Genomic DNA, 57,671 nt, shown 5'->3' on the forward strand with positions numbered 1-57,671 from the left:
ACCTCACCCTGCTCGCCAGCCCCGGCGGCGCCCCGGCGGCCGCCCTGCTGCCGTGGGTCGACGACATCGAGCCGTGCCGCGCCCTGTGGCAGGACCTGGGCCGCCTCGCCTTCGATCCCGCGCGCGAGCGCGACCTGATCGCCGCCCTGCGGCGCGGCGACCACGACCTCGCCCTGATCCTCACCAGCTTTCGCCAGACCCCGCACCCGGCCGCCCTCGCCTGCGCGCTCGCCGGGATCCCGGCGCGGATCGGCGAATCACGCGAGCGCGGGCGGGCCCTCACCGTCGCCCTCCCGCACGCCGACGACGCCCTCCACCAGTGCGAGCGCAACCTGCTGCTGATCGAGCGCCTCGGCGTGCCGGTGACCGATCGCCGGCTCGAGATCCGGCTGCCCCGCGCCGCCTGGAGCGCCGCCGACGCCCGCCTGGCCGCGCACCGCGTCACCGGCGACTACCTCGTGTGGAACCCGTTCGCCAGCTGCGCCGCGCGCACCTACGACCCGCTGCGCCACGCCCTCGCCGCCCGCGCCCTCGCCGAGTACGCCGACCTGCGCCTCCTCGTCTGCGGGGCCGCCCGCGACCGCCAACGCGTCGGCGAGCTCGCCGCGCTGCTCGGCCCGCGCGGCGTCGACCTGGTCGGAGAGACAGATCTGCCCGAGTTCGCCGCCCTCCTCGCCGGCGCCCGCCTCGTCCTCACCAACAACACCGCCGCCCTGCACCTCGCCGACGCCCTCGCCGTGCCCCAGCTCGTCACCTACGCCGGCACCGACCGCGACAGCCAGTGGCGCCCCCGCACCTCCCCGCACCGCCTCCTGCGCCGCCCGACCGCCTGCACCCCCTGCTACCGCTTCGCCTGCCCGACCGAGCACGAGTGCCTGGCCCTGGCCCCCGCCGAGGTTTTGGCCGCCGGCCTGTCCCTGCTGGCCGAGACCTCCGTGCGCGCCTGAAACCCCGCGATGTCCGCCCGCACGCCCCGCTCCTCCGTACCGGCGAACTCGATCACCGCCCCCTTGATCTGCGAGCGAGCAGCCCGCGCCCATCCCCGATCGGTCAGATGATTCCGCCGGGCCGTCGGCATGACCTGCGAGCATTCAGGCCGAGCCGCACGGATGCTTTTATCGGCTGAGTCTGATGATTCCGCCGACAGTCGGTCCTCGCCGGGACGACTACGAGCATTCAGGCCGAGCCGCGACAGCAGCCCGAGCAGGATGCACAGATGCTTTTTATCGGCTGATTCCGCCGGCAGTCGGCCCCTCGCCGGAGCGACTGCGAGGTTTCAGGCCGAGCCGCGACAGCAGCCCGAGCAGGCTGCACGGGTGCTTTTTATCGGCTGAGTCTGACGACGGCAGCCGACCCCTCGTCGGAGCGACTGCGAGGTTTCAGGCCGAGCCGCGACAGCAGCCCGAGCAGGATGCACGGGTGCTCTTCATCGGCTGAGTCTGATGATTCCGCCGGCAGTCGGCCCTCGCCGGGGACGACCGCGAGCCTTCAGGCCGCGACGATAGCCCAAGCAGGATGCGTAGGCGGCCGCGACGGCCTCATCGCTTTCGCGGGCGGCTCCGACCTCGGCTGCAGCCGAGCCGTCTGTCGCGGACGCGGACGCGAGCGCGAGCGTCGCCGACGCGAAGCCCGCCAGGACGAGCCCGATTGTGCCAGCGAGACAGGCGCGCCCGCTCGTCGGGCATTGCTGCGCCCGCTCGCCCGCCGTCCCGCGCGCGGCCACTCCGGCCGAGCCCGGCGTGGCGAGAGATGCTCGCCTTCTCGTCGCCGGTGCCCACAGTCCGATACGCGCGGGTTGTGCGCGATGGCCTCGCTCTCGTCTGTGAGCGCAAACGGGAACCCGAGCGGAGCGGCCCTCACGACCGCTTTCGCCGCGTCTCCGGCGATTAGGCGGAACTGCGGCGCACGCAACTGCCAATACGATCACACTCGGGAGGGATGCTCGCATGAATCACGAACGAGTTCAAGCCCCATCGGCCCCGCTCTGGGGGAACCTCAGCGACGAGGAGTTTCTCCTCGAAGCCGAAGCCAGCCTCGAAGCGCTGTGCGAGAACATCGAGGAGCTGTCCGCCGACGACCTCGAGACGATGCCGGAAGACCTCGACAGCTGAGCCCGTCGACCCTGGACGCTCTTCACCCCGCCGCGCTCCGATCGGTCCCCGCAACGGTGCCTTCACGCGCCACCCCTGCGCGCTTCACCACCGCCGATCGCAAGCGTTTTGCAACAAAGCCCGGTCATCGCGGGTCCACGCCAGCTCGTCGCACGAGCGGCTCGCCTGCCACAGCCGACCCCAAGCGCTCGCCGAGCTCCTCGCTGTCGGTCTGTCCCGGCTCGCCGAGACCTCCGTACGCGCATGGCCATGGCTCCGATCATTCGTCCCCCAATGTCCGGCGACGAGTCCGAGGTCGCGCATTCGCCAATGCGACGTCTCGCCGTCGCGCCGCGGCGAATGTCCACAGCGCGACGCGGCCGCGATTGCACTGGCGGCCTCGCGCGGACTCGCCACGTCCATCATCCATGCGGTGTCGTGGCCGCCCACGGCGCGCGCACCGCCGCGGTGAAACACGTTCTCGGGCGCTGGAACCTGTCTTACGAGCGAGAGCGCGGCCGCCATGAATAGCGATTCGCCTGTCGGAACCGCGCCCACGGAGCCTCACCGGTTGCCGACCGCCGACTCGGACGAATCGCTCACAAACAGAGACCCTGTCCGTCAATCGTCGTTGCCTCTACAATCGCCGCCGGTGGACGACGGGCAGCTCGCGCCCGCGACCCCCATGAACGACGGAGGCAGCGATGGCGACGGACACGGTCTCGGGCTTCGAATTGTTGCAGGACGCGCCGCTCGTCGCGCTCCAGGTCGACTCCGGGGGCACGATCCTCGCCTGGAACGCCGCCGCCGAGGCCGCCTTCGGCGTGACCAGCGACGAGGCCGTCGGCCGCCCGATCGGCGCAGTCGTCCCGGTCCCCGGCGGTGACGACGCCTGGCAGGCGCTGCTCGCCGAGGGCCGCGACGCCCGGCGCGTGTGGGCGACGCGCTGGGAGGGCCGGCCGGTCGTCACCTGCGAGTGGAGCCTGCGCCCGCTGAGCGGCGGCGGCGCCGTGTTCTACGGCCGGCCCGCCGCGTTGACGGTCGACACGCAGCCGCAGATCCGCGACGTCCTGCTGCGGGCGCTGCTCGACAACGTCGAGATCATCGCCTGGGTCGCCGACATGTCGGGCACCTGCCTGCTGATGGACGGCATCGGCATGGCACGGACCGGCATGACCTCCGACATGCTGCTCGGCCAGGACCTCCTCGCCGGCTTCGGCGACAAGTACCCCCTGGTCCGCGAGGCCCTCCAGGGCACCGCGGTCCGCTACCTCACCCAGGAGGGCGAGGGCTCCTACGACAACTGGGTGATCCCGGTCCGCGACGGCCAGGGCCGGCAGATCGCCGTCGCCGGCGTCGCCCTCGACATCACCGAGTCCAGGCGCCGCGAGGAGGAGCTGCAGGCCAAGCTCGACCTCATCGAGCGCCAGCAGCAGGCCCTGCGCGAGATGTCGACGCCGATCATCGAGGTCTGGGACCGCGTGATCTGCCTGCCGATCGTCGGCCTCGTCGACACCGCCCGCGCCTCCGACATCATGGACAACCTCCTCCAGGCGATCACCCGGGCGCGCGCCCGCTTCGCCATCCTCGACCTGACCGGCGTCGACGTCGTCGACACCAGCACCGCCAGCCACCTCCTCTCCCTGATCCGCGCGGTGCGCCTGCTCGGCGCCGAGGGCGTGCTCACCGGCCTCCATCCCAACATCGCCCAGACCGTCGTCACCCTCGGCGTCGACCTCACCGCGCTGCACGTCCGCGCCACCCTGCGCGACGCCCTCAAGGTCGTCCTCGCCCAGCTCGACCGCCGCTGAGCCCAGCCACCACGCCCCTGTAGCTTCTGTAGCGAACGGGCCGGAGCGACCGGCGAGGGCCCGGCCCTCCTCCGGGGCAGCACGAGCTCGACCCACTGCAGCACCAGGCCGGCCGACAGCCCCGCCGCATCCTGCGGCATCATGGGCGCCGTGCGCTTCGCACCCAAACAGTTCCTCGGCGCCTGCGAGCGGCAGCGCTCGGCCCACGGATTGTCGCTGGCAGATCTGCGGCCCACCGTGCCCGAGCACGAGGTGCACCAGCACACCCACGAGGACGCGCACTTCCTGCTGTTGCTCGCCGGTCGTTATGTGAGCAGCGCGCGCGGCATGCCGGAGGTCTGCGATCGACCCGCGCTGGTCCTCAACCCGCCGGGGACCACGCACAAGGATCGCTTCCGCGGCCTGGACGGCCGCTTCTTCACCCTCTCCGTACCGGCCGAATCATGGCACTCGGTCACGAAAGCCCGCGCCCTCCCCGACCACGCAGTGAGGCTGGGGACCGCCGCCCTGCTCGCCGCCTATCGCCTGTGCGACGAATTGCCCCGCTGGGACGACGCCTCCGCGCTGGTCGTGGAATCCGAGTACCACCTGCTCCTCGCCGATGCCGCGCTCGACGCCCGCGAGCGATTGTCCTCGGGGCCGCCGTGGCTGGCTCGCGCCCGCGAACGACTGCAGGACGCCAGCGACGTCACGCCGCGCCTGTCCGAGCTCGCCGCGGCCGCCGACGTGCATCCAGTGCACTTCTCGCGGGCCTTCCGGGCCCGCTACGGCCGCTCGCCCGGCGAGTACCTGCGCCACTGCCGTCTCGAGCGCGCCTGCGCCCTGCTGCGAGACCTCCGCACCCCCCTCGCCGCCATCGCAGCGCAGTGCGGCTACGTCGACCAGAGCCACTTCAGCCACGCCTTCCGGCGCGCCTACCGGCTCACCCCCACCGCCTTCCGCCGGCTCCTCCGGCGCGCCTGACACGTTCACGGCGTACAAGACCACGCCCCGCGGCCCGGATAACCTCCCTCCCGTCCGAGAGCCCGATGACCGTGTTCAACGTGTTCGCCGCCTGTCCGCTCGCCTGCCTGCTGCTCCTCGACGCGACCGCGGCGACCTGCGCCGCCGACCCCCCGGCCGCTGCGAGCGCACCACCTCGCCTCGACGACACGAAAGCGGCCCCGGCCGCTGCGAGCGCACGACCCCGCCTCGACGACCTCACGAAGGCGGTCGAGGCCGGCGAGTTCGGCCAGATCACCAGCATCCTGGTCGCGCGCGACGGCCAGCGGCTCTACGAGCGCTACTTCGACGACGGCGGGCCCGAGGCGCGGCGCAACACCCGATCGGCGACCAAGACGATCGCCGGCATCCTGGTCGGCCAGGCGATCGCCGACGGCCGGCTCCCGGGCGCGCATGCGCCGATCCTGGCTTACCTCGGGCAATACGGCCAGCCCGACTACCCCGATCCGCGCAAGGCGGAGATCACCGTCGAGGACCTGCTGACGATGTCGTCGCTGCTCGAATGCCACGACGAGAACCAGTACTCGCGCGGCCACGAGGAGCGCATGTACCTGGTCGAGGACTGGGTGAAGTTCTACCTCGACCTGCCGATCCAGGGCTTCCCCGCCTGGATGCCGAAGCCCGCCGATTCGCCCTACGGCCGCAGCTTCCGCTACTGCACCGCCGGCGTGACGACCCTCGGCGCGGTGCTGCAGGCCGCCACCGGCGAGCGACTCGACGCTTACGCGCAACGCAAGCTGTTCACGCCGCTCGGCATCGACGACCCCGAGTGGCAGCTCTCGCCGCTGGGCCTGCCGCAGGCCGGAGGCGGCCTCGGCCTGCGCAGCCGCGACCTCCTGGCCCTGGGCCAGCTCTACCTCGAAGAAGGCCGCCACGCCGGCCAGCAACTGGTGCCCGCCGAGTGGGTCGCGCGCTCCGTCCAGCCGCACGCCCGCGTCGACGAGGGCATCGAGTACGGCTACCTGTGGTGGCTGATGCAGTTTCCGGTCGGCGACCAGACCTGGAAGTCATGGGCGATGAACGGCAGCGGCGGCAACACAGTGCAGGTCTTCCCCGCCCAGAAGGTCGTCGTGGTCATCACCACCACCAACTTCGACCGCCCCCAACCGCATCGCATCACTGCCAAGCTGCTGACGGAGAAGATCCTCCCGGCGCTGTGAGGCTCGCGCTCTTCCCAGCGCGTCCGGGAACTGGGCCATGCCGCAACGCCGTCACTGCTTGTCCCCCGCTTTTCTACTGGCCCTCGCGGCCCTCGGATTTCGCTAAACTTGAGAATCCTGGACCTCACCGTTTGCGATGCCGCGCTTGAACCTCGCGCAAAAAAGCATCCTGGCTAGCAATCATGAAGAATTTGCTGTGCTCAGCCTGGAACTCGTTTACCTCAGTCAGATTCCGTGCCCTGCTCAACGGGCCATACTCAGGATCCCCACGCTTGTACGCCTGAACGATTCTTGAAGGGCTGATTGGGATAACTCTTGCAGCCCAGAAGTCCGGAAGGATAAATTCACCATCATCGGCATCAACAACCCCCCACATAATATCCGCCTCATGCAATGCCGTGAGTTCTGCATCAACCCATGCCGAGATCAAAGAGTCGACGATTCCTCGCGTCTCATCGCCGCGATCGGAGTATAGCACGCGTCCCGACCTTTCCTCGCGATCTCGGGTTTCCTGATCGTACTTCACCCTAGTAATACTTGGGAAATTGTAAGCTCGTGGCGGCTTGGAGAAAACCCGAAACCTAGCTCTGGAAAGCGCCCAGTATTCGCTAAATGCCTCCTGAACGATTGGCTCTTCGATGTTTCCGGGCAAATCCGGCAACACCAACAGAAATAGATCATCCACCGCCTTCATCCAGTCAGATTCCGCTGACTGCGACCACAGGCGGTGAGCACAGAACGAGTAGTCTCGAGGAGACTTACGCCTCAAAGTGTTATGCCGATGGTGCAAAGCCCAGACCTGGGTTTCCCCTGGCGCTAAAAATCTTCTTATGTGGGCCTGCGGAATCAAATGCTGACGCTTAACGATAACGACATCGCCTGTTTCCTTTGCGAGTTCATGCGTCGCAGCGTCAAGGTAATCATCATCATTACTATCGACATCTTCAATCGACTCCCAGTGCCGCATCAGCCCCACTATTCGGCCAATAATCGCGGCGCCAACAGGCTCATAGTATGGGTGGTAAATAGTCTGTCCGCGACGTCTATTTTTCGCGGCCAAAAGGCCAACAACCTTCTTGCTGGGCGCCGCACTCTCATCATAAGGTTCCACCGTCACAAGGTGCTGCACCTTTCGAATCATCCCACGAACCGCGGGAGTGTCTTCGAGAATGCGCGACTGGTGCAGCCGACGCAGGCCCAAGCCACGAACCGTCGTTCTCTGGGTAAGCGGACGATGGATCGGGCTGCGTATAAGAACGACTTTCAGTTTCCTCGCCATGAGGTCAATCCGACATCAGATGGGCCTTTTGATCAAGCCTAGCCAGGCTTGGATCATGCAGGCGAATGCGCCTCGTGCGCGTTCGGCCAAGTCTCTCTCGCACACGAGGCGCGGCGGTAGTGCCAGCCGGTCAAGCCCCACGAGGCCCGGCACCCTACACGCGCCGGGCGGCGAACCCCTCACGCCAGCTCGCAGGCCATGCGCCCCCGCTCGTCGGGCACCGCGAACAGCGGCCGTTCGCGCGGCAGCTGCGACGGCGCCAGCTCGTGCACGGCCCCGTCTTCCACGAACAGCACCCGGTCGAACAGCGACAGCAGGCTCCAGCGGTGGCAGGCGGCCAGCACCGTCGCGTCGGGCGACCCCTGAAAGATAGCCGCCAGCACCTCGCGCTCGGTCGGCGGATCCAGGGCGGCCGTCGGCTCGTCGAGCAGCAACAGATCCCGCGAGTGTGCGCGGAGCAACCCGCGGGCCAGCGCGATCCGCTGGCGTTCGCCGCCGGACAGGTTGAGGCCGCTCTGGGCCAGGTGCGTGTCCCAGCCGGCGGGCAGCTTGGCGATCACCGGCCCCAGGCGGGCCAGGCGGAGCACCTGCGCCAGCACCTCTTCCGGCACGTCCTCGCCGAGGGTCACGTTGTAGCGCAGCGTCTCCGAGAAGATCTGCGGCTCCTGCGGGATGAGCAGCGTGCGGCGGGCCAGCTCCTCGAGCGAGGAGCGGCGGCCGTCGAACGTCACCTCGCCGGTCTCGGCGCGGAGCATCCCGGCCAGCAATTTGAGCAGCGTCGACTTGCCGCCGCCGCTGCTGCCGACCACCGCGATCTTCTCGCCGCGGCGGATCGTCAGCGCATCGCAGCGGAGCCCGCGGTCGTCGCCGGTGTAGCTGAACGCCAGCTCGCCGAGCCGGAGCTCGCGCCAGCGCGGCCCGGTCGCCGCCGGCGGGGCGGCGGTCGGCGACCCGCGCAGCAGCTCGCTGGCGTCCTCGTAGGCCGTGCACGCCTCGACGATGTTGCCGTAATAGGCGGAGAAGGAGCTGATCGCGCCGAAGATCTTGTCGAGGTAGCTGATGAGCACGTAGACCTGCGCCACGTCGAGCGCGGTGCCGTGCAGGCCGGCGCCGTGGAAGTACCACAGCAGCGACGTCGCCATCACCAGCGCGTAGCCGCAGCTGACGGCCGCCCACTTGAGCTCGCTGAAGCGCGACACCCGGCGCACCAGCTCGCCGCCCTCGGCGCGCTGGCGCCCGAGGTCGGCGCAGGCCAGCGCCTCGAGGTTGAGCGTCTTCACGGTCACGACGTTCGTCAGATAATCGACGCACACCCGCCCGACCTTGTTGTCGAATTGATTGACCAGGCGGATGTTGTCGACCATGCGGCGGTTGAAGTACATCATCGCCGCGAGGGTCACCGCGCTCATCACGACCACGTTGGCCGCCACGCGCACGTCGAGGGCCCACAGGGCCACGCTGGCGAGCACCACCTTGACGCTGCCCTCCAGCACCTGCCACGAATACTGGCCGACCACGTTGCCGACGGCGAGGGCCGAGCGATTGAGCTTGGCCAGGTTCTCGCCGGTGTGCCGCTCCACGTGCCAGTGCAGCCCGTAGCCGAGCAGCGCCTGGAACACCCGCGTCATCGTCGTCATGCGCGCCTGATAGGCCACGCCGCTCTGCAGGTAGCGCCCCAGGTGGTGCAGCAGGATGTTGACGAATCGCAGCCCGAGGTACGCGCCGACGCCGAGCAGCGCGCCCTCGTAGGCCACGCGGGTGAAGCCGTGCTCGACGAACACCCCGACCGTGTAGCCGATGGCCCACGGGACCAACAGCTCGGCCGTGTTGGCGCCGATGAACAGGGCGACGAACGCCCAGAAGCGCGAGCGCGTGGCCCCGAGGGCCGCCCACGAGGCCAGCAGCAGCGGGACCAGCCCGCGCGCGGGCGGGACGGGCCGCGCGGCCCCGGCCTCGCCGCGGACGCCGGCCCCGGCCCCCGACAACGGGAAGAAACGAGTGAGTGCGTGCATGATCACGAATCGGCGCCGGCGGTCCGGGTCGATGGAGGGCGACCTGGGCCTCAGGCCTGGATCTCCGCGCGAATCCGCGGGGCAACATTCGTCGCAGCGAACGATCGTGCGAGCGTGGAGGTGGTCAGGCTGGGACGGCGCGTCGGCGTGATCATGAGGAATGCAACGTCGGTGCGAAAGCTGAAATCACAGGAGCGGACGTCCTCCGACGAACGCCCCCGGAATGCTGAGTCGGCCCACTATAACAGACGGCCGTCCGCCGCCGCCACCCGCGATTCGCGGCGGCGAGTCCGCCGCCCGGCGGAGCGAGCGCCGGCGCGGCTGCCGACATTGATCATAGCGGACCCCACACCGCCGTCCTCGGCCGCGCGGACCCCTCTTCGCGCCCGAAACCCGCGGTTGTCTCCGAATCGCCGGCGCGCGCGCGACGTGCCGTGCACCCGCCCGTCCTCCCACGCGATCTCACGCGACGCCTCGGGCATGCACCAGGCGCGTCCGGGCAGGGGCCACGACCCATCAATTGGCCGGGGGCCTCGCAGCAATTGACGCACACGCACCTCGCCACCGGCGAATCGCCCGGCAGGGTCCGCTGGTCGGCGCGCCCGCTCCCGCCTGGAACCGGTCGCGGGCGGCTGGTGTGAAGCCCTGCGGCTCGACCGAGTTCCCCTCACTTTCGCGGGTATTTTCCAGGTTGACCGCCGTCCCTGCGACGATTTAGCCCGGAACGATGTCCCCTCCCGATCAGCAAACCCGGCGGCACAGCGTGCTCAATTGCGGCCTGAATTATCAGACCCGGCGCTTCTTCGTGCTCCGCGGCGACCTCGCGCTCGCGGGGCTGGAGCCGACGCTGCAGCCGCCGCGCTCGGAGATCGAGGCGCGCTTCGAGGTCCTGTGGCAGAAGACGCTCGAGCCGGCGCTGCGGGCCGGCCAGGAGCTCAGTTTCGCCGACGCCGAGGCGCGGATGGGCCCGAACCCGCTCCTCAAGGCGAAGCGCCGCTACCGCGAATGCATCTGGGCCGGCGAGGCATTCATCGCGCGCATCAGCCTCGACGGCGGACAATGCGAGCACCTCTGGCCCGCGTCGCTCCGGCCCGATCCGTCGCGGCTCGTGGTCCGCTTCCCCGGCGCCGCCGCCCTCGCGCGCTTCCTCGCCGCCGCCGAACAGGCCCGACGCGACCCCGCCGAGCTGGCCGTCGCCCTCCTCGTCGGCTTCTCCGCCGGCGCTCCCGGCCCGACCCCCCGTCGCCCCGCCTCCGGCCCGCACGCCCGCCCCGAATCGGCGGAGTGCGTCGATTCGCCGACCCGCCGTGCCGCGGCCCGCTCGTGACCCGACGGCGGACCTGCGCGTCCCCGCGGACGGAGGCCGCGAGCGTCCGGAATATCGTATCACCTGCGGTCGTGTAGATCCGGAAAGCCGCATCCGTTGCAGAACCCCGGTTCCGTCGCGGCTCCCTTTCTCTTCGCTCACAAAAGCCTCGCGACTGCGCTCCCGGGCGATCTAGGGGCCCTGGCCGCGAGTTTTCGCCGCTCTGCACATTCCCTGATTGCGGAGCGAGGCGGACCCATGCGACGAAGCTCCGCCGCGCTCCGACGAATGGCGCGAGCCGGCCAGGAGATAGACGAACGTGAAGCCCGGAATCCTCTCGACCCTCTGCCTCGTCAGCGCCGTCCTCGCGTGCAAGCCCGCCGCCCCTGCCGCGGCCCCGCCCGAGCCCGAGCCGGCGCCCGCGCCCGCGGCCGCGCCCGCTCCCGCCGCCGTCGCCGACCCCGAGGACGTGCACATCGAGGGCGACCACCTCACCATCGATCGTCACATCAATTTCGCGTTCGACAGGAGCGAGATCCTCGCGGACTCCTTCGATTTGCTCGACCACGTGGCGACGCTCCTCAAGAATCACCCCGAGATCGTCAAGCTCCACATCATCGGCCACACCGACAGCGCCGGCGGCCCGGAGCACAACCAGAAGCTGTCCGAGGCCCGCGCCGGCGCCGTCCTCGAGGCGCTGCGCAGCCGCGGCGCGACCCAGACGATGGACGCCGTCGGCAAGGGCGAATCGCAGCACCTCTGCGGCGAGGACACCGAGGATTGCCATCAGAAGAACCGCCGCGTCGAATTCGTGATCGAGACCCGGCAGTGATCCGCGACCCGTCGGCGCTCTCGCCGGCCCGGCGATGACGAGGAGCCCGGCCCCGGGCACGCGCCGGCGGACCCCGGCGGCGACGCAGAGTCAAGCCGCACGCAATCGGTCCGCAGCGCGTCGCGCTCGCCCGTCGACCCCCGAGCGCCGCAGCTTCGCCGCGAAAACAAGACACCGGTCGGCCCGCCGCGCGGACCGCCGGTGTGTCGATTGTTCCTGCGGCGACTGCATCGCCGCGAGGAGGAGCGTCGCGCGACGACGTCTCGCCGCACGGTTCAGCGCTGGCGGTGGCCGCCGCCCTGGCCCTGGCCGCCGCGGTGCGACGACGACTGCGAGCGGCGCTCCCGCTCGTCCTCGGAGGTGCTGCGGCTCTCCTCGCCGCGGCTCTCCTCGCTGCGGCCCTCGCTGCGGCGGCCGCCGTGCGACGCGTGGCCGCCCTTGGCGCCGATCTCGGCCATGTGCTCGCGGTCCTGGCTGACGGCCTCGCCGCCCTTGCGCCCCGCCTCGCGCGCCTCCTCCGAGGTGAATTCGTGCGCGGTGCCCTTCTCGTGGGCGGCGTGACCGCCCTTGCTGGCGATCTCCCGCTGCCGCTCCTCGTCCATCCCGGCGAAGCCGCGCGCACCGCCACGGTGCTGGCCCTTGCTCTCGCCCTTGTTCACGTTGCGGTTGTCGTCCCTGGTAGGCATGACGTCCTCGTATTTCGTGCTTCGTCCGCGGGTCCGGCGGCCCTCGACCTCGAGGACCCGCCGCGAACCGCATTGCGAGGTGGAGTATGGGGCGGGACCGCGCGCCGACAAGCTCGACTGTGACGATTTGCCGGAGCGGCGCGAATGATAGGACTCCCCAGTCCGCCCGATTCACCGGGGGCCGAGCCGCGGCTCACGACGGATGGAGCCGGCAGACCCCGCCGGGGGGCGCGAGGGAAATTCCTGGTTGCCGATCTTGCGAGCCCGACCATACCTGGGAGATGAGAGCCGGTCTCGACGTCGTGATGAACCTTCCCGATCGGCCTCCGCCGGCGCAGACCAGCGTCGCGGATCACCCGGTCCTGTATGTGTCCATGTTCGCGTGGGACGACGCACCCCGGCGGCTGCGGCACCTCCTGTCGCGCTGGGCGCGGCAGCGGCCCGTCGCCTTCGTCGAGGCCCCGGTCCCGACCGCCGGCCCGCCGCGCATCGACTTCGATCACCGCGACGGCCTCGTCGTCGCCACGCCGTTCGTGCCGCGCGGGCTGACCGGCGAGGAGGGGGCCGCGCTGCTGCGCGGGCTGCTCGACGGCGTGGTCCGCGACCTCGGCCTGCGGCCGTTCGCGCTGTGGCACGATTCGCCGCGGGCACTGGCCGCGTGCCCCCACCTGAAGCCGGCGGCCACCGTCTACCACGATTGGGCCTGCGCGCCGCCGCCGCCGCACGAAGGGGACGAGGCCCTCCGCGAGGAGGCGCTCCGCCGGGCCGACGCCGCGTTCGTCGACGGGCCGGGCCACGCCTGCGGGCCGAACGTGCATCTCCTGGCGGGCCGGGTCGACGCGCCCCACTTCGCCCGCGCCGGCGACGGCGGGCCCGAGCCGGCCGATCAGCGCGACCTCCCGCACCCGCGCCTGGGCTTCCACGGCGCCCTCGACCGCGACCTCGACCTCGACCTCCTGGCCGCGGTCGCCGACCTGCGGACCGATTACCACATCGTCCTGATCGACCTCGAGGGCAGCGCCGATCGGTCGCGCCTGCCCCGCCGCGCCAACATCCACGACCTCGGGCGCAAGTCGTACGCCGAGCTGCCCGCCTACGTGGCCGGCTGGGACGTCGCCCTCCTCCCGTACACGCGCGAGGCCGCCGCCCGCGGGGTCGACCCGACGCAGACGCTCGAGTACCTGGCCGCGGGCAAACCGGTGGTCGCCACCCCGATCCCCGCCGTCATCAATCCCTACGCCATCCAGGGCGTGGCCGCGATCGCCGAGGAGGCCGAGGACTTCGTGATCGCCGTCGAATGCGAGCTCCAGCGGCTCGACCGCCGCCGCTGGCAGCACCGCGTCCACGCCTGCCTCCGCGGCAATTCGTGGGACGACGGGTGGATCGCCATGGAGGCCGTGCTCGCCGGTGTGATGCCCTGCGCGGCCGGCTGAGCCGCGGCCGAACCATCGATTGTCTTCACCCTCGCGCCGGGCTCTGCGCGAGGTGACGCCCCTCGCCCGGGAGCTGCGCCCTCGTTCGCCTGCAGCGCCGGCGCGCAGCGGACGTCTCGCGCCCTGCGAGCCCGGCCCTCGCGCCCGCCGTCCGCACGGCTCGCCGTCGCGTTCCCCCGACCCGTGGCCCGGTTCACCTCGCTGGTCGTGCGATCCTTCTTTGTTGTCGATACACGATCGCAGCGCGACGAATGCGGCCGTGCGCCTCCTACGCCGGGCGCCGGGGTTCCAGCGAGGCCATGCACACCGCCCCGGGGCCCCGGCGGCGCGGGTCGCCGCGGGTCCCGTGATTGGTGGCCGGTCCGCGCATTCGGATCAAAAGAAGCGCGCGAAAGGATTTCCCCATGAACGACAACAAGCGCACGCAAGAGCCCCTCAGCAACCTCGCCTACGACTGGGTGACCATCATCCAGCACAAGTCCGAGGCACTCCGCGCCTACCAGCAGTACATTCAGGACGCGCAGCAGGCCAACTCCCCCGAGTGCGTCGAGCTGATGCGCAAGATCCACGAGCAGGACTCCGAACACGTGCGAGAGGCCACGCGTCACCTCGTCGAGGTCCTGGGCGGCCGCATGGGCCAGGAGCAGGGTCAAGGCGAGACCAGCCGCGGCGAGAGCGGCCGCATGGGCCAGGGCAGTCGCGCAGGCACCAGCCAGGGTGAGACCGGGCAAGCAGGCACCAGCCGGGCTGCCAGCCAGGGCGGCATGGGCGGCATGGGCCAGGGCGAGGGCAACCAGAACCGCATGGGCCAGGCGAGCAGCCAGAGCGGCATGGGCAGCGGCATGAGCCAGGGCGAGAACCGTCAGGGCGGCTCGATGCAGGGCGAGACCGGCGAGCGGCGCGGACAGAATCGGCAGCGGTGAGCCGCCCCCACGGCGGACCCGACCGCGTGCATGCATTCAGGGCGCCCGCGAAGCGCGACGCCCGCGGCACGCGGCGAAGGCAACAATGACTGACGAAGCCGTGTTGCGGGTTACAAAACCCTGGCGATTCATTCACGGCAAACGATTTGGCTTGCCTGCGACGGGCAGGAAATGAAACATAAGCAGACGCTGTGCCGACGACGAAAGCCACTGCCCCGCGCGACATCATCGTGATCGGGGCCTCCGCCGGCGGCCTCACCGCGTTGTTCGACATCGTGCGCGGGCTGCCCGCCGACTTCCCGGCCGCCGTGTTCGTGGTGATGCACATGGCGGCCGACAACCCGGGCGTCCTGTCCGAGCTGCTCCGGCGGGTCACGGCGCTGCCGACCGCGCTCGCCGAGGATCGCCAGGCCATCGAGCGCGGCCGGATCTACGTCGCCCGGCCCGATCATCACCTGCTGTTGAAGCGGTCGTACGTGCGGGTCCCTCGCGGCCCGAAGGAGAACGGCTTCCGCCCCGCGGTCGACCCGCTGTTCCGCAGCGCCGCTGCGGCCTATGGCGCGCGGGTCATCGGCGTCGTCCTCTCGGGCGGCCTCAACGACGGCACCGAGGGCCTGCTGCGGATCACCGAGGCCGGCGGTCTGGCGATCGCCCAGGACCCGGCCGAGGCCACCATCCCGAGCATGCCGCTCAGCGCCATCCAGAACGTCGAGGTCCACAGCGTGCTGCGGGCCGCGGAGATGCCCGAGGTGCTGAGCCAGCTGGTCCGCCAGAGCGTCGTCGACACCTTCGCCCCCGGCGACCCGCAGGTCGAGGACACCGCCGAGCACGGCCAGATCCTCCAGCAGAGCGAGCCGCCGGGCAAGCGCTCGCCGTACACCTGCCCCGAATGCGGCGGCGCGCTGTGGGAGCTGTCGGAGGCCGGCAAGCTCCTGCTCTTCCGCTGTCACGTCGGCCACAGCTTCACCGCCGAGGCGCTGCTGGCCGAGCAGGGCTCGAAGCTCGAGGGCGCGTTGTGGGGCGCGCTGCGGGCCCTGGAGGAGAACGCCGCGCTGTACCGGCAGCAGGCCGAGCGCACCGGGTCGGCCGGTTACCTCGCGCTGTCGCGGCAGTACGACAAGAGCGCCGCCGAGATCGAAGACTACGCCACCACGCTGCGGCCGCTGCTGCACCGCACGTCGGTGCAGTTCACCCCGCCGTCTCCGCCCGCGCCGGCGCCGGCCGAATTGCCCGAGGAGTCCGAGGACTGACCGACCGCCGCCGCCGCGACCCCGCCGCGCGAACGACCCCTGCTGCACGACATGCCGATCGCCCCTGCACCGCCGCCCTCCGCCCCCGAGACACCGCCCCCCGAAGCGAACCCGAACGCCCCCGAGGTCGGCCCCGAATCGTCCGAGGAGGGCGAGGACGACGCGACCGCCGAGACCATCCGCCGCGCCTCCGGCCTCTTGCTGGTCGTCGGCATCGGCGCCTCCTCCGGCGGCCTCGAGGCCTTCACCGACGTCCTCGACGCGCTCCCGGCCGACCTCGGCGTCGCCTTCGTCTACGTCGCCCACCAGGCCAGCGGGCGCGACAGCGGCCTGGCCGACATCCTGCGCACGCACACTGCGATGCCGATCGTCGTCGTCAAGGACGAGGTCCCGCTCGAGCCCGACCGCGTCTACCTCGCGCCCCCCGGCGTCCAGCTGACCGTCGCCGATCTGCGGCTCGTGCCCATCGCGCGCCCCGAGGACCGCACTCAGTACACCCCGATCGACGTGTTCATGACCTCGCTGGCCAAGGAGCTCGAGACCAGCGCCGTCGGCGTGGTCCTGTCGGGCTCGGGCGTCGACGGCTCGTCGGGCCTGCGCGAGATCAAGGGCGTCGGCGGCATCACCCTCGTCCAGGACCCGGAGACCGCCCGCTACGACAGCATGCCGCGGGCCGCGATCGCCACCGGCAGCGTCGACCTCGTCCTGACCCCGGCGCGGATCGCCGAGGAGCTGCAGCGGATCGGCCGTCATCCCTACGTGCGCTCGTCGTACGCGCGCCGCCCCGGCGACGAGCTCGTCATCCACCAGGAGCAGCTCCACCGGATCTTCACGATGCTGCGCAACGCCAGCGGCGTCGACTTCACCCACTACAAGCCGCCGACGATCCGCCGCCGGCTGCAGCGCCGCATGGTCCTGCACAAGCTCGACAGCGTCGAGCAGTACATCAAGTACATGCGCGAGAACCCGGACGAGGTCTCGAAGCTGTACCAGGACCTCCTGATCCACGTCACCCGCTTCTTCCGCGACCCCGACTCGTTCCGGGCCCTCGCCGCCGAGGTGTTCCCGCAGATCATGCAGCAGCGGCGGGGCCTGTCGCCGATCCGCCTGTGGCTGCCGGGCTGCTCGACCGGCGAGGAGGCCTACTCGGTGGCCATCGCCCTGCTCGAGTTCCTCGGCGAGGAGTCGAGCGCGGTGCCGGTGCAGATCTTCGCCACCGACGTCAGCGAGACGGCCATCGAGCACGCGCGCAACGGCCTCTACGCCGACAGCATCGCCGCCGACCTGTCACCCGAGCGGCTGCGCCGGTTCTTCACCAAGACCGACGGCAAGTACCGCATCGCCAAGGTCGTGCGCGACCTCTGCGTGTTCGCCCGCCAGGACGTCACCCGCGACCCGCCGTTCTCCAAGCTCGACCTCATCCTCTGCCGCAACGTCCTCATCTACATGGGCGCGGTGCTGCAGCGCAAGCTGATGACCGTCTTCCACTACGCCCTCAAGCCCTCGGGCTTCTTGATGCTCGGCGGCGCCGAGACGGTGGGCGCCCAGGCCGACCTGTTCGCCGTCATCGACAAGAAGCACCGGATCTTCGTCAAGCGGGCCATCGACACCCCGTCCAACTTCCAGATCCCCGTCGAATACAACCCGAGCCGCTCGCCCCACCGGGGCGCCCGCCTGCCCACCGAGATGCACACGCCCCACTCCTTCCAGAACGAGGCCAACCGCCTGGTCCTCGATCGCTACGGACCGCCGGGCGTGATCGTCGACGAGAACTTCCAGATCGTCCAGTTCCGCGGCAAGACCGGCCGCTACCTCGAGCCCGCCCCGGGCGACGCGGCCCAGAGCCTGAACCTGCTCAAGATGGCCCGCGAGGGCCTGCTGCACGGCCTGCAGACCGCCCTCTACGGCGCCCGCAAGTCCGACAAGCCGGTCCACAAGCCGGGCATGCGGGTCGACTTCGACGGCTCCGGCCACGAGCTCGACCTCCACGTCATCCCGCTGGCGGTGCCGGGCGAGGAGCGCCACTTCCTCGTCCTGTTCGAGGAGGCCGGCGCCGTCGGCGAGGTGAACCACGAGGTCGTCTCCGTCCCGCCGCAGTCGCCGTCGTCCGACGACGAGCGGGTCAAGCAATTGCAGGAGGAGCTGGCCGCCAGCCGCGAATACCTGCAGTCGATCATCCAGGACCTCGAGGCCGCCAACGAGGAGCTACAGTCGGCCAACGAGGAGATCCTGTCGAGCAACGAGGAGCTGCAGAGCACCAACGAGGAGCTCGACACCGCCAAGGAGGAGCTGCAGAGCACCAACGAGGAGCTCAACACCGTCAACGAGGAGCTCCACGGCCGCAACGACGAGCTGTCGCGGGTCAACAGCGACCTCGTCAACCTGCTCGGCTGCGTCGAGATCGCGATCGTCATCGTCGGCTCCGACCTCAGCATCCGCCGCTTCACGCCGATGGCCGAGAAGGTGCTCAACCTGATCCCGACCGACATCGGCCGCCCGATCAGCCAGATCAAGCCCAACATCGAGTGCCCCGGGCTCGAGAAGATGATCGCCCGCGTCATCGACACCGTCACGATCCAGGAGATGAACGTCCGCGACAGCGAGGGCAACTGGTACTCGCTGCGGATCCGGCCCTACAAGAACGTCGAGAACCGGATCGACGGCGCCGTCCTGGCCCTGTTCGACATCGCCAGCCGCCGCCACGAGCTCGAGCTCCGCCAGGCCCGCGACGGCACCCGCGCGATCGTCGAGGTCGTGCGCCAGGCGGTCGTCATGCTCGACGGTCACCTGCGCGTCCAGGCCCTCAACCGCGCCTTCACCGAGCTGTTCGGCCTCACCACCGACGACGCCTTGCACCGCCACGTCTACGACCTCGCCGGCGGCCAGTGGGACGTCCCGCAGCTGCACCGGCTGCTCGACGACGTCCTGCCCCGCCAGGGCCGCTGCGCCGACTTTCGCGTGCAGCACGAGTTCGCGCGCGGCCAGCCGATGCAGCTCGCCATCGACGCCGCGCGCATCGACGGCGGCGACCCGAGCGCGACGATCGTCGTGCTCGCCATCCACGACGCCACCCGGGCCGACGCCAGCTCGCGGCCGCCTGCTGCCGAGTGACTGCCCGCGACGACGACCGCCCCGCCGACGTCGCCCGCCTCCTCGCCGAGGTCGCGCGGCTGACCGGCCTGCTCGGCGAGGCCGAGGCGCACCATCACCGCCTGCGCGACGTCCTGATCGTCCGCAACGAGACGCTCGAGGGCCACGTGCACGCCCTGGAGTCGCTGCTCGAGTGGTACGGCGACCTCTACGAGCACGCGCCGATCGCCTACCTCGCCCTCGACGGCAACGGCGTGGTCCGCGAGGTCAACCTCACCGGCACGACCCTGCTCGGCGTCGAACGCCTGCGCCTGATCGGCCGCCCGCTGCGCCTCCACGTCGCCCTCCGCGACCGGCGGAAGTTCCTCGACCACATGCTGCGCTGCCGGCGAGCCCAGGGCCCCGTCGTCACCGAGCTCGACATCGAGGTCGCCCACCACCGCGTCGTCCCGGTCGAGCTGATCAGCCGCCGCTCGGCCGTCGCCGGCGAGGCCGGCACCTACTTCCGCACCGCAGTGTTCGACCTGAGCGAGCGCCGGCAGGCCGAGTCCGCCCTCGAGCTCGAGCACGAGCGCCTCGGCCTCGCGCTCGCGGCCAGCGGCGCCGGCCTCTACGACTACTCGTGGCCCGCGGCCGACCTCCACCCGAGCGAGCGCTGGTGGCAGCTCGTCGGCCGGCGCCCCGACGTCCCGACGCAGGGCCCCGAGCTGTGGCGCTGGTTCCACGACCAGATCGCCGCCCCCGACCGGGCCGCCCGCGACGTCGCCCACGCTCGCTTCATCGCCGGCGAATCCACCGCCTACGCCGCCGAGTTCCGCCTCGACCGCGGCGACGGCAAGGCCGTGTGGCTGCGCGAGCTGAGCCAGACCGCCGAGCGCGACCCGCACGGCCAGGCCCGTCAGGTCGTCGGCGTGCTCATGGACGTCACCGCCGAGAAGCGGCGCATCGAGGCCGCCGCCCGGCAGACCGCGCTGCTGCGCGACCTGTCGGCGGCGCTGTTCCGCGTCGAGGAGAACGAGCGGCGCGAGCTGGCCACCCTCCTGCACGACGTCCTCGGCCAGCAGCTGGTCGCCGCGCGCCTGCGGCTCGGCGCGCTGCAGCCGGCCAACGGCGACGCCGAGCTCGTGCGCGAGGTGGTCGAGCTCCTCGACGACGCCCACCACGCGGTCCGCTCCGTCACCTTCCAGCTGCGCCCGCCGATCTTGCAGGACCTCGGGCTGGTGGCCGGCCTGCGCTGGCTGGCGCGCGAGACCTCGGCGCAGTTCAAGCTGCCGATCGCGGTGCTCGCCGAGGACACCCTGCCGCGCCTGGTCGGCGACCCCGAGTACCTGCTGTTCCGCTGCGTCCGCGAGCTGCTGCTCAACGTCGTCAAGCACGCCGGGGCCACCGCCGCCCGCGTCGAGGTCGGCGGCGACGAGGACGACATCCTCGTGATCCGCGTCAGCGACGACGGCAAGGGCTTCGACCCGCAGCTCGTCGCCGCCGATCGCCTGGCCAGCCGCAGCTTCGGCCTCCTCAGCGTGCGCGAGCGGGTCATCGGCCTCGGCGGCCACGTGCGCATCGACAGCGCGCCCGGCCGCGGCGCCCGCGTCGAGCTGCACGTGCCGCTCGCCGACAGCTGAGCGCGGCCGATCAGTCGCGCTTGCGCAGCGGCGCCAGCCCGTGCTCGAGCGCGTAGCGGGTCATCGCCGCCCGCGAGCGCAGCCCGAGCTGCCTCGAGATCCGCGCCTTGTGAAACTCGACCGTCTTGAGCGCGATGCCGAGGTCGTCCGCGATCGCCTTGCCCGCCATGCCGGTGGCGACGCGGGCCAGGATCTCGCGCTGACGCGCGGTGAGCAGGTTGTTGCCCCGCCGACGCGGCGCCGTCTCGCCGGTGACCCTGAGGATCGCCGCGATCGCCGGGCTGACGTGGCACCCGCCGGCGGCCACGGTGCGCACGCCGGCGACCAGCTCCTCGGGCGAGGCGTCCTTGAGCATGTAGCCGCGGGCTCCCGCGTCGAGGGCCGAGCGGGCGCGCTGCGGGTCGGCGTGACGCGTGACCACCACCGACCGGACCGACGAAATCGTCTGCAGCGCGCGCACCAGCTCGAGCCCGCCGAGCGTCGGCAGCTCGAGCTCCAGCGCGACCACGTCGGGGTGCAGCTCGCGCGCGGCGGCCAGCGCCGTCGCCCCGTCGGTGAACGCCCCCACGACCTCGAACTCACCGCCGAGCAGGACGCTCAGGCACTCGAGCACCATCGCGTGGTCGTCGACGAGAATCACGCGCGGCCGCATACGAACATCCATGAACACCGTACTCGATCGAGCTCGAAGTTCAAGGCGCGGACCCACGAATTCGGGCTCGCGCGGGCGCCTCAGCGCCCGGAGACGAGCCCGTGTTCGACCGCGTAGCGCGTCAGCTCGGCGACGGAGCGGAGGCCCAGCGCCCGCATCAATCGCGCCTTGTGGAACTCCACAGTCTTGCGCGAGATGCCGAGGATGTCCCCGATCTCGCGGGCCGGTCGACCCTCGGCGACCAGCTGCAGCACCTCGCGCTGACGCGACGACAGCTCGCCCTCGCCCTCGCCCTCGGGCGCGCCCACCCACGGCTCGTGCACCAGCCCCGGCGACACGAACATGCCCCCTGCCAGCACCTCGCGGACCGCCAGCAGCAGCTCCGCCGACGCGGCCGTCTTGACCACGTAGCCGTGCGCCCCGGCGCGAAACGCCTCGTGCACGTAGTCCGGCTCCGCGTGCACGGTCACGAAGATGATCCGCCCGCGCGGACACAGCCGCCGCAGCTGGCGCGCCGCGTCGAAGCCGTTCAGCAACGGCATCGTCACGTCGACCAGGATCACGTCCGGTTGACATTGTTCGGCCGCGCTGACGAGCGCCCGACCGTCGGCCACGGCCCCCACGATCTCGAGCTCCCCTGCCAACAATCGCAGCAGTCCCTCGCGGACCAACGTGTGATCGTCGGCGAGCAGCGCCCGCGGGCGAGCCCGCGACACCTCCGCGTCGACTGCCTTCGCCTCGCCGTCGGCGGGGACGGCGGCGTGGTGGGCTACGACCTCGTTCAAATCGGCTCCGACGTCGTGCCGCCTTCGAGGCTAACAAACACCGCGAGGACGTTCAGCACGGAAAAACCCTGGACCCCGGCGCTCACTTCGCCGGCTCCACCACCTGTGTTTCGCCCCTCGTCGCGCGAATCACCCCGCAGGCGATCCGCGCGCCGGAGTTCCCGGCCGGCTGCGCAGTGTAATCGTCGGGCTCCGCGTGCACGACCAGCGATCGACCCAGGATCCCACGCGGCCCCGCGTCGAGGGTGAAGCCCTGGAACTTCACGTCGATCGTGGTGAGCTTGTCGGCGCCGGCGCCGACGACGTTCCCGAGGTCGCCGGCGTGGTGCCTGGAGGCGTCCGGAGCGCCGTGCTCGATGTGATCGGGGTTGAAGTGCTCGCCCGCCGCCTTGCCGTCGGGCTGCGAGCAGACGCCGAACTCGTGGATGTGAATCCCGTGATCGCCCGGCGACAACCCGCGAATGCGCGCCTCGACGCGGACCCCGCCGCCGGACGGCGTGAACGTGACATCGCCGTCGACCCCGCTCGCCCCCAGCGGCTTCAGCTCGGCAGTGGCGGAGGTGCCCGATTCGCCCGACTTGCAGGCGCCGGCGCCGGCGACGGACAGGATTGTGGAGAGGACGGTGATCCGGAGATTCGACATGGAGATACCCGCGCCGGCGAGGCGCGCAGAGAATGGACATTCGCGACGAGGCCGCCTCGCGGGTTTTGCGCCGATTCTTCGGCCCCCGATGGGCGCCCTCCAGGCCCGAAACCCGGGCCGAAGTGGCGATTTCGCGCCTCGCTCACCGGCCAGCCTGACCCGGATCGCCGTCGTCGGCCAGCCGCGTGCCTCTGCTGGTACCGTACGCCGCGGCGCTCTCGCCTGCCGGGCGAGAGATTGCGGCGATGATCACAGCACCGCCTCTCCGGGGTTCTTCCCAGGCATTGCGCAATCCGCGTCCGGCGAGGCGAGCGCACCGACGCCCATGCTGCGGGCCTCGCCGCGCGCCGGCACGCGCGCCCCGACGATCCGCGGCGACGAGACCGTCCGTCCGCTTGCACGCCCGCCGCCGTCTCCCAAGGTTCCGCCGCAGTCGTCGGCCTCGCTGCTCGCGGAATTATGCGCGTCGCACTGCGGAGCGAACGCGGCGAGGGCCGACGACTGTGATTCCCGGCCCGACAATCACGGCACCCTTGCGATCCTCCTGCGATGTCCCGAAGCCCAGCCCGCAGCGCGCCGGCTGTCCCCCCGGACAGGTCCGAATTCTCCCGCCGCTCCGCCGCGACTCGCCCCCGGTCCTCGCCACGGGTCCGCCCCGACTCGTCCCCTGTCCTCGCCGCTTCTCCCCGGTTGCGCGCCGCGCCTCGCGCATCGCCCGGTCGACCCTGCCCGGCCCGGCTCATCCAAAATCCTGCCGGCGCGTCGCCACCCGCTCCTGCGGCCCGCCGAGCCGAGTTTCGCCCGATCCGCGACCTTGCAGCGACGCGCGCATTCGACCCATGGTGGTCCTGGCGCAATCCGACCATGTCCCCCGCCTTCCAGTCGGCCCTCCCTCCGCGCCCACCGGCCCCGGTGGCGAGCCGGGAGCGGCCCCGCGACGTCGCGCCGATCCTGCGGCAGGAGCCCGCCGGCGTGGCCGTCCGCTGCTTCGAGCTGCGCGCCGAACTGTGGCGCGCGCTGCTCGGCCAGCCGGGGGTGTTGCCGTGGATCGGTGAGCTCGCGCGCCGGCTCTTGCACCCCGAGCTTCACCCCGGCGCGGCCCTGCGTCGCCTCGAGCTCGCCGCCCAGGGGCTGGGCCACGCCGACCAGGCCGACGACTGGACCGCCTACGAGGCGGCTCGCCGGGCCGCCGCCGACGCGCTCGGGCCCGCCGATCCCGACCGCTGCCTGGCGCGGCGGCTCGTCGACGAGCTCCTCGCCCGTCCCCTCGCCCAACCGGTCGACCCTGCCGTCGTCCGCTGGTGCACCGCGGTACAACGACGCCACGCCGCGCTCGAGGCCGCCCTGAACCTCCTGCGCGCCCGCGACGAGCAGATCGGCCGTCTCGTGCGGGCGATGCGACCGCCCGGACAAAGATTCAGCGAATTGGTCGGGGCCGCCAGCCAGGGCCTGCAATGGGCCATGGGCCGCTACGATCCGCGCCGCGGCGGCCGCTTCGACAGCTTCGCCGAATGGTGGATCCGGCACCTCATTCGTCGCACTCTCGCCGGCCCTCGCCCGCGGTCCGAGCTGCGCACCACCTGTTCGCAATTCTTCACCCTCCATGGCCGGGCGCCGACCGACGAGGAGCTGACGACCTTGACGGGCGAGCCGATCGAGCAGATCCGCCTGGCCCGCGCGCCCTGGCTGCTCGATCGCAACCCCCACGAGAAAGGCCCCACCGATGCGCTCGCATGACACCGCCACCCGCCGCCTCTGTCTCGCGTCGCTGCTCGCCTTCGCGGCCTGCGGCGCCCGCACGAAGGAACCGCCGCCCGCCCGCGAGCAGGGCCCCACCGGCGCCCCCGCGCCCACCGACACCCGGACTCAAAACAGGCCTTCGGGCCAGCCCGCGAACAGCCCCACCCCCGGGCCCGCCGCCGGCGTCGCCAACCCCAGCGCCGCCGCCACCCCCGAACCCGGCACCGAACCCCCCGGCGGAGCCGCCAAGCCCGCCCCTGCCGACGCCGACCGGCCGAAATAGCAAGACCCCATCGATCCCCAACTCGCGGGATGCATCGATGAGACGCCCCCGCAGCGGCCCGCTCGCCACACGCGGTCCGACGCCGACGATCGACCCGAGGTCCCGTTCGCCGACGAAACCACGCGGAGCGCCCGAGGGCGGCGATCGAGCGTCGAAATTGCGGCTGAAGGGCGAGTTCGGGCGCCTCGGCGGCCGCGGAGCTGCGACGCGCCGCCTCCCGCAGCGAGCTTCGTCGGGGGGCGAGTTCCACGGCTGGACCCTGCCCGCGCGGCCTGTTAGAAGCAGCGCAATGGGCATGTTCAGCTGCGAACGCCACGGCAACCACGGCATTCATGGCATCTGTCGGCACGTCCTCGACGCCTGCAAGAACGACCGACCGATCGTCCTGATCGCCGTGCTCTGGATCGCCGAGACGTGGATCTGCCCCGACTGCAAGCGCACGCTCGAGCAGGTGCTGTCGGCGACGGTCGACGACAAGGTCGTGTTTCGTCGGACCGCCGAGGTCATGCAGGCCTGGTGTCCCGGGTGCATCGAGGCCTGGCGCGAGCGCCACGGCCTCTCACCGGAGCCGTGGGACGTCGATCTCCTCATACCGTCACTGACTTGAGGGCCGCCGAGGAAGGGTGGACACGACGGCCCCGCGGACCCGACGTCCGAGAGATGGACATCGCCCCGCGGCGCGGCGATCTCGCGGCGCGTGCGGCCGACTGCGACGATTCTCGTCGCGGTGACGGGCCATGCGGAGCAACCGGCGGTCCCAGGCGAGCCTCGTGCGTAGCGAGGCCGCGAGGCGCACCCGTACGGCCGGCGAGAGGTGCGGTGATTCACGCCGGATCCGAGGATTCGCGGCGGCGCCCGCTTCTTCGCTCCCGCTCGTGAGCGCGACCCGCAGTCGACAGTTGTGCCTGTCTGTGAAACCAGGGGTTCGTCCGAGGTCGCGTCCTGCGCGCAGAGCAGGAGCGGCCTTACAGTGACCTTTCGTCCTGCGAGCGCCGCGGCGGTCTCTTCCGCGTCCCCGCGCCGCGCCATCGCAGGGAGCGATGAATCGCCACAGACCGGCCGGCCGTCCTCGCCCGCCGGCCGCCGGCCGTTGCCCATGCAACGGATCGGCGCAAGGCTCGATCGAGCGCCCGCAGCCGGTATCGCCGAGCTCGCGGGGGCCCGAGGAGCGACATCATGGCCTCGATCTTCCATCACCTGCGCGAAGAGCACGAGCGGCTCCAGCGCTCCATCGTCCGCCTCCGCGGCCTCGAGCCCGGGGCCGACCCGTTGCAGCCGTTCCAGCAATTGAGGCGGCAGTACGTCGCCTACGCTCGGGCTGCCGCCGCCGTCCTCTACAGCTACCTGATCCACGTCAAGACCACCCAGCAGCGGGCCCTCGACGGGCTCGAGGAGCACAGGCGGCTCGAGGAGCGGCTCCTCGACGCCGAGCGCGTCCCGCCCGACGACGTCCGCTGGCGGCCGACGATCGCCTCCCTGTGCGAGGAGCTGGCGCAGCACCTGCGCGACGAGGAGCGCGGCCTGTTCTCCTCGGCGAGGGTGGCGCTCAGCGACCGCGAGGCGACCGGCCTCGGCGCCTGCTTCACCGCCGAGCGCGCCCGCCTGCACCGCGATCTCAGCAGCTTGACCGGTCATCGCCCCGAACGCCTCGCCTCGCCGTCGGCGATCCGACGCATCCCCATCCCCTGAACCCATTCACCAGGAGACCCACCATGAACAAGGCCAAGCCCCAGATCTACGACATCCTGAAGCGCGAGCACGAGGAGGTCGGCGAATTGCTGCACCGGCTCAAGGAGGCCAAGGGCCGCGCCGCCGAGGACCTCTTCAACCAGGTGCGGCTCAAGCTGGTCCCCCACTCGCGCGGCGAGGAGGCCGTCGTCTACCCGCGCCTGCAAGGCGAGAAGACCACGGCGGAGAAGATCAGCGTGAGCTTCGAGGAGCACCGCCAGGTCGACGTCCTGCTCGAGGAGCTGGGCGGCATGTCCCCGCGCGACGAGGAGTGGACGGCCAAGGTCCACGTGCTCGTCGACATGGTCGGTCACCACGTCGACGAGGAGGAGGGCGAGCTGTTCCCCCTGGCCCGCAACCTGCTTTCCGACCGCGAAGCCGCCGGCCTCGCCGAGGAATACGCGCAGGCGCGCGACGAGGCCATGCAGGCCATGACGACCGAGGACCAGCGCGGCGCCGCCGAATGACGCCCCCGGGTGGCGTCATTCACCCGACTCGCCGCAATCGGCGCAGCACCGAACCTACGGGCTCGCGCTCGCACCCCTCGATTCCGGCGCGTGCCGTTCGTGCGCTCCCCCCTCCCGCGACACGAACGGCACGCGCTCGGCCCTGCAGGCGAGGCGTCTTCCAGACCGAACCGGCCGCGCCTCGACGCATGACGGCGCGCGAGCACCTCGTCGCGCATTCGCCGGACCCCGCACGAGACCGCGCGACTCAGCCCATTTCTGAAGAGTTCCCGGCCGGCAGAGACCGGCATGTCCCTTCGGACAGAACATGGCTCAATTCGACCGAACCCGGCCCTTCTAGCGAACGGCTCGGGCGGCCTCGCCGGCTCCGGCGCGGGTTTTCAGCGACCTGCTGCCACGAGCGGTCCGCGTTCGGACCGCGTGGCACCATCGGCGACCGAACCCGGCGCTTCACGACGAATGACAGCAGCGCGAGCGCCTCCTCATTCACCGAACACACAATCCAGCCCGTCCCGGGTCAGCAGGACGCGCTCCACCGATTGACCGGTCATCCACGTCAGGGTGACCTTCGCCACTCGATCGTACGACCCGTCCTGCCACGGCCGCAGCTCCGCGCCGTCGCGGTCGTGCGTCGCCACCGAATACGTCGGCGTCCTGCCCGCGTGAAACCACTGGTTCGCCCGGCACAGCGCGGCCGTCTCCGCCTCGGCGGTCGTCGCCGCCGCGATCGATCGCGCGAGGTATGCCACCACCGCGTACGGATAGACGAAGTACGCACCCACCGCGAGGCAAGCGACGATTGTGAGCACGAGCCTGCGCGCGCGAGGACGAGCCATTCCACTCATGATAGACCCAACCGCCGCTCGCGGGCGCGAGATTCGTGCATCCGGAACCTCGGGTCGCGGAGCCCCAGCCCACGCCCTCGCCCCCCGCTCTCGCCCGCATTCTCGACTTTTGTCCTAGCAACATCGACGATCGGCATGGGTTATACGCCTGGCCATGAACTGGACTCGCTTCTGTCTGCTCTCTCCTGCCCTGCTCGCCGCCTGTCCGGGCGATCCGTCGGCGTCGACCGCTACCGACCCCACGGGTACCACCGACCCCGGCACCACGACCTCGACGACCTCCACCGAGACTGCGACCACGATCGCGCCGACCACCACCGAGCCCGGCAGCGAGACCGACGCGAATCCGACCACCTCGTCGACGAGCGAAGACACCACCGCGGCCCATCCCACCACGACCACGCTCGACACCACCACCTCGACCACCGACGACACCACCACGCTCGACACCACCACCTCGACCACCGCCGACACCACGGACACCACCACCTCGACCACCGCCGACACCACCGACACCGGCGTCGTCGGCGAATGTACCCCCGGGGCCACCCAGAGCTGCTACAGCGGCCCCGACGACACCCTCGACGTCGGCGAGTGCGTGGCGGGCCAGCAGGAGTGCGGCCCGGACGAGACCTGGGGCCCGTGCGAGGGCGAGGTCGTGCCCGCGCCCGACACCTGCGACGAGCCGGGCGACGAGAGCTGCGACGGCCTCGACCCCTGCCAGGGGGACGGTGAATTCGCGTGGGGCCTCACCTTCGGCCAGAGCGGCGACGACGAGGGCGAGCGGGTCGCCTTCGACGCCGAGGGCAACGTCATCGTCGCCGCGTGGGGCAACGGCCCCATCGACTTCGGCGACGGCCCGCTGGTCAACGCCGGCTACGACGTGTTCCTCGCCAAGTTCGCGCCCGACGGCGCCATCCTGTGGAGCAAGCGCTTCGGCGACGGCGACTACCAGGGCGGTCCGGAATACGGCCTCGCCATCGCCGCCAACGGCGACATCGTCTTGAGCGGCGTCTTCTACGGCGACCTCGACTTCGGCGGCGGCCCGCTGAAGAACCCGACCCTGCAGACTGCCCTCTTCCTCGCGCGCCTCGACGGCGACGGCCAGCACGTGTGGAGCAAGTCGTTCCAGTCCGGCGAGGACGCGGCGACCCTCGACCTCGCAATCGACGCCGGCGGCAACATCCTGCTGACCGGCGTCTACTACAACTCGCTCGCCCTCGGCGGCGCCCCGCTGGTCGGCTTCGGCGGCATCGATCTATTCGTCGCCAAGTTCACCGGCGCCGGCGCGCACGTGTGGAGCCACGGCTTCGGCGATCCCCAGTGGCAGGTCGGCCTGGGCGTCGCGCCCGACGCCGCGGGCAACGTCTACGTCACCGGCGGCCTGCGCGGCAGCTTCGACCCCGGCACCGGCCCGCTCACCAGCGCCGGCTTAGAGGACATCTTCCTCCTCAAGTTCAGCCCGTCCGGCACGGCCCTGTGGGGCAAGCGCTGGGGCGACGCCGGCAGCCAGGACGTCGGCGGCCTGGCCGTCGACAGCAAGGGCCGCGTAACCCTCACCGGCGGCACCAGCGGCGTCCTCGACTTCGGCGGCGGCCCCCTCGAGGGCGACGTCGTGGTCAGCTGGCTCGCCCAGTTCGACGCCGACGGCGACCACCTGTGGAGCCGCGAGCTGTGCGAGGGCGGCTCGATCGCCGAGCGCGTGGCCGTCGACGACCTCGACAACGTCGTCGCCATCGGCACCTTCCGCAACACCTGCGACCTCGGCACCGACCCGCTGACCGCGATCCAGTACCGCGACGTGTTCGTCGCCAAGTTCAGCCCCACGGGCCTGCCCGGGTGGAGCAAGCGCTTCGGCGGCCTGCAGGAGCAGTACGGCGCCCACGTCGCCGCGTCCGCCGCCGGAGCCGTCGCCGCCGTCGGCAATTTTTACACCGAGATCGACCTCGGCGATGGCCCCGAGACCAGCAAGGGCGGCCGCGACGGCTTCGTCGTCGTCCTCGATCCGTGACAGGTCCAAGTCCTGTCAATGACCTTCAAGACATGTCTTGAAGGTCATTCTCAGGATATCGAGCTCGGGGCCCGCTCGCGCGAAAACCACCGCGCTCACGACCACCGCCAGGAGCAGCGCCGCCGCAACGCCCAGGCCCGCGAATCATCCCCGCAGCAGGCGCCCGATCGAGCGAGCATGCAGCGATTGTCGGCGCCGGGTCGTGGGCCGTCGACGCTCACCGGCGGTGGATCGTCCCGCCCTTCATCACGAAGCGGACCTGTCGCAGCGCCGCGATCGAGGCCGTCGGATCGCCCTCCACGGCCACGAGGTCGGCGAGCAGGCCCGCCTTGACCTGGCCGATGCTGTCGGCCATGTGCAGCATCCGCGCATTGACCGACGTGGCCGCGCGCAGCGCCTGGGCCGGCTTCATCCCGTAGTCGACCATCAGCTCGAGCTCGCGGACGTTGTCGCCGTGGGTGAACACGCCGACGTCGCTGCCGTTGCAGATCGGCACCTTCGCCTTCAGGGCCGCGCGGAAGCTGGTCCGCTTGTCGCGGATCGCCTGCGGCTCCGGGGCCGCGCCCTTCTTCCACCCCGCGTATTGCTGGATCGCGTCGGTGGCCGCCAGAGTCGGGCACAGGTAGACCCCGCGCTTGGCCATCAGTTGGAAGACCTCGGCCGTCCCGTGGTCGCCGTGCTCGATCGTCTCCGCCCCGGCCAGCACCGCCCGCCGCATGCCCTCGGGCGTGCTCGCGTGGACCACCACCGGGCGCTTGCCGTCGCGCGCGGTGGCCACGATCCGCTCCATCTCCGCCGGCGAGAACGTCGGCAGCGGCTCGCCCCTGGGGCCCCACGAGTAATCGCCGTAGACCTTGATCCAGTCGGCGCCGCGCCCGATCTGCCCGCGCACCACCCGGACCAGGTCCTCGCCGTCGGCCTCCTCCGCGCCCTGCGGCACGTGCCACTCCGGCGCGAAGCCTCGCGGCGCGTAGGTGCCGGTGGCGACGATCGCCCGCGTCGTCGTCAGCACCCGCGGCCCCGGGATGATGCCCTGCTGGATCGCCTGCTTGAGCCCGACGTCGGCCTCCGCCGCGCCCTCCGTGCCGAGGTCGCGCACCGTCGTGAAGCCGGCCAGCAGCGTCTCGCGGGCGTGGTTGGTGGCCCGGGCCACGCGCACCGTCAGCGGCTCGCGCAGCACCTGATCGTTCCACGACGCCTCGTTGTACGGGTGGAGCAGCAGGTGCGAGTGGCCCTCGATGAGGCCCGGCAGCAGGGTCGTGTTCGGCAGCTCGACGATCTCTGCGTCGGCGGGCGCCCCGACCTGCGCGGCCGGCCCGACCGCCGCGATCCGGTCGCCGCGGACCAGCACCACCCAGCCCGCGCGCGCCTGGTCGCCGGCGCCGTCGAACACCCGCGCCGGGCGGAGCAGGTACGCCTTGCCCGCGGCCGGCGGCGGCGGAGCGGCCGACGCCGAACCTGGATGTCCCAGGAGACATGTGACTGCGAGCGCGAGGGCGGCGGCGAGGACGGCGAGGCGGCGCATGGCGGGCAACGGATCGTAGGCCGAAGACGGCGCGGCGTCTCGCGCCCGGCCGCGCGTCGTGACGCCAGCCACCGCCCGGGGCGCCGTCCGCCCGCCCGCGAGGTCGCGCCTCGGCGTCACGGATTGCGCCACGCGCCGGCCCGTCGTCGCCCGCCCGACGGGGCGTCGGTGTCGTCGGCGATCCAGCCCGTCGTCCCCGATCGACCGGCCGTCTCCTCCGGCAGATCGCGCCACGCGTCGATCGGCGTGTCGTCGCGTCGATCTCCGTCCCCGCCGCCCCTGCACGCATGCACAGGTCGCGGCGGGGTGCCCTCAATGTCCCGAAGGCCAGGTTTTTCCCGTCACTCGATGTCGTATTGTTCGCCGTCCCACACCAGCTCGGCCGCGGCCACGTCGATCGTGCCCTGGTACTTCTGGCCCTCGGCCTCGCCGACGATCGTCCCGCCCTCGCACGTGTAGGTCCCGCCCACCCCGTAGTCCCCGCTCTGGTAGTCGAAGGAATCGGCGGTGAAGCTGACCTGGTCGGGGCAGGACTCGGTCGGCGCCTCCGGTTCGGGCGGCGGCGGCCCGCACGGGAACTGCTTCTTCGACTCGAAGGACTTGCCGATCAGGAACGCGCAATCCTCGTCGATCGGCGGCGCAGTCGTGCCGCTGCTCTCGGTCCCGGTCGTCTCGTCCGGCTCGCTCGTGGAGGTCGGGGTCGTCTCCGACGTGGTGGTCGTCGTCGACGGGTCGTCGCCGGTGGTCGTCGTGGTGTCGAGCTCGGTGGTGCCCGCCGTCTCGGACGTCTCGCTCTCGGTGCCCGGTTCGCTGCCCTTCTCGGTGCATCCGGACAGGGCCAGGATCATGATTGAACAAGCCAAGTACTTCATGCACCCAGGATAGCGCGCCGCCCCGCGCGGCGCACCCATGGCCGTGAGCCCGCGGCGACGCCCTGGGTGCGAGCTCGCCCTGCACCCGTCGAGGTCGACGCACTCCGGCGCGCAGGGCCGTCGAGCCCCGCGCGGGGCGTCACTCGCCGATCACGATCGTGCCGCCCTTGCCGACCGCGAACACCTCGCCGGTCGGCGCGGTCCAGGCGGCGAACAGCGCCTGCGCCTCCGCGGGGACCGCCGCCGGGCTCCAGCCGATGCCGTCGAACGCGACGATCGCCCCCGAGCCGTCGGCCTTCTGCTCGCCGACGGCGAAGATCCGCTGCGCCGACGAGCCGGTGAACATATGAAGATAACCGTCGAGCGCCGGATTGACCGACTTCCACGCCTGCCCGTCCCAGCGCGCGCCGAGCCCGATGTTGCGCCCGGCCACGTAGGCGAAGTCGACCGCCGTCGCCCACAGCCCGTACGCGTGTTGGGGCACCTGCAAATCGACCGCCTTGACCCCGTCCCAGCGCCACACGTGGCCGGTGCTGGACAGCAGGCTGGTCGGCGAGAAGGCGGTCACCGCCACGCTCACCTCCTTGACGCCGAGCGGCGGCAGCACGTCGGCGTTCCAGCCGCCGATCTCGGTCTTCACGCCCTTCTGGACCCGCCACAGGGCGACGTCGTAGTCGTCGTCCAACACGATCGCCAGCAGGTCCTCCGGGCCGAGCACCGACAGGCAGGACGACGTGCCGGGATCGTCCACCCCCAGGTTGCTGATCAGCGTCCACTCCGCGCCGTCCCAGCGGATGAGCTTGCCGTCGCTCGAGATCGCATAGACGTCGTCCGGCCCGCTGCCCTGCACGCAATCGAGGCGGGTGAGGATCCCGGTGTCGACCGCCTTCCAGGTGTTGCCGTTGTAGTAGAGCGCCGAGCCGGCCTTGCCCACCGTCCACACCGCCGTGGCGCTGCTGCCCCACACGCCGTAGAGATCGATGTTGGCGGCCACGCCCTGGTCGGTCCATTCGCAGTCGTCGATGCAATCGACAGTCGGGCCGGCGCACACCCCGTCGACGCACGACTCGCCGTCGTCGCACGGCTCCGGGTCGGACCACACGGTGCAGCCCGACCGCGGGTCCTCGACGCAATTGGCCACACCGTCGCCCAGGCACTGCGCGCCGCCGGCCTCGCACGCGTCCTCGCAGCCGGCCGCGCACGCCCCGTCCTGGCAGGTCTGCCCGCCGGGGCACGCCTCGGCCTCACCCCACACCAGGCAGCCGGCCTCGCCGGCGCCGCAGACCTGCACCCCGTCGGCGCCGTCGCACTGCTGCTCGCCCTGCGCGCATTCGTCGACGCACGATTCGGTGGCGGTGTTCGTCGTCTCGGTCGCGGCGGTGTCGGTCACGACATTGTCGGTGGTGCCGTCCGTCGCGCTCTCACCGGCCGTCTCGCTCGCCTCGCCGGTCTGGCTGTCGGACGCGCTGTCCGAGCCCTCGCCGCTGGTGGTCGGGACCTCCCCGGTCGATTGCGTCGTGTTCCCGTCGGTCGTGATCATCGTCCCCGCCGTGCCGGAGTCCGAATCGGTGGCGCTCTGGGTCGCCACGCCGCCGTTGTCGCCGCACGCGACCGCGAGGATGAGTAAAAGCCCCACGCAACATTTGTGCATCCGGGTGATATCCCGCAGGGGTCCACCGCGGTCAAGCGCCGCGCAGTGCTCGGATTGCCGTCGCTCCAGGCGATCCGGCCCGTCACCTAAGGCCGCGGCCTGATGCGCAAGCGAACATTTCGATGGGATGGTCGGCGCCCCCCGCCATGTCGACCGCCATTCACTCCGTCAAAGTCACCGCGCTCAAGGGCGCCGAGATCAAGCTGACCGTGCGCTCGCTCGAGAAGGGCTGCACGGTCTCGTTCTGCCCGATCCTCGCCCTGCGCTGCCTCTCCGCCCTCGGCGCGGCCGGCCCCGTCGGCCAATCCGACTTCCTGCCGCCCAACGACAGCCCCGGCGAGCTCCACGACTACGTCGCGGAGTGCCTCGAGTCGGCGCGCGCCAGCGTGCCCAAGGCCAGCGCCACCTTCACCCTGAAGCTGCGCGACGCCGACTGGCTGAAGAAGATCAAGAAGGGCGACACGCGCGACACCGCCGCCTACGCCGCGACCGCCCGTCGCGTCGGCGCGGCCTTCACCGCCGAGGGCACGCAGCTCGTGATCGGCTGGGACAGCGGCGCGGTCGAGGCCCACGAGGTGACGCAGAAGCGCGGCCGGACGACCCTCGGCAAGCCCGTCTGGGCCGCGCAGCACCTCGGCCTCGTGGCGTTCACCCTGCTCGCCGAGGACGTGCTCGTCACCGCCGGCCGCACCGAGCTGCGCGCCCATCGCGAGGGCGAGCCGGTCGCCGAGGTGTCCCTCGAGACAGGTGCGAAGGTGACCGCGATCGCGGCCGACGGCACGCGCGCGCTGCTCGGCTTCGCCGACGGCAGCGTCGCCGCCTGGCAGCCGGGCAAGGCCGCCGCGCTGGTGCGCCTCGCCGGCGTCGACGGCCCGGTGGTCGGCCTCGCCGCGGTCGGCAAGGACGTGATCGCGGTCGCCACCTCGGCCGCGGTCGCGGTGCTGCGCAAGGGCGCGATCGCCACGACCGTCGCGTCGGCCGACGGCCCGATCACGGCCCTGGCGAAGGACACGGCCGCCGGCGCGTTCGTGTTCGGCACCGCCAGGGGCGCGGTGGTCTTCGCCGACGCCGACGGCAAGGTCGCGCGCAAGCACCAGACCCAGATCCCGCAGGACTCCGTGATCGGCGTGATGCACTGCGACGCCCAGGGCACCGTCGCCGCGCTGGCGCGCCGCGGCAACCGCCTGTTCGTCGCCACGCTCGCGCCGGACGGCATCCGCTTCGCCGGGCCGATCGCCGAGGTCGACGACTTCGGCTCGACCGCCGCGGCCGACGGCCTGCTCGCCCGCGTCAACAAGGATCAGGCGCTGTACCTCGGCCTCGACGGCAGCGTGCGCTTCAGTCAGACCCTCCCGAAGGGCGTGCCCGACCCGCGTGTCACCCGCGACGGCGGCGGGCTGATCGTCGCCTCCTCCGAGTCCCGGCACACCGCCGAATTGCGCGCGCCGACAGGGGCCGTGCTCGCCAGCGCCTACCAGTACGGGCAGTACTTCGACGACGGCATCCCGCTCGGGCGCGACGCCGCCCTGGTGTGGCTCAGCAACGACAGGGCGTTCCGCTTCACCGCCGCCGGCAGCGAGGAGCTCTCGATCCGAGTGCACAATGCCGCTGCGATCGAGCGCACCGGCGGGGCCTTCGCCATGCTGCGCGAAGAGAACGAGGACGGGGAGAGGGAGGACGGTCGGCTGGTCGAGCTCGACGCGAGCGGCCGCGTGATCGCCGAGCTCGGCAAGGTCCCGGCCGACGACTTCCTCAACTCCGGCGGCCTGCTCGCCAGCGACGACGGCTCGCTGTTCAAGGCCTCGATCTACGACTCGCAGAAGGGCCACGTGCAGCATTGCTGGGTCCGCGAGGGCGCGGCGTTCCGCGAGGTCCCGGCCCCGTGGGACGGCGACTGGCCGACGTTCTCGGCCGACGGCCGGCGGGTGGCCTGGCAGTCGCGCGAGCACGACGCCTTCGTCCTCTACGACCCCCACGCCGGCCGCGAGCTGGCGCGGATCGAGCTGGACGGGTACTTGTGCCAGTTCGACGGCAGCAGCCGCCTGGTCATCAAGAGCGGCGCCACGCTCCACTGGTTCGGCGTCGACGGCGAGCCGTGCGGCGAGACGCCCCTGCCGGCCCGCGAGATCGTCACGCCGCCGATCACGCGCCTGCTGCCGACCGGGGGCAAGCGCGGCGTCGTCGTCGTCACCGCCCTGAACGCCTTCGTCCTCGGCGGCAAGGGCGAGCCGGCCCCGCTGCACGGCTCCATCCCGCTCGCCGCCACCGAGACGGCGGTGGCCGTCGCCCGCGGCTGGCCGCTCGAGGTCGTCGACCTCTGAGGCGATCTCGAGGACATGTCCTCGGGAGCATGTCCCCGAAAACCTATCCGAGAGGGCCTGTCGTGACGGACATGCCCTCGCGGACAGCCCGTCACGCCGGCAGCAGCCGGCGCCGCAGCAGGTCGAGCACCTGCTGCAGCGCCGCGTGAGTCGGCTCGCCGGGCGCGTCGACGAGGCCGCCGGTCAGCACCGAGTGGTGCTTCTTCAACAGCTCCTCGGGGTGGCCGTCGCGCTGGTCGAGCTCGACCGCGACGAAGCCGTCGCCGAGGCGCTCGCGCAGGAACGCGAACCGCTCCGGCGGGACCAGCGGGTCGCCGTGGAAGCGCAGGCCGAGCACCTGCAGGCCCTCGCGCGCGCACCGGCCCGCGACCGTCGCCAGCTCGTCCGGCCCGCAGTCGATGCTCCGCCGCTTCCGGGCGGTCAGGCCGAGCGGCAGCGACGGCTGCGACAGCACCGGCACCAGCACCCGCGGCTCGGTCGCCATCGCCAGGGCGAAGCCGCCGGTGAAGCACATGCCGACCGCACCGACGCCCGGTCCGCCGCAGCGCCCGTGCTCGTGGACCGCGAGCGCCCGCAGCCAGTCGACCACCGGCGAGCTGCGGCCGGTCGCCAGCATCGTGAACTCGCGGCTGACGCACACCTCCGCCAGCACCTTGACCGCGCCGCGCAGGCGCGCCAGCGGCCTCGCCTTCGCGGCGTCGAAGCCCGGGGTCCCGAACAGCTGCGGCAGCGCCACCGACAGGCCGATCGCCACCAGCCGATCGGCGAAGCCCAGCACCTGCGGCGAGATGCCCGGCATCTCCGTGATCACGAGGACCGCCGGCCCCGCGCCCTTGCGGTACACCGGGTGCGCGACCCCGGCGTGGGAGAACGCCTCGCAGGCGTACGTGAACAGGTCGCCCTCGGGGGCTTTCGGCTTGGCCATGAACCTCTCCTGCGCGCATGATGCCCGCGCCCGCGCGCGACGGACAAGCGGCGCGAGCGGTCCGCAGACACCTGTCTCTTCGGACATATCCACTCCGCGAGCGCCGAGAACCCCGACCCACCGGCGCGCACGCGATCGCCGGAGCCCCTGCGCACCGGCGCCCGCGGCCGGGCGAGGAGATCCTCGCCGGCGCGGGCGCCCGAGCTCAGCGACCGGTCGTCACGCTCAGGGCGTCAGGCACCACAGCGTCGAGCGGTCGATGCCGCCCTTGTAGGCGACGTAGCCGGAGGTCTGCTCCGCCGGGCACTGCGACGGCGCGGACACCCACGGCAGGCACTTCGAGCCCTGGCCGTCGTCGTCGTAGCAGTGGCCAGGCCGGCCCTCGCCGCCGCAGTAGAGCGCGGTCGGAGTGTCGACGCACGGCTCGCCGAGCGGCGCCGGGTCGATGCCGCTCATCTGCAGCGTCGCCTCGGGCAGGCACAGGTTGTAGCCGCCGCCGCAGTGCGTGCCCGCCGGGCAGCCGGGCGCGTCGGACAGCACGTCGCAGACCTTGCCGCACTCGTCGCCGTTGCCGAAGTCGACGCAGCGCAGGCCGGACTCGCAGTCCGAGTCCCAGCCGTTCGGATCGACGAGGGTGCAGCCCTCGCCCTCCTTCTTCGCGCCGCCGGTGACACACACGCCGTCGGTGCCGATCGCGTTGACCGGCATGCAGTACTGGTCCGCGGGGCAGGCGTCGTCCGTGAACGGCGAGCAGCCGTTCGGCCGCCGCACGTCGTACTCGGCCTCGTCGATCCACCAGCACGCCCCGCCCTCCACCGGCTCGAGCAGGTCGCCGTTCTTGACCATCTCGCGCAGCTCGACGTAGCGCACGACGCCCTGCGTCTGGTGCGGCGACACCATCTCGACGATCTCGAGCTCGCCGGACACCGCGACGAAGACCTTCTTGTACACGTTGGCCTCGAGATCCTCCTGATACACGACCGCCGAGCTGCTGACGGGCAGGTACGACTGGATGTTGTTGGGGATCGCGTGGTTGGGGTCCGGATCCAGGGCGTGGACGCCGACGGCGAGGTCGCCGTCGAAGAGGATCCGCAGCAGGTCGAACAGCGCCGGGTCGCCGGTGATGCTGTCCTGGGTCGAGGGCGAGCGGATCCACGGCACCGGCATCGCGCTCTCGAGCTGGAACTCCTGCTGGCTGAGCAGCTCGATCCCGAGGAGCGGCAGCTCCTGGCAGTCCTCGGGCATGATCGGCCCGCCGGTCGTCGTGTCGCCGGTGGTCGTGTCCGTGGTCGTGTCCCCGGTGGTCGTCGTCTCGACCGCGCCGGTGGTGGTCGTCGTGTCGCCGGTCGTCGTGTCGACCGCCGTCGTCTCGCCGGTCGTCGTGTCGACCGCCGTCGTCTCGCCGGTCGTCGTCGTCGCCTCGGTCGTCGACGTCGTCTCGGTCGTCGGCCCGATGGTGGTCTCGGGCTCCGCGGTGGTCTCGGTCGTCGTCGTCAACGTCGTCGGGCCGCCGGTGTCGGTCGGGTCGACGTGCGAGGTGGTCGGGCCGGCGGTGTCGGTGCCAGTGTCGGTGTCGGTGCCGGTCTCGGTCTCGGTCTCGGTCCCGGTCGCGGTCGTGTCGCCGGTGTCCGCGGGGCAACCAGCAGACAGCAGCGAGGCGCTGAATGTAAACAGGGCGCCGGCCGAGAGGCGCGGCAGGGCGAATGAAGAGATGGTCTTAATCATGCGGGCGCACCATATCCGTTAAGCGCGGTGAATTGGCAACAGCGGCCCCCGGGAATTTCGTCGGCGGCCGCCGGCGCGAATGCAAGCACTCGCGCCGCGGGCCGGCAGTCGCCCGAATCGCCGCATTTGCGCGCGGCCGCCCCCCGCGCCGGCGCGCACGCGATGTCGGAATCCTCATTGTGGGCAGCGCGCGGCCCGACGCGCGACAGGGCGAGCCCCCGACCAAGCGCCCGTGGCCCGCGGTCACGCCGGCCGCCGCTGCGCCGGCGTTGCGGTCGAATCCCGCCATTGCCCGGAGTTCTCGCACGCGCGGCCGCGCCGGCCTCATGCGTGATCCGGCGCAATACGGCGAGTCGCCGCGAGATCGCGGGAGCGGTGCCGCGGCGCTCCGCCGCTCACATTCCGAGCGCCACTGCGCTGGCCTCGACCGTCGCCCGCGTGACCGCGGCGGCGAACTCCAGATCGAGGTTTGCGACCTCGTCGGGCCCGGCCATGCAATGATAGTTGGCGTAGCGGAATTCGCTGGTATCGGTCAAGAACACCGCCGGATAGCCGGCGTCCCAGAACGGCGCGTGGTCGGAGCGGCGCAGATCGGCGAACAGCTCCGAGGTCTCCTGGCCGGCCGGCAGCTCGATGAGGGCCCGCCGCAGGCCGATCCGGTCGGCCGCGGCCGCGTAGGCGAGCGCGTGCTCGTGCGCCTTCGAGCTGTTGACGATGGCGATGAAGTCGCCGCGGAACTGGTTGGCCTCGAGCTCCGCGTACGCCTCGGAGAACACCAGCTCGAACCCCACGGGCACCGTCTGGCTGTTCTCCGCGGCGGAGGTGAAGGCGATCATGTCGAAGTTGAAGTCGACGACGATGTCGTCGCCGGCCGCAGTGGCCGCGGCGACGTAGGCCTCCGAGCCGATGAGCCCGTCCTCCTCCTCGTCCCAGTAGGCGACCTGGACCGTGCGATCGAACTCGGCCTTGGCCAGGAGGCGCGCGATCTCGAGGGTCGCCGCCACCCCGCTGGCGTTGTCGTCGGCGCCGCGGCAGTCCGAGATGTGATCGTAGTGCGCGGCCACCAGCACGATCTGCTCCGGGCTGGTCTTGCCCACCCGCCGGCCGACCACGTTCACGCCGCTGCCGTAGTCCATCAGCACGACCTCGTAACCGAGCTCGCTCAGCCGATCGGCGCACAGGTCCTGCACCGCCTGCCAGTGCGGCGTCCCGGGCGTGCGCACGTCGGCGATGAATTGCAGGTCCTCGGCGTAGGCCGCGGGGTCGATGCAATCCGCCAGCGCCTGCGGCGACGCGGCGCACGGGTCCGGCTCGCCGGTGGTCGGCTCCGCGGTCGTGGTGCTGCCGGTCGGCACGGCCGTCGTGCCGCCCCCCGTGGTGGTGGTCGTCGTCGACGTCTCGCCCCCGGTGGTCGGCTCCGTCACCGTCGCGCTCCCGCCGGGCTGCCCGCAGCCGAGTCCACACACGAGCAGGAGCCAGGAGTTCCGCCGCAGGTCGTAGGTCATCGCGGCGCGGATCCTACCACGCCGCCGGCAGCACGAGCGCGGCCCGTCACGCCTGTCCGAAAGGTCAGCTCGCAGCGCCCGGGCGGCCCAGCGGCGCCGCAGGTCGATCGCGTGGTCCTCGCATTCCGCGGTGTCCCGCCCACACCCGCGACGCCGAGGGGATCGCGCGGCGTCGCGGGCCCGCCCGCGGCCCTGCACGAGTCGGCCAGAGCCGGGCGAACTCGAGCTTGATCGCGACCCACTGTTCCGGCGGCGATCGATCGGGTGGGCCGTCCGCGACCTCACGCACGCGGCGTATTGCAAGCCGAGCGTGTTCCTGCGGGTCGAGGGTGTCCGTTGCCTGCGCGGGCCGGCGCCCGAGGGCCGCCTGCTCTTCATGACCGACGGCCTCCGCTTCGTCCCCGCGGGCGCTGCCGGATCTTCGCTCTTCGCCGCCTTGACCGACGACGACGACGATGCGCAGGTCGACGACCTCGAGGGCAAGGCGAGATTCATCCCCGCGGGCGCCGTGACCACGAGCACCGTGCCGGGTGGGCAACCGATCACGCTCACCCTCGCGCTGAAGAGCGGGACTTCACACCCGAGCTGCGGAGCTGGTGCGCGGCGACGGCACGGGTCCTCGTGAGTCCGGCGCCGCGCCGGCCGCTATCCTCGTCGAGCGCGCTCGGTTATCGTCGCGCGCGATGCCCCGCGCCTCGCACTCCTATCAATCGCTCGTCACCGTCGGCTCGCTCGCCCTGCTCCTCGCGCTCGGGGCTTGCAGCGGCGCCGACGACGAGTCCGGTGAATCCAGCGAAGGCACCGGCAGCGACGCCACGACGACCACCACGGACGCCACCACCACCACCACCGCGACGACCGGCCCCGACGCACCGACCACGACCTCTCCCACCACCGACTCGAGCACAACCACCTCTTCCACCACCGACCCGGGCACCACCACCGACGGCACCACCGGCGATCCGCTCGCCTCCCCTGGTTGCGGCCTCGCCCCGCCCGATCCGCCCGACGGCATCAACGTCATGATCGACGCCGGGCCCGAGGGCGACGGCATGCGTCGCTTCTATCTCCGCCGCTCGCCCGACTACGACCCCAACGTCCCGCACAGGCTCATCTTCGGGTTCGCCGGCACCGACTGGGTCGGCGACATGATCGAGCCCTACTTCGGCCTGCAGGGCGACGACGTCGAGCCGATGCCCGACGAGATCTTCGTCTACCCCGATCCGCTGTGGCGCGACTTCGAGGGCTGGGGCAACTACGGCGGGTGGGTGCTCGGCCCCTACGCCGCGCCGGCCGACGGCGACCAGGACCTCGTGTTCGTCGAGGCGGTGATCGACTACATGGCGGCGAACTATTGCATCGACCGCGAGCGGGTGTTCGCCACCGGTCACAGCTGGGGCGGCGACATGGCGCACGTGGTCGCCTGCTTCCTCGGCGACAAGTTCCGCGCCGCCGTCCCGGTCGCCGCCAACTCGCCCTATTGGTTCGACGACGGCGGCACCTTCATCGATTGCGTCGGCGACGCCGCGGTGTGGACCATGTTCGGCCAGGCCGACGACCACTTCAATAGCCAGCAGCAGGGCCTCGAGTGCCGCGATTTCTGGCTCGACGAGCGCGGCTGCGACGGCCTCGACGCGGCGGTGAACCTCGACCTCGGCGACGCGCCCGACGAGTGCGTCGAATACCAGGGCTGCTCCGCCACCACCCGCTTCTGCCTGTACGGGGCGCAGTACGCCCACCAGATCCCCGGCGATTACTTCGCCGCCGCCACCATGGCGTTCTTCCGCTCGTTCTGAAGCGTGCTACCGTCGCCATCATGCTCTGCGACGTCGAGGAATTCCGCCGGCTGTTCCGCGTCCACATCCCCGTCGCCGAGCACGCCGCGTACTACCTCGACACCCTCGCGCGCTCGCCCGAGTACGCCGGCCTGCCCGCGCTCGCCGGGCGCTTCGCCGCCTTCGAGCAGCGGCTCGCCGCGCGCGGCCTCTCGGTCGGCGACTACCGGCAGCAGCAGCTCGTCGCCCTGCGCGACGCGCTGGCCGGCACCGCCGCCTTCCGCCGGCTGTGCGCCGCCGCCGTCGGTCCGGCCCCGCCGACCCGCAATCGCCTGTCCGAACAGACAGGTGCATGGTTCGCCTCGATCGACCTGCGCGAGGCCAACTTCAGCGTGCTCGAGCTGCACGACGACGAGGGCGCGCTCGGCGGCGGCCCGTGGGCCGAGTTCTGCGCCGCGCGCGGCGTCGACCCCGTGCTCGCCGAGTCGAAGGCGTTCCGCCAGGCGGTGTTCGGCTACCTCGAGCCGAAGAAGGCCCAGCGCGTGCAGCTCGGCTTGACCGCCGCCCTGGCCGACGAGCTCCGCCGCGACGGCCTCGACGACCGCGCGATCGCCATGCTCTCGCACGACGAGCTGATCGTCGGCTTCCCCGGCGACGACGCCGGCCTGGCGCAGCTGCGGCCCCTCCTGGCCCGCCTGGAGGCCGCCCCGCGGCGCCCGGCGGTGCGCGCCAGCGTGTTCCGCAGCGCCGTCCTCGAGCCCGGCGTCGAGCTGCGCAGCTTCTACGACCTCGTCGGCGACGCCCCGCCGGTCCCGCGTCACCGCGCCCTGGTCGGCGTCCCCGGCAACCTGTTCTACGTCTACTTCAAGCGCCACGTGCTCGCCGCCCCGCTCGATCGCCGCGACCTCTACTTCCGCGTCGAGCACCGCCTGGCCCAATGGGTCGTCGACGACGAGCCGCCGGCGAGCTCGTGAATCCAGTCACCCGACTCCTATCATTCATCGCCGGTGTTCACTTGCAAAGTTGCAGTCGAATGCTCGGCGCGAAGCGGCCGCGTTCGGCGGCGTCGGCCTTGCGTCGGCCCGCGGAGTTGGTCTAGTCCCTTCGCGTGCCCCCCGAGACCCATCGCGCGATTCACGCCGTCTGGCGGCTCGAGTCGGCCAAGCTGATCGCCGGGCTCACGCGGTACGTCCGCGACATCGGCATCGCCGAGGAGCTGGCCCAGGACGCGCTGGTCGCCGCGCTCGAGCAGTGGCCGACCGCCGGGGTGCCCAACAACCCGGGCGCGTGGCTCATGACCACCGCCAAGCACCGCGCCATCGATCACCTGCGCCGGGTCGAGCGGCACGGTCGCAAGCACGTCGAGCTCGGCCAGGCCATCGACGCCCGCCGGGACGAGCCCGCGGCCGTGCTCGACGCGGCGCTCGACGACGACGTCGGCGACGACCTGCTGCGCCTGGTGTTCACCTCGTGTCACCCGGCGCTGTCGAGCGAGGCCCGCGTCGCCCTGACCCTGCGCCTGCTCGGCGGCCTCACGACGCAGGAGATCGCGCGCGCCTACCTCGTGCCCGAGCCGACCATCGCCCAGCGGATCGTGCGGGCCAAGCGGACCCTCGCCGACGAGAACGTGCCGTTCGAGGTCCCGCGCGGCCCCGAGTTGGCGGCGCGCCTGTCCTCCGTGCTCGAGGTCATCTACCTGATCTTCAACGAGGGCTACTCGGCCACCTCGGGCGACGACTGGATGCGCCCGACGCTGTGCGAGGAGGCCCTGCGCCTCGGCCGGATCGTCGCCGGCCTCATGCCCGACGAGCCCGAGGTCCACGGCCTGGTCGCATTGATGGAGATCCAGGCCTCGCGCGCGCGGGCGCGGGTCGGCCCCGGCGGCCAGCCGGTGCTGCTCAACGAGCAGAACCGGGCCCTGTGGGACCGCCTGCTGATCCGCCGCGGCCTCGCCGCGCTCGAGCGCATCGACGCTCTGGGCGGCGCGCGCGGCCCCTACGCCGTGCAGGCCGCCATCGCCGCCTGCCACGCCCGCGCCCTGACCCCCGAGGCCACCGACTGGGCGCGGATCGCCGCCCTCTACGCCGCCCTCTATCAGCTGTCGCCGACGCCGGTCATCGAGCTCAACCGCGCCGTCGCGGTCGCCATGGCCGAGGGCCCGGCCGCCGGCCTGGTGATCGTCGACGCCCTCGTCGACGAGCCCGCTCTGGCCCGCTACCACCTCCTGCCGGGCGTGCGCGGCGACTTCCTGTTCAAGCTCGGCCGCTTCGCCGAGGCCCGCGTCGAGCTCGAGCGCGCCGCCTCCCTGACCCGCAACGCCCGCGAGCGCGACCTCCTGCGCGAGCGCGTCGCCGCCTGCGACCGCGCCCTCGCCGGCGAGTCGCGCTGATCGCGAATCCTCGCACCACGAGCGGACGAGCCGACGCGAGTCGGCGACCTCGACGATTCGTTCGACCTGGCTGAAGTGTCCGCGCGAACGGCCGGCCGCCGCTTGCTCCGCGCGCCTCCTCAATGCGGTGAGGACGGGCGGCGCGGCGGCCAGGACGCGCGCGGCGAGGTCCCGCCGAATGGCCACAGTCCGGGCGAATGTGATATCGAGCACTGGTGCGAATCAGGGGAATTCCTATGCCTGCGCGCCATGCACGACAAACGTTCGAAGTTCCTCGCCGCCGCGGTCGCTGCCGGAGTGTTCGTCACGTCCAGCCCCAGCTTCGCGCAGGGGGTGCCTTGGTCGATCACCCTCGATCAGCTCGGCTGCCGCGAGCAGACCGACGACCCCGAGCTCACCGAGAACGACGAGGTCTTCTTCGTCATCACAGTCACCCGGACCGACGGCACCTCCACCGTGGCGACCTTTCCGAGCGACCTCGAGATCACGATCGCCGAGGGCGAGGTGCGGACCATGGGCGTCGTGATCGCGTCCGGCGACCTCGCGGTCAACGACTCGGTGCTCGTCACCATCGCGATGTACGAGAACGACGTGAGCGACATCGGCACGTTCATCGCCAACCTCGGCGGCGCGATCCAGCCGGTCGGTCAGGCCGCGTGCGCCTTCGATCCGATCGGCTGCGTCACCAGCAACGCCGGCAGCCTCGCGGTCGCGCTCGGCAACGCGATCAAGAACATCGGCCTCGGCAGCGGCAACCCGTTCCTGGGCAGCTTCTCGGTGTCGGTCCAGAACATGGGGGCCGGGCTCGCCACCAACTGGATGCCGGGCGTCGGTCTGGCCACGATCGACGCCAACTGGCCGCTGTTCTTCCAGGGCGTCGCTTACGCCGGATGGAGCTTCCTCGATTACTCCGACGGCGCCTTCTGGGCCACGTTCACCCTGCAATTCGGGCAGCCCCATCCATGATTCGCGGCTGCGGCCGCCCCGGCTCAGCGCCCGGCCACCGGCGCGATTCGCAGCTTGCGCAGCGTCAGCGCGTGCGCCAGCCCGTCCTGCAGCGAGCTCAGCGTCTTGAGGCTCGACAGGTCGAAGCCGAGGCCGACGATCGTCCCGGCCATGCCGGGAGACAGGCCGACCAGCAGCATTTGCGCCCCGAGCAGCCGCACCGCCTGGCTGGTGCGGACGATCAGCTCGGCGGCGTCGCTGTCGAACAGCGGCACCCCCGAGATGTCGACGATCACCACGCTCGCGCGCGCCTCGCCGATCGCGTGCAGCAGCCGGTCGGTCAGCAGCTGCGCCCGCTGGGCGTCGAACAACCCGACCAGCGGCACCACCAGGATCCCCTCGTGGACCGGGGCGATGGGCGTCGACGCCTGGCGGATGACGTCGAGCAGGCGCGTCTTCTCGGCGAAGGCCGCCTTGAGCTCCTCGAGCTGCGACTCGAGCTGGCGCACCTCGAGCTGGGCCGCCTGCTCCTGGAACGCCTCCTCGCGCTGGGCCACGAACCGCATCGACCCGACCAGCACCAGCTGGAACAGCCAATCGTCGACCCGCTGGCGCTCGGCCGGCTCGGCGTCGGCCGCGGCGGCCAGGACCAATTGCCGCAGCGTCGTCGTCAGGTGGCGCAGGTCGGCGTAGCCGAGCTTCCCCGCGAATTGCTGGACCAGCGCCAGCATCGCCTCGCGGCCCGCGGTGTCCTTGCCGCTCGTCACGTCGGCGCCGAGCGCCGCCACCATCCGCGCCGCGATCGCCTCGCAGGCCGCCGCCCCGGCGCTGCGGAACACGCTGCCGCTGCGGCGACCCAGGCGCTCGGCCAGCGCCGCGACGAGGCCCGTCCGCTCGCGTTCGATCCACTCCGATTGCGCCTGCATCGTCGGACCGCCGCTAGAAGCTGACCAGGTACGTGCACGACGAGCCGCCCTCGTCCATGCAACCACCGGCCCCGTGCTCCACCAGCGCCGGCGCGCCGACGCGAGAGCAGCAGCCCTCCATGATGCCGATGTTGAGCGGGCACGGGCCGAGCGTCGTCCACACCAGCGTCGCGCTGTGGTCGTCGTCGAATTCGCAGGTGATGCTGCCGATGTCGGCGGCGCGGGCGTTCATGCGATAGGCCGCGTCGAGGCCGAGGAGCAGGCTCTTCGCGTCGTCGAGGCCGGGCGGGAACGGGGCCGTCTCGATCATCTTCTTGCCGACGGCGATCAGCGCGCCGCGGCCGATCTTCTCGTAGATGGCGAAGTAGATGTCCATCGCCAGGTTGATGTCGTACCAGCGCGTCGGATCGATGCGGTCGACGCCGGCGTCGCGCAGCACCTTCTGCACCAGCGCCTCGGAGTGGCCGAGGCCGAGCAAGAATGAGTAGAGCGCGGCGCCGTTGTATTCTCCGCCCGACTTGCTGGTTCGCATGAGGCCTCCGACGTCGCTCGTCGCGTGCGACCGGGGCGCGCCTCGAAGCATCGAGGCCACCGCGCACGTGGTTTCGCGTATACCTCGGGCCGCGTCCGATTGTCCAGTTCGCTCGGGCGAGCGGCCCGGCCGCCTGCGCACATTCTTTCGCCGCCCTCTTCAAATGGCGGGAGTCGCCGCTCGCCTCGACGTGCGCTCCCCGATGCCGCGACGGGGGCGCCCCTCCAGTCGAACGGGTTTCACCTCCGGCGCCGCCCTCGCGTGTCACCAGCACCCATCGGCCGACGTCCGCGTCAGAACGCGTTCTAGCGCCGCCTCTGCCGGAGCGCCGCACCTCGCTCGACCTCTGCGTCGGGCCTCCGCCTCGCCCCGGATGCCGGACCGCGCGGCGCCGCCCGGGGCCACCCGACTTTCGGCGGAAGAATGCACATTCGCCATTTCCGCCGCGCCCCGGGCGACGCGGCGAATGCGATTCGCCGGTCCGCACAATCACCACCGATCATCGCCGTGACGATCGGCTCACGACCCCAGCCCCGCCTCGCGGACCAGCAGCTCGACCAGAGTCGCCGCCGGCATCGCCCGGCCCAGCGGCGCCCCCTGCCCTGCCCACAATTGCATGATGTCGGCCCGGCCCTGCGCCGCCGCGGCCGCGCGGATGTCCCGGGTCAAGCGCTGCTGCTGCGGGAACGGGGCCGCCTCGACGGCCGCGAACGCCTCGCAGAAGCGGTTGCGGACGCCTCGCGCCGGCCGGCCGCTGAACGCCCGCGTCACCACGGTGCGCCACGCGGTCGCCAGCGCCGCGCGGTGCGCCTCGCTGGTGCCCGCCTCGGGGCAGGTCATGAACGCGGTGCCGAGCTGCACCGCCGACGCGCCGAGGCCCAACATCGCCCGGATCGCGCGACCGTCCATGATCCCGCCGGCCGCGATCACCGGCACCTTCACGCGCGCCGCGATCTGGGGCACCAGAGTGATCGTCCCGATCAGCGCCTCCTCGAACGAGCCGAGGAAGGTCCCGCGATGCCCGCCGGCCTCCGATCCTTGCGCACACACTGCGTCGACGTCGAGCGAGGCCAGCACCACCGCCTCCTCGACCGTCGTCGCCGTCCCGATCACCGCGATCGAACGCGCGTGCAGGGCCTTGATCTGCTCGCGCGTCGGCGCCCCGAAGGTGAAGCTGAACACCGCCGGGCGGGCGCGCAGCACCGCCTCGAGCTGATCCTCGAATTGCGGCGTGGGCGGCCCGGGCGGCGGCTCGGCGGGCAGTCCGAGCTCGCGGCGGAATTCGCCGAGGATCGGCGACACGCGCGCGGCCGCCGACGGATCGGAGGGCGCGTCGGCGCGGACGAACAGGTTGAGCGCGAACGGCTGCGACGTCAGCGTCCGCAGCTTCACCGCCGCGGCCTCGATCTGCGCCTCGGTCATGTATGCGCAGCCGAGCGAGCCGAGCCCGCCCGCGTTCGACACCGCGGCCGCCAGCTCCGGCGTGTCGGGTCCGCCGGCCATCGGCGCCTGTACGATCGGCCATCTCGTCCGCAGGGCGTTCGTCCGTTCGTGCCTCATCACCGGGGATCATGCCACCACCCTCGGGCGTACGCCCACGCCGAACTCTTCCGTCCTCGCCGTGACCGGTGCGATTCGGGCCTGGGGCCGCCTCATCGCGTAAGGTGAGCCCGTGGTCTCGTTCTCCGTCCTCGACCTCGCACCGATCGCCCAGGGAACCGACGCCGGAGCGGCCCTGCGGAGCACGCTCGAACTCGCCCGGCACGCCGAGAAGCTCGGCTTTCACCGCTTCTGGCTCGCCGAACATCACAACATGCCCGGCATCGCCAGCGCCGCGACCGCGGTGGTCATCGCGCACGTCGCCGGCGGCACGCGCACGATCCGCGTCGGCGCCGGCGGCATCATGCTGCCCAACCATGCCCCGCTGATCATCGCCGAGCAATTCGGCACGCTCGACGCATTGTTCCCCGGCCGCATCGACCTCGGCCTCGGTCGCGCCCCGGGCACCGACATGCGGACGACTCGCGCCCTGCGGCGCAACCTCGCCGGCGACGTCGACAACTTCCCCGACGACGTCGGCGAGCTGCTCGGCTACTTCCGCCCGGTCGTGCCCGGTCAGGCCGTCCAGGCCGTCCCCGGGGCCGGCGCCGACATCGAGGTGTGGCTGCTCGGCTCGAGCCTCTACGGGGCCCAGCTGGCCGGCATGCTCGGCCTGCCGTACGCGTTCGCCTCGCACTTCGCCCCGGCCGCGCTGATGCGGGCGATCGACGTCTACCGCCACCACTTCCGCCCCAGCGAGCGGCTGGAGCGGCCGCACCTCATGGTCGCCGCCAACGTGATCGCCGCCGACACCGACGCCGAGGCGCGGCGGCTGCTGAGCTCGCTGCAGCAGATGTTCGTGTCGCTGCGGACCGGCCGGCCGGGCCTGTTGCCGCCGCCGATCGACAACTACGACGCTCGCCTGGCCCCGCACGAGCGCGCGATCCTCGACGAGGTCCTGTCGTGCTCGTTCATCGGCGCCCCGGACACGGTTTACGCCGGCCTGCAGGGCTTCCTCGCCCGCACCGGCGCCGATGAGCTCATCATCACCTCGCAGATCTTCGACCCGGTCGCCCGCCTGCGCTCCTACGAGATCGCCGCCGAGGTCCGCGACCGCCTCCACCGCGCCGCCACGTGATTGTCATGTCCACCGCCAACGTCGCCGCCGATCACTACGAGCTGTACTACTGGCCAGGGATCCCCGGGCGCGGCGAGTTCGTCCGCCTGGTCTGCGAGGACGCCGGCGCGCCGTACCTCGACGTCGCTCGCCGGCCCGCCTCGGAGGGCGGCGGCGAGGAGGCCGTCGTCCGCGCGCTCGAGTCGCTGCCCGGCCTGCCCGCGTTCGCCCCGCCGATCCTCCGCGTCGGCGAGCTGGTGATCGCCCAGACCGCCAACATCTGCGGCTTCCTCGGCGATCGCCACGACCTGTCCCCGGGGACAGAAGGCGGCCGCGCCGAGGCCATGCAGCTGCAGCTGACGATCTCCGACCTCGTCGCCGAGGCCCACGACACGCACCACCCGATCTCCGTCGCGCAATACTACGAGGACCAGCGCGACGCCGCGAAGCTGCGCGCCGCCGCCTTCCGCGACGCGCGGATGCCCAAGTTCCTCGGCTACTTCGACCGCGTGCTGCAGCGCAGCGGCGGCCCCTGGCTGCTCGGCGACGCCTGCTGCCACGCCGACCTGTCGCTGCTGCAGGCCCTGCTCGGCCTCGAGTACGCCTTCCCGCGCGCGTTCGCCCGCCACGGCCGCCGCGTGCCCGCCCTGCTGCGTCTGCGCGACCGCGTCGCCGAGCGCCCGCGGATCGCCGCCTACCTGGCGTCGCCGCGGCGGCAGGCCTTCAACGAGCACGGCATCTTCCGCCGCTACCCCGAGCTCGACGCGGCCTGAGCGAGGTCGCCCAGGACGTGACCTTCAGGACATGCCCCTGGGGACAGAACGTCGCGGGCCGCCGCGGCTACCCCCCGATGCCGCAGCACGACAGCGCCTTGGCCTCGAGCTGCACGAAGTCGTTGCAGATCGGCTCGGACGCGCACATGCCGAACTTGACCTCGTCCTCGAAGCACTCGCAGGCCGCCTCCGTACAGCGCATGACCATCAGCGGCTCGCCGGCGCATTCGCGCGAGAACTCGCAGGTCGACGGCTCACCGTCGCCGCCGCCGCCGATCGTGCACACATTGCCGAATCCACACACGTCCTCCTGCGCGATGCCCTCGTCGGTGCACGGCCCTTCGTTGCCCTGCTCGAGGTCCTCCACTTGCGAGCACGTCAGGCCGGCGTGACACTCGAACGACGCGGTGGCGGCGGCCAGGCACTCGCCCTCGAGGTCCGCCAGATCCGCCTCGCAGTCCTGCGGGCACGTCTGCGCCTCCTCCGGCGTCAGGCCGACGCACTTGGCCAGCATGACGCAGTACTTCTCGCAGGTCGTCGCCTCGGGCTCGCCGGCGCCGGTGCTCGTCTCACCGGGGCTCGTCGATTCGGAGTCGGCCGTGGTCGCGGGCGTCGTCGGCGATTCGGTCGTGGTCGGCTCCGTCGCGCCCTCGGTCGACGTCGCCGATTCGCCCGCGGTCGTCGTCGTGCCGACGGTCACCTCGGTGGGGTCGTCGTCGGTGTCGTTCTTCTCGCCCGCACAGGCGCCGAGCAGCAGCGCCACGGAGAGGAGTCCCTGTCGATGAATTTTCATGTCGATTCTCGCTGGTGCGCAGCCGCGTGGCCACGAATGAGGTAACCGCGGAACTGCGCCCCGCGGCCGGCGTTCCCGTCGCTATCGGCCCGGCGCGGGCGGAGCTGCCCGCGTCCCTCGATCCTTCTCAGTGGCCGGCCCCCGGCGATTCTGTCGCCGTGGTCCGGGGCGGAGGGACCCTTGAGGCCATCGCGCGGCTCGGCGCGAACGGAGCTCCCTCGCCAGCGAGGGCGATCCGTCCCGCACGAATCGGGCGTGGGCCGAAAGAAGGAACCGTCCGACTGCATGCTCCTGTGCCATGTCAGTGGTTATCGCAGCGACCCCGATCGCCCTGTCCCTCGTGCGGATACTCCGGCGCCGGTGAGCTCGAGAAAAGGGCCCGAATGACCCGGCGCCGCGAACAACGCCGTCCACGGTGGGCCTCGTCGCCGACCGCATCGAAGCCGGCCCGCTCGCACGTCGAGCACCAGCCCACGCGCCGGTCGCCCGCGGGCCGCCGGCTGCGTGTCGCTTTGTCGGACCGCGGCCGCCTCGTACCATGCGGTTCGGATCTCCATGACCACTCGCCGCCGCTTCCTCGCGCTCACCGCCGCCCTCCCGGCCGTCGCCTGCGGCCCGCGGCCCGCGACCGTCTCGCCCGAGCCGCCCGTGCGTCCGCTCGATCTGCTGGTCCTGGGCGGCACCGGATTCATCGGCCCGCACCTCGTCCGCCACGCGGTCGCCCGCGGCCATCGCGTCACCATCTTCACCCGCGGGCGGCGCCAGACCGACCTGCCCGACGGCGTCGTCCGCCTGATCGGCGACCGCGACGGCCAGCTCGGCGCGCTCGCGGGCAAGCGTTGGGACATCGTCGTCGACGACTCCGCCACTCGCCCCGAATGGGTCCAGCAGTCGACGCAATTGCTCAAGGACCAGGTCGGCCGTTATCTCTTCACCTCCTCGACCGGCGTCTACTACCCCTATTTGCAGCCCGGCGCCGACGAGACCCGGCCGGTGCGCACCGAGGTCACCGATCCCGAGGACGGCTCCGAGGCCTACGGCGTGGCCAAGGCCCGCTGCGAGCGCGAGGTCCTGCAGACCTTCGGCGATCGCGGCCTCGTCGTCCGGCCGACCTACATCGTCGGCCCCGGCGACACCACCGATCGCTTCCCCTACTGGCCCGTCCGCCTGCAGCGCGGCGGCGACGTGCTCGCGCCCGGGCGCCGCGATGATCCGGTCCAGCTCGTCGACGTCCGCGACCTCGCCGAGTTCATGCTGCGCCTGCTCGAGGACGGCCGCGGCGGCATCTACAACGCCGTCGGCCCGCGCGAGCCGCTGACCATGCCGCAATTCCTCGAGGCCGCGCGCGCCGCGGTCAATCCCGAAGCTCGCCTCGTCTGGGTCGACGACTACGCGTTCCTCGAGGCCCACCAGATCTTCGATTCTGTCCCTTGGGTCCTGTTGAAGGGCAACGACCTCGGCCACATGTCGACCCGCAACGACAAGGCAGTGGCCGCCGGCCTGCGGTTCCGGCCGCTGGCCGACACGGTGCGCGACACCCTGGCCTGGTGGCCCACGGTCCCGGCCCAGCGGCGCGACGCGCCGAAGTTCTCCATCACCCCCGAGCTGGAGGCGCAGGCGCTGGCCGACTGGCGCGCGCGGGGCTGATCGCGCGCGGCGCCGCGGCCTCGGGCCCCGATCGACGCGCCGCTTTGGAGATGTCCTTCAGGCCAGGCTCGTCGCGCGGCACCAGCACGATCCGCGCCAGCTTCAGCTCGCCGCGGTGGGTGGCGAGGAAGCGGACCAGGCGATCGAAGCGGAGGTGGTCGCCGCCCTCGCGCAGCCACGGGACCTCGACGCGCAGCGTCGTCGGCCCGGTCCACGACAGGCGCGCGTCGGGCTCGACCAGCCGCACCGCGGCCACCGCGAGCTCGCTGGCCTCGCGCAGCACCAGCTCGAGCTTGCCGAACCACACCGCCCCGTGCAGCAGCCAGCGCCCCAGATCGCCGACCGGCAGCGGGTAGCGGCCGATCCGGCGCCGCAGCCAGCGGTCGGCCGGGACCTCGCGGTCGACCGCGCTGCGGGCCAGCGCCAGCACGTTCCACAGCAGGAACGCCGCGAACAGCTGCGGCACCATCGCGACCGAGCACACCACCGCGGCGAACACCCCGGCGACGCGGACTGCCCCCCACAGCTCGTGCGGCGGCCCGCGCTCGGACCAGGCCGGCAGCCCCTCGCGCAGCGCCTGCTCGAGCGCCGTCTCGGCGAAGCTGCGATACGGCCCGCGGGCGATCCGGGGCTGTTCTTCGAGCGCGCGCATCGAGCCGAGCCAAGGCTAGCAGCCGCGCCGCAACCGCGCACGCACCCCGCAGCCCGCGGCCGGGCTCGCTGCGGCTCCGTGCGCGGCCCCATGGCCTACGGACGGCGACTCACGCCAGCAGGTCGCCGGCGGCGATCGGTGCGATCACCCGCTCGCGGAACAGCGCGTAGCACACGCTGCCCGCCGGCAACTCGAGGTCGCCGTGGACCAGCGCGGCGAACACGGGCGGCCCGTCGGCCGCGGGCAGCACCGCCGAGGTCGCCCCCTCGCCGGCGCGGATCCGCCGCAGAAACTGCTCCGCCGATTCATTGGCCGTACGCGTGAAACCGCGCGCCCCGCCCGCCCCGCGCACGATCACCTGTCGGCCGCGCGCGGCCGCGTGGAGCAGCGCCAGCTCGAACATCGAGATCCGGACCCCGCTGGCGAAGTAACCGATCATCTCCGGGCAGATCTTCGTGATCGCCTGGTTCGACGTCGCCACGTTGTTGAACGCGAATTGCCCGGTCGAGTAGACGTCGAGCCAGTGTATCGTCGATTCGGCGACGTCGAGCACCAGCGGCAGGAACACCCCGTTGTCGCCCTGCAGGTCGAACTTCAGCTCGACCTTGCGGGCGTCGAAGTGCTTCCCGCCGAGGTCGCCGCGCAGCATCATCCCGGCCCACGCCCGATCGAGCTGCGAGAACGACATGCCGGCGTAATTGTTGACCACCATCACCGCCCAGCGGATCCCGCGGGCCCGCGCGCGCTCGCGGTGGACGTCGACGAATTCGGCCGCGCCGTCGGGGGGCGGACCGCTGCGCAAGTCGCCCGAGCTCTGCGCGATCGGCTGGCCGTCGGGCCCGTCGAACCGCAATTGATAATAGGAGCACACCCCGACGTACTCCCATTTATCGTCGTAGAAAGCGACCGACAGGTCGATGTCGGTGGTCCGGCCGCCCTCGGGCTCGCACCAGTGGAGGAACAGCCGCACCACCTCGCCGGCGGGCAGCGCCACCCGCGAGCCGCGCGGCAGCGACACCGCGGCGCGGCTCGCCGTGCGCTCGTTGAACGGCACGATCACGTCGCGCAGCCCCTCGTCGAGCACGCAGGTGTGAAACCCCGGCTTGTCGGCGAGGCGGCGCAGCAGCTCGTGCTCGACCGCCTGGCCGGCCGCCGCGATCGCCCGCGGCTGCAGCGGGGCCCGCCGGTCCGGCGCCGACGTGCCCTTCGTGACCTGTCCCTTGGGCCAGAACACGCGCACCGCCGCCGGCCGCCCGCGCGCCGGCAGGTGGCCGTGCAGCGTCAGCAGCAGCGGGTTCGCCAGCCGCGGCGCCGCCGCGACGAACGCCGAGACCACCACGTCCTGCGCGGACGCGTCGGCGCCCGCGACCCGCAGCGCGTGGTCGAAGCGCCGGCCCAGCTCGCCCGGTCGCGCCTGCAGCCGCTCGATCATCGCCGCCGCGTCGCCGGCCCGCGCCGCCGCCTCGATCGCCGCATAAAAACCGACGAACCGCGGCGCCGGCGTGCCGTCGGGCGCCTTCTTGCGGACCACCGCGAACGCCCGCGCCACCCGCGGGAACTTGTCGGCGAACTCGTGTGGGTGGAGGAACTCGCCCAGCCACTGCCAGTACGAGCGGTGGCGCAGCATGTCCTCGATCAGCCCGTCGGGGTGCATCGACTCGAGGTGAGCCAGCACCGCCCGGCGCAGCGGCCGGCGCAGCGGCGCGACGCGGAAGCGGTACGCGTGGGTCACCACGGTCACCGTCCGCGCCTTCGGCAGCCGGCCCCCGCCGGCGAAGATCTTCTTGACCTTGGCCGCGAGCCCCGCCGTGTCGGCCCTGTCGGCCGCGGCCTGCTCGACCTGGCGCCGCACCACCTCGCCCTGCAGCGACGGGTCGGCGTAGGAGTACACCGCCAGAGTGCGCAGCACGTCGGTCGCGGTCGCCAGGTGGGCCCGCGCCACCGCGAAGGTCGCGGGCGCGTTGCACTTGCGCAGCAGCGCGCCGAAGATCCGCGCCACGTTCTCGCGCACCGCGATCTTCTCCGGCAGCCACGCCAGCACCTGCTCGCCGAACTCCTCGACGATCGCCCCGAGGTCGCCCGCGTCGACCGACGACATCACCTGCTTGCGCGCGCAGAACGACTCGAACAGCGCCCGCGCCGCGGCCGGCAGGCTCTCGCCGAGGTCGAGCAGCTTGAAGCGGACCTTCTCGCGCGGCAGGCTGCGGGCCAGGAACAGGCCCGGCTTGAAGAACGGCGAGCCGCGGTCGACGTGGTGCTCGCACACCGGGCACGCGCTGTAGTTGGCGCCGTCGAAGCAGTGGTCGCAGACCACGTGCATGCACGGGCTCAGCACGTGGGTCGTGCCGACCCGCCGGCAGAACAGGCACGGCTGGCCCTCGGTCTGCAGGAAGTGGCACAGCAGCTTGCGCAGGTACAGCTCCGACGTGTCCTTCGGGACATCCTCCGGAAATCTGCGGAACAGCGGGGTGTAGCGGACGTTCGCGCCGACCTGGGCCGCCAGCGCGGCGGCGACGAAGCGCGGGTGCAGCGCGAGCTCGTCGGGCGCCAGGGTCGCCAGCCGCTGCCGCAGCCGCCGCGACAGCACGTAGCCGAGCTGCGCCAGCTCGAGCTCGATCGCCTGCAGGTGCCGCTCGCTCGCGGTCGCCCGGCCCGGCTCGACGAACACCAGCCCCTGGCGGCGCAGCAGCGCCTGGCGCGTGGCGGTGAACGTGACTTCCATGGCGACCAGGCGAGAGAGAAGGTGGAGGTAAGCGTCCGAGCTGGTCTTCAAAAAGAGGGAGAAGGAAGCCCGGACTAAGCCTCCGCGGTCAGCGTAGAGCGGCCGCGGCGCCGGCGTCAAGCCGCGCGGCCGCTCGCGCTCGCTGCACCCTCGCGCGATCTTTTGCTACGAACGGGGCCATGCTGCGAAAGCGCGCCCGAACGATCCTCGCCTGGAGCGGCGGCAAGGACTCCGCGTGGTCCGCCGTCACGCTCGCGCGCGACCCCTCGGTCGAGCTCGTCGGCCTGCTCACCACCACCCGCGAGGGCGACGGGCGCGTCGTCATGCACCGCACGCCGCGGGCCGCCCTGCTCGCCCAGGCCCAGGCGCTCGGCCTGCCAGTGTGGGAGGTCGCCCTGCCCGACCCGTGCCCCAACGCGGTCTACGAGGTGAAGATGGGCGACGTGATCGCCCGCGCCCGGGCCGAACAGATCGAGGCGATCGCCTTCGGCGACCTGTTCCTGGCCGACCTCCGGGCTTACCGAGAGGACATGCTCCGAGGGACAGGTCTTCGCGCCGTCTTCCCGCTGTGGGGCCAGGACACCGGCGCGCTCGCGCGGGCGATGATCGCCGGCGGCCTGCGGGCCACCGTCGTCGCAGTCGACCTCGCGCGCCTGTCGGCGGCCTGGCTCGGCCGCGAGTTCGACCGCGACTTCCTCGCCGAGCTGCCGGCCGACGTCGACCCGTGCGGCGAGCGGGGCGAGTTCCACACCTTCGTCACCGACCTGCCCGGCTTCGCCCGCCCGCTCGCGCTGAACCGCGGCGACGTGTTCGAGCGCGACGGCCACGCCTTCCTCGACGTCGCCCTCGCGGCGCGCCCCGACGACTGACGCACCTGTCCTTCGGGACACGCCGCTACCGCCGGCCCGCTCGCGCGCCGCACACCTGTCCTCCGGGACACATCCTCGTCCCGGCGATCTCCCACGAACCTGTCCTTCGGGACACGCCCCGGTCGACGCTCAGGCCATCGCCTTGGCGGGCGACTTGGCGAGGACCCAGTTGATCAGCAGGCTGTCGTGTCCCGGCGCGATCGCGGCGATCGTCTCGGGGCGCAGGCCGAGCCGCGCGCGCGCCTCCGCCAGCGGCACCGGCAGCAGGTCTTCGAGCCGCGCCTCGAGCATCGGCTTCGCCTCCCGGGCCATGCGCAGGCCGATGCGGACGTTGTGCCACACCCCGGGGACGTGCAGCGGCAGCAGCAACGAGTAGATCACCGCGCTCAGCCACAGCATCGCCGAGGCCGAGCCGAACCCCTGGCCGATCATGAACGCGAACACCCCGATCTCGCCGGCCGGCGTGGTCGGGAAGCCGGTCAGCACGTGGACCAGGTCGTGCGTGGTCGTGTAGCGCAGCGCCAGCGGGTTGTCGGCCAGGCGCTGCTTCATCTCGTCGCTGATCACCAGCGGCTCGAGCTTGTCGCGGTCGAGCTGGTGGGCGAACGCGCGGCCGACCGTCCCCTCGGGCAGCGCCCGCAGCTCGGCCATCTCGACCTCCAGGCACGGCGTCGGCAGCGTGTGCAGGCGCTCGTTGCCGGTGTGCTTCGACCCAGCCAGGTAAGCGAACTTCAGCGCCGCGATGTCGCCGAGCGATCGGCCCTCACGCTGCATGCGGCTGAGCTCGCGCATCTCGCTCCATTTCATCTTCTCGTCTC

At 71.8% G+C, this 57,671-nt stretch carries 47 protein-coding genes and 1 pseudogene (1 of these 48 cut by a window edge); 28 read left to right on the forward strand and 20 right to left on the reverse strand.

Annotated features, from left to right (window positions below; genetic code table 11):
* The 5 genes from O0S08_RS26620 to O0S08_RS26640 form a co-directional block, all read left to right on the forward strand.
* Nucleotides 1-947: the 3' portion of a glycosyltransferase family 9 protein gene (locus tag O0S08_RS26620; protein ID WP_269032092.1), read on the forward strand. The gene continues 244 nt to the left of window position 1, outside the view; 947 of the gene's 1,191 nt are visible here — the last part of the coding sequence; its start codon lies beyond the left edge, outside the window; its stop codon occupies nt 945-947.
* Between the two features lie 999 nt (nt 948-1,946).
* The gene (locus O0S08_RS26625) at nt 1,947-2,111 is read left to right on the forward strand and encodes a hypothetical protein (RefSeq protein ID WP_269032093.1); all 165 of its coding nucleotides are present in this window, start codon (nt 1,947-1,949) and stop codon (nt 2,109-2,111) included.
* A 683-nt stretch (nt 2,112-2,794) separates the two neighbouring features.
* The gene (locus O0S08_RS26630) at nt 2,795-3,901 is read left to right on the forward strand and encodes an STAS domain-containing protein (RefSeq protein WP_269032094.1); all 1,107 of its coding nucleotides are present in this window, start codon (nt 2,795-2,797) and stop codon (nt 3,899-3,901) included.
* A 150-nt stretch (nt 3,902-4,051) separates the two neighbouring features.
* The gene (locus tag O0S08_RS26635; RefSeq protein WP_269032095.1) at nt 4,052-4,864 is read left to right on the forward strand and encodes a helix-turn-helix transcriptional regulator; all 813 of its coding nucleotides are present in this window, start codon (nt 4,052-4,054) and stop codon (nt 4,862-4,864) included.
* A 65-nt stretch (nt 4,865-4,929) separates the two neighbouring features.
* The gene (locus O0S08_RS26640; RefSeq protein WP_269032096.1) at nt 4,930-6,063 is read left to right on the forward strand and encodes a serine hydrolase domain-containing protein; all 1,134 of its coding nucleotides are present in this window, start codon (nt 4,930-4,932) and stop codon (nt 6,061-6,063) included.
* Between the two features lie 1,093 nt (nt 6,064-7,156).
* Here O0S08_RS26640 and rpmD read toward each other — a convergent pair.
* Both rpmD and O0S08_RS26650 read right to left on the reverse strand, forming a co-directional pair.
* Nucleotides 7,157-7,342: pseudogene (gene rpmD, locus O0S08_RS26645) on the reverse strand (50S ribosomal protein L30); the annotation flags it as partial.
* A 179-nt stretch (nt 7,343-7,521) separates the two neighbouring features.
* Nucleotides 7,522-9,354, reverse strand: a complete 1,833-nt coding sequence (locus O0S08_RS26650; protein ID WP_269032097.1) for an ABC transporter ATP-binding protein — start codon at nt 9,352-9,354, stop codon at nt 7,522-7,524.
* A 727-nt stretch (nt 9,355-10,081) separates the two neighbouring features.
* Between O0S08_RS26650 and O0S08_RS26655 the strand changes: the two genes are divergently transcribed.
* Complete coding sequence (locus O0S08_RS26655; RefSeq protein WP_269032098.1) at nt 10,082-10,681, forward strand: hypothetical protein; 600 nt, start codon at nt 10,082-10,084, stop codon at nt 10,679-10,681.
* A gap of 298 nt (nt 10,682-10,979) precedes the next feature.
* Nucleotides 10,980-11,492 (forward strand): OmpA family protein, encoded by a 513-nt coding sequence (locus tag O0S08_RS26660; RefSeq protein ID WP_269032099.1) that lies wholly within the window; start codon nt 10,980-10,982, stop codon nt 11,490-11,492.
* Nucleotides 11,493-11,767: 275 nt separating this feature from the next.
* On the opposite strand, the gene O0S08_RS26665 is transcribed toward O0S08_RS26660, so the two are convergent.
* Nucleotides 11,768-12,094: a KGG domain-containing protein gene (locus O0S08_RS26665; RefSeq protein ID WP_371879555.1), complete on the reverse strand. Its 327-nt coding sequence runs from the start codon at nt 12,092-12,094 to the stop codon at nt 11,768-11,770.
* 365 nt (nt 12,095-12,459) lie between these two features.
* Here O0S08_RS26665 and O0S08_RS26670 point away from each other — a divergent pair, with 365 nt between their 5' ends.
* The 5 genes from O0S08_RS26670 (at nt 12,460) to O0S08_RS26690 (ending at nt 20,496) form a co-directional block, all read left to right on the forward strand.
* Nucleotides 12,460-13,611 (forward strand): glycosyltransferase, encoded by a 1,152-nt coding sequence (locus O0S08_RS26670; protein WP_269032101.1) that lies wholly within the window; start codon nt 12,460-12,462, stop codon nt 13,609-13,611.
* Nucleotides 13,612-14,015: 404 nt separating this feature from the next.
* The gene (locus O0S08_RS26675; protein ID WP_269032102.1) at nt 14,016-14,534 is read left to right on the forward strand and encodes a hypothetical protein; all 519 of its coding nucleotides are present in this window, start codon (nt 14,016-14,018) and stop codon (nt 14,532-14,534) included.
* Nucleotides 14,535-14,725: 191 nt separating this feature from the next.
* Nucleotides 14,726-15,784, forward strand: coding sequence for a chemotaxis protein CheB (locus O0S08_RS26680; protein ID WP_269032103.1), 1,059 nt, complete (start codon nt 14,726-14,728; stop codon nt 15,782-15,784).
* A gap of 51 nt (nt 15,785-15,835) precedes the next feature.
* Nucleotides 15,836-18,895, forward strand: coding sequence for a chemotaxis protein CheB (locus O0S08_RS26685; protein ID WP_269032104.1), 3,060 nt, complete (start codon nt 15,836-15,838; stop codon nt 18,893-18,895).
* Nucleotides 18,892-20,496: a PAS domain-containing sensor histidine kinase gene (locus O0S08_RS26690; RefSeq protein ID WP_269032105.1), complete on the forward strand. Its 1,605-nt coding sequence runs from the start codon at nt 18,892-18,894 to the stop codon at nt 20,494-20,496. Before O0S08_RS26685 ends, O0S08_RS26690 begins: the two co-directional genes overlap by 4 nt.
* 10 nt (nt 20,497-20,506) lie before the next feature.
* Here the strand turns inward: O0S08_RS26690 and O0S08_RS26695 are convergent, their stop codons facing one another.
* From O0S08_RS26695 to O0S08_RS26705, 3 genes are all read right to left on the reverse strand, one after another.
* Nucleotides 20,507-21,136, reverse strand: coding sequence for a response regulator (locus O0S08_RS26695; RefSeq protein WP_269032106.1), 630 nt, complete (start codon nt 21,134-21,136; stop codon nt 20,507-20,509).
* Between the two features lie 92 nt (nt 21,137-21,228).
* Nucleotides 21,229-21,933, reverse strand: coding sequence for a response regulator (locus O0S08_RS26700; RefSeq protein WP_269032107.1), 705 nt, complete (start codon nt 21,931-21,933; stop codon nt 21,229-21,231).
* A gap of 82 nt (nt 21,934-22,015) precedes the next feature.
* On the reverse strand, nt 22,016-22,576 hold the full coding sequence (locus tag O0S08_RS26705) for a superoxide dismutase family protein (protein ID WP_269032108.1): 561 nt from the start codon (nt 22,574-22,576) through the stop codon (nt 22,016-22,018).
* Nucleotides 22,577-23,440: 864 nt separating this feature from the next.
* Here O0S08_RS26705 and O0S08_RS26710 point away from each other — a divergent pair.
* The 5 genes from O0S08_RS26710 to O0S08_RS26730 all read left to right on the forward strand — a co-directional run bounded on the left by O0S08_RS26710 (nt 23,441) and on the right by O0S08_RS26730 (nt 26,794).
* Nucleotides 23,441-24,313 (forward strand): sigma factor, encoded by an 873-nt coding sequence (locus O0S08_RS26710; protein WP_269032109.1) that lies wholly within the window; start codon nt 23,441-23,443, stop codon nt 24,311-24,313.
* Nucleotides 24,300-24,599, forward strand: a complete 300-nt coding sequence (locus tag O0S08_RS26715; RefSeq protein ID WP_269032110.1) for a hypothetical protein — start codon at nt 24,300-24,302, stop codon at nt 24,597-24,599. Before O0S08_RS26710 ends, O0S08_RS26715 begins: the two co-directional genes overlap by 14 nt.
* A gap of 295 nt (nt 24,600-24,894) precedes the next feature.
* Nucleotides 24,895-25,206, forward strand: a complete 312-nt coding sequence (locus O0S08_RS26720; RefSeq protein ID WP_269032111.1) for a hypothetical protein — start codon at nt 24,895-24,897, stop codon at nt 25,204-25,206.
* Nucleotides 25,207-25,775: 569 nt separating this feature from the next.
* Nucleotides 25,776-26,288: a hypothetical protein gene (locus O0S08_RS26725; protein ID WP_269032112.1), complete on the forward strand. Its 513-nt coding sequence runs from the start codon at nt 25,776-25,778 to the stop codon at nt 26,286-26,288.
* 23 nt (nt 26,289-26,311) lie between these two features.
* On the forward strand, nt 26,312-26,794 hold the full coding sequence (locus O0S08_RS26730; RefSeq protein WP_269032113.1) for a hemerythrin domain-containing protein: 483 nt from the start codon (nt 26,312-26,314) through the stop codon (nt 26,792-26,794).
* 482 nt (nt 26,795-27,276) lie between these two features.
* On the opposite strand, the gene O0S08_RS26735 is transcribed toward O0S08_RS26730, so the two are convergent.
* A complete protein-coding gene (locus O0S08_RS26735; RefSeq protein ID WP_269032114.1) occupies nt 27,277-27,630 on the reverse strand; it encodes a hypothetical protein in 354 nt (117 codons plus the stop codon).
* 163 nt (nt 27,631-27,793) lie between these two features.
* Here O0S08_RS26735 and O0S08_RS26740 point away from each other — a divergent pair, with 163 nt between their 5' ends.
* Nucleotides 27,794-29,650, forward strand: coding sequence for an NHL repeat-containing protein (locus O0S08_RS26740; RefSeq protein ID WP_269032115.1), 1,857 nt, complete (start codon nt 27,794-27,796; stop codon nt 29,648-29,650).
* 217 nt (nt 29,651-29,867) lie between these two features.
* On the opposite strand, the gene O0S08_RS26745 is transcribed toward O0S08_RS26740, so the two are convergent.
* From O0S08_RS26745 to O0S08_RS26755, 3 genes are all read right to left on the reverse strand, one after another.
* On the reverse strand, nt 29,868-31,175 hold the full coding sequence (locus O0S08_RS26745; RefSeq protein WP_269032116.1) for an amidohydrolase family protein: 1,308 nt from the start codon (nt 31,173-31,175) through the stop codon (nt 29,868-29,870).
* A gap of 341 nt (nt 31,176-31,516) precedes the next feature.
* Entirely contained in the window at nt 31,517-32,047 is a 531-nt protein-coding gene (locus O0S08_RS26750) for a hypothetical protein (protein ID WP_269032117.1), read from the reverse strand.
* 139 nt (nt 32,048-32,186) lie between these two features.
* On the reverse strand, nt 32,187-33,683 hold the full coding sequence (locus O0S08_RS26755; protein ID WP_269032118.1) for a hypothetical protein: 1,497 nt from the start codon (nt 33,681-33,683) through the stop codon (nt 32,187-32,189).
* A 161-nt stretch (nt 33,684-33,844) separates the two neighbouring features.
* Here O0S08_RS26755 and O0S08_RS26760 point away from each other — a divergent pair, with 161 nt between their 5' ends.
* Nucleotides 33,845-36,019 (forward strand): hypothetical protein, encoded by a 2,175-nt coding sequence (locus tag O0S08_RS26760; RefSeq protein ID WP_269032119.1) that lies wholly within the window; start codon nt 33,845-33,847, stop codon nt 36,017-36,019.
* Nucleotides 36,020-36,110: 91 nt separating this feature from the next.
* Here the strand turns inward: O0S08_RS26760 and O0S08_RS26765 are convergent, their stop codons facing one another.
* The 3 genes from O0S08_RS26765 to O0S08_RS26775 form a co-directional block, all read right to left on the reverse strand.
* The gene (locus tag O0S08_RS26765) at nt 36,111-36,944 is read right to left on the reverse strand and encodes a dienelactone hydrolase family protein (protein ID WP_269032120.1); all 834 of its coding nucleotides are present in this window, start codon (nt 36,942-36,944) and stop codon (nt 36,111-36,113) included.
* Nucleotides 36,945-37,169: 225 nt separating this feature from the next.
* Nucleotides 37,170-38,669, reverse strand: coding sequence for a hypothetical protein (locus tag O0S08_RS26770; protein ID WP_269032121.1), 1,500 nt, complete (start codon nt 38,667-38,669; stop codon nt 37,170-37,172).
* 395 nt (nt 38,670-39,064) lie between these two features.
* Entirely contained in the window at nt 39,065-40,174 is a 1,110-nt protein-coding gene (locus O0S08_RS26775; protein ID WP_269032122.1) for a M20/M25/M40 family metallo-hydrolase, read from the reverse strand.
* 310 nt (nt 40,175-40,484) lie between these two features.
* Between O0S08_RS26775 and O0S08_RS26780 the strand changes: the two genes are divergently transcribed.
* The 5 genes from O0S08_RS26780 to O0S08_RS26800 all read left to right on the forward strand — a co-directional run bounded on the left by O0S08_RS26780 (nt 40,485) and on the right by O0S08_RS26800 (nt 45,304).
* The gene (locus O0S08_RS26780) at nt 40,485-40,799 is read left to right on the forward strand and encodes a hypothetical protein (protein ID WP_269032123.1); all 315 of its coding nucleotides are present in this window, start codon (nt 40,485-40,487) and stop codon (nt 40,797-40,799) included.
* Nucleotides 40,800-40,857: 58 nt separating this feature from the next.
* Nucleotides 40,858-41,970, forward strand: coding sequence for a CE1 family esterase (locus tag O0S08_RS26785; protein WP_269032124.1), 1,113 nt, complete (start codon nt 40,858-40,860; stop codon nt 41,968-41,970).
* A gap of 20 nt (nt 41,971-41,990) precedes the next feature.
* The gene (locus O0S08_RS26790) at nt 41,991-42,923 is read left to right on the forward strand and encodes a hypothetical protein (RefSeq protein ID WP_269032125.1); all 933 of its coding nucleotides are present in this window, start codon (nt 41,991-41,993) and stop codon (nt 42,921-42,923) included.
* 134 nt (nt 42,924-43,057) lie between these two features.
* On the forward strand, nt 43,058-44,338 hold the full coding sequence (locus O0S08_RS26795) for an RNA polymerase sigma factor (RefSeq protein ID WP_269032126.1): 1,281 nt from the start codon (nt 43,058-43,060) through the stop codon (nt 44,336-44,338).
* 249 nt (nt 44,339-44,587) lie between these two features.
* The gene (locus tag O0S08_RS26800) at nt 44,588-45,304 is read left to right on the forward strand and encodes a hypothetical protein (protein WP_269032127.1); all 717 of its coding nucleotides are present in this window, start codon (nt 44,588-44,590) and stop codon (nt 45,302-45,304) included.
* A 23-nt stretch (nt 45,305-45,327) separates the two neighbouring features.
* Here O0S08_RS26800 and O0S08_RS26805 read toward each other — a convergent pair whose 3' ends face one another.
* From O0S08_RS26805 to O0S08_RS26815, 3 genes are all read right to left on the reverse strand, one after another.
* A complete protein-coding gene (locus O0S08_RS26805) occupies nt 45,328-46,209 on the reverse strand; it encodes an STAS domain-containing protein (protein WP_269032128.1) in 882 nt (293 codons plus the stop codon).
* Nucleotides 46,210-46,222: 13 nt separating this feature from the next.
* The gene (locus tag O0S08_RS26810) at nt 46,223-46,741 is read right to left on the reverse strand and encodes a hypothetical protein (RefSeq protein WP_269032129.1); all 519 of its coding nucleotides are present in this window, start codon (nt 46,739-46,741) and stop codon (nt 46,223-46,225) included.
* 519 nt (nt 46,742-47,260) lie between these two features.
* Nucleotides 47,261-48,244, reverse strand: a complete 984-nt coding sequence (locus O0S08_RS26815; RefSeq protein ID WP_371879498.1) for an NAD(P)H-dependent flavin oxidoreductase — start codon at nt 48,242-48,244, stop codon at nt 47,261-47,263.
* Nucleotides 48,245-48,413: 169 nt separating this feature from the next.
* Here O0S08_RS26815 and O0S08_RS26820 point away from each other — a divergent pair, with 169 nt between their 5' ends.
* Both O0S08_RS26820 and O0S08_RS26825 read left to right on the forward strand, forming a co-directional pair.
* A complete protein-coding gene (locus O0S08_RS26820) occupies nt 48,414-49,418 on the forward strand; it encodes an LLM class flavin-dependent oxidoreductase (protein ID WP_269032131.1) in 1,005 nt (334 codons plus the stop codon).
* A 5-nt stretch (nt 49,419-49,423) separates the two neighbouring features.
* Nucleotides 49,424-50,170, forward strand: coding sequence for a glutathione S-transferase (locus tag O0S08_RS26825; RefSeq protein ID WP_269032132.1), 747 nt, complete (start codon nt 49,424-49,426; stop codon nt 50,168-50,170).
* 67 nt (nt 50,171-50,237) lie between these two features.
* Here the strand turns inward: O0S08_RS26825 and O0S08_RS26830 are convergent, their stop codons facing one another.
* Nucleotides 50,238-50,933 (reverse strand): hypothetical protein, encoded by a 696-nt coding sequence (locus O0S08_RS26830; RefSeq protein WP_269032133.1) that lies wholly within the window; start codon nt 50,931-50,933, stop codon nt 50,238-50,240.
* Between the two features lie 585 nt (nt 50,934-51,518).
* Here O0S08_RS26830 and O0S08_RS26835 point away from each other — a divergent pair.
* Nucleotides 51,519-52,610, forward strand: coding sequence for an NAD-dependent epimerase/dehydratase family protein (locus O0S08_RS26835; protein ID WP_269032134.1), 1,092 nt, complete (start codon nt 51,519-51,521; stop codon nt 52,608-52,610).
* Here the strand turns inward: O0S08_RS26835 and O0S08_RS26840 are convergent.
* Together O0S08_RS26840 and O0S08_RS26845 are read right to left on the reverse strand one after the other, a co-directional pair.
* Nucleotides 52,558-53,262 carry a hypothetical protein gene (locus tag O0S08_RS26840; RefSeq protein WP_269032135.1) on the reverse strand — a complete coding sequence of 235 codons (705 nt, stop codon included), beginning with the start codon at nt 53,260-53,262 and terminating at the stop codon, nt 52,558-52,560. The genes O0S08_RS26835 and O0S08_RS26840 overlap by 53 nt on opposite strands.
* Nucleotides 53,263-53,371: 109 nt before the next feature.
* Entirely contained in the window at nt 53,372-55,984 is a 2,613-nt protein-coding gene (locus O0S08_RS26845; RefSeq protein ID WP_269032136.1) for an MXAN_6230/SCO0854 family RING domain-containing protein, read from the reverse strand.
* A 179-nt stretch (nt 55,985-56,163) separates the two neighbouring features.
* On the opposite strand from O0S08_RS26845, the gene O0S08_RS26850 reads away from it, so the two are divergent.
* Nucleotides 56,164-56,853, forward strand: coding sequence for a Dph6-related ATP pyrophosphatase (locus O0S08_RS26850; protein WP_269032137.1), 690 nt, complete (start codon nt 56,164-56,166; stop codon nt 56,851-56,853).
* Nucleotides 56,854-56,982: 129 nt separating this feature from the next.
* On the opposite strand, the gene O0S08_RS26855 is transcribed toward O0S08_RS26850, so the two are convergent.
* A complete protein-coding gene (locus tag O0S08_RS26855) occupies nt 56,983-57,660 on the reverse strand; it encodes a Coq4 family protein (RefSeq protein ID WP_269032138.1) in 678 nt (225 codons plus the stop codon).
* Nucleotides 57,661-57,671 lie beyond the last annotated feature (11 nt).

Origin of the sequence: Nannocystis punicea, from assembly GCF_026965555.1 — a bacterium.
GTDB lineage: Bacteria > Myxococcota_A > Polyangia > Nannocystales > Nannocystaceae > Nannocystis > Nannocystis punicea.

Coding starts and splice junctions, on each gene's coding strand:
- O0S08_RS26625 (WP_269032093.1), top strand. CDS start 1,947: ATGAATCACGAACGAGTTCAAGCCCCATCGGCCCCGCTCTGGGGGAAC.
- O0S08_RS26630 (WP_269032094.1), top strand. CDS start 2,795: ATGGCGACGGACACGGTCTCGGGCTTCGAATTGTTGCAGGACGCGCCG.
- O0S08_RS26640 (WP_269032096.1), top strand. CDS start 4,930: ATGACCGTGTTCAACGTGTTCGCCGCCTGTCCGCTCGCCTGCCTGCTG.
- O0S08_RS26650 (WP_269032097.1), bottom strand. CDS start 9,354: ATGCACGCACTCACTCGTTTCTTCCCGTTGTCGGGGGCCGGGGCCGGC.
- O0S08_RS26655 (WP_269032098.1), top strand. CDS start 10,082: ATGTCCCCTCCCGATCAGCAAACCCGGCGGCACAGCGTGCTCAATTGC.
- O0S08_RS26665 (WP_371879555.1), bottom strand. CDS start 12,094: ATGGACGAGGAGCGGCAGCGGGAGATCGCCAGCAAGGGCGGTCACGCC.
- O0S08_RS26670 (WP_269032101.1), top strand. CDS start 12,460: ATGAGAGCCGGTCTCGACGTCGTGATGAACCTTCCCGATCGGCCTCCG.
- O0S08_RS26675 (WP_269032102.1), top strand. CDS start 14,016: ATGAACGACAACAAGCGCACGCAAGAGCCCCTCAGCAACCTCGCCTAC.
- O0S08_RS26685 (WP_269032104.1), top strand. CDS start 15,836: ATGCCGATCGCCCCTGCACCGCCGCCCTCCGCCCCCGAGACACCGCCC.
- O0S08_RS26705 (WP_269032108.1), bottom strand. CDS start 22,576: ATGTCGAATCTCCGGATCACCGTCCTCTCCACAATCCTGTCCGTCGCC.
- O0S08_RS26710 (WP_269032109.1), top strand. CDS start 23,441: ATGTCCCCCGCCTTCCAGTCGGCCCTCCCTCCGCGCCCACCGGCCCCG.
- O0S08_RS26715 (WP_269032110.1), top strand. CDS start 24,300: ATGCGCTCGCATGACACCGCCACCCGCCGCCTCTGTCTCGCGTCGCTG.
- O0S08_RS26720 (WP_269032111.1), top strand. CDS start 24,895: ATGTTCAGCTGCGAACGCCACGGCAACCACGGCATTCATGGCATCTGT.
- O0S08_RS26725 (WP_269032112.1), top strand. CDS start 25,776: ATGGCCTCGATCTTCCATCACCTGCGCGAAGAGCACGAGCGGCTCCAG.
- O0S08_RS26730 (WP_269032113.1), top strand. CDS start 26,312: ATGAACAAGGCCAAGCCCCAGATCTACGACATCCTGAAGCGCGAGCAC.
- O0S08_RS26735 (WP_269032114.1), bottom strand. CDS start 27,630: ATGGCTCGTCCTCGCGCGCGCAGGCTCGTGCTCACAATCGTCGCTTGC.
- O0S08_RS26740 (WP_269032115.1), top strand. CDS start 27,794: ATGAACTGGACTCGCTTCTGTCTGCTCTCTCCTGCCCTGCTCGCCGCC.
- O0S08_RS26745 (WP_269032116.1), bottom strand. CDS start 31,175: ATGCGCCGCCTCGCCGTCCTCGCCGCCGCCCTCGCGCTCGCAGTCACA.
- O0S08_RS26750 (WP_269032117.1), bottom strand. CDS start 32,047: ATGAAGTACTTGGCTTGTTCAATCATGATCCTGGCCCTGTCCGGATGC.
- O0S08_RS26760 (WP_269032119.1), top strand. CDS start 33,845: ATGTCGACCGCCATTCACTCCGTCAAAGTCACCGCGCTCAAGGGCGCC.
- O0S08_RS26765 (WP_269032120.1), bottom strand. CDS start 36,944: ATGGCCAAGCCGAAAGCCCCCGAGGGCGACCTGTTCACGTACGCCTGC.
- O0S08_RS26770 (WP_269032121.1), bottom strand. CDS start 38,669: ATGATTAAGACCATCTCTTCATTCGCCCTGCCGCGCCTCTCGGCCGGC.
- O0S08_RS26775 (WP_269032122.1), bottom strand. CDS start 40,174: ATGACCTACGACCTGCGGCGGAACTCCTGGCTCCTGCTCGTGTGTGGA.
- O0S08_RS26785 (WP_269032124.1), top strand. CDS start 40,858: ATGCCCCGCGCCTCGCACTCCTATCAATCGCTCGTCACCGTCGGCTCG.
- O0S08_RS26790 (WP_269032125.1), top strand. CDS start 41,991: ATGCTCTGCGACGTCGAGGAATTCCGCCGGCTGTTCCGCGTCCACATC.
- O0S08_RS26800 (WP_269032127.1), top strand. CDS start 44,588: ATGCACGACAAACGTTCGAAGTTCCTCGCCGCCGCGGTCGCTGCCGGA.
- O0S08_RS26805 (WP_269032128.1), bottom strand. CDS start 46,209: ATGCAGGCGCAATCGGAGTGGATCGAACGCGAGCGGACGGGCCTCGTC.
- O0S08_RS26810 (WP_269032129.1), bottom strand. CDS start 46,741: ATGCGAACCAGCAAGTCGGGCGGAGAATACAACGGCGCCGCGCTCTAC.
- O0S08_RS26815 (WP_371879498.1), bottom strand. CDS start 48,244: ATGGCCGGCGGACCCGACACGCCGGAGCTGGCGGCCGCGGTGTCGAAC.
- O0S08_RS26825 (WP_269032132.1), top strand. CDS start 49,424: ATGTCCACCGCCAACGTCGCCGCCGATCACTACGAGCTGTACTACTGG.
- O0S08_RS26835 (WP_269032134.1), top strand. CDS start 51,519: ATGACCACTCGCCGCCGCTTCCTCGCGCTCACCGCCGCCCTCCCGGCC.
- O0S08_RS26840 (WP_269032135.1), bottom strand. CDS start 53,262: ATGCGCGCGCTCGAAGAACAGCCCCGGATCGCCCGCGGGCCGTATCGC.
- O0S08_RS26845 (WP_269032136.1), bottom strand. CDS start 55,984: ATGGAAGTCACGTTCACCGCCACGCGCCAGGCGCTGCTGCGCCGCCAG.
- O0S08_RS26850 (WP_269032137.1), top strand. CDS start 56,164: ATGCTGCGAAAGCGCGCCCGAACGATCCTCGCCTGGAGCGGCGGCAAG.
- O0S08_RS26855 (WP_269032138.1), bottom strand. CDS start 57,660: ATGAAATGGAGCGAGATGCGCGAGCTCAGCCGCATGCAGCGTGAGGGC.